The sequence below is a fragment of the Brenneria populi genome (assembly GCF_036016195.1).
GTDB lineage: Bacteria > Pseudomonadota > Gammaproteobacteria > Enterobacterales > Enterobacteriaceae > Brenneria > Brenneria populi.
Window position 1 is genome coordinate 632,387 of the sequence record NZ_JAYWTM010000001.1, and the last position, 57,671, is coordinate 690,057.

The 57,671-nt window shown below is 58.9% G+C and carries 46 protein-coding genes, 2 pseudogenes and 1 other annotated feature (2 of these 49 running past the window's edge); of the genes and pseudogenes, 27 read left to right on the forward strand and 21 right to left on the reverse strand.

What is annotated here, in order from left to right; genetic code table 11:
• The 4 genes from araC to VSX58_RS02855 form a co-directional block, all read right to left on the reverse strand.
• Window positions 1-906, reverse strand: the 5' portion of a protein-coding gene (araC, locus tag VSX58_RS02840) for an arabinose operon transcriptional regulator AraC (RefSeq protein WP_327616723.1). 51 nt of this gene lie to the left of the window's left edge; 906 of the gene's 957 nt are visible here — the first part of the coding sequence; its start codon is at window positions 904-906; its stop codon lies off the left edge, out of view.
• A gap of 71 nt (window positions 907-977) precedes the next feature.
• Complete coding sequence (gene araH, locus VSX58_RS02845; RefSeq protein ID WP_327616724.1) at window positions 978-1,979, reverse strand: L-arabinose ABC transporter permease AraH; 1,002 nt, start codon at window positions 1,977-1,979, stop codon at window positions 978-980.
• Between the two features lie 17 nt (window positions 1,980-1,996).
• A complete protein-coding gene (araG, locus tag VSX58_RS02850; RefSeq protein WP_327616725.1) occupies window positions 1,997-3,520 on the reverse strand; it encodes an L-arabinose ABC transporter ATP-binding protein AraG in 1,524 nt (507 codons plus the stop codon).
• 173 nt (window positions 3,521-3,693) lie between these two features.
• Window positions 3,694-4,677, reverse strand: coding sequence for an arabinose ABC transporter substrate-binding protein (locus VSX58_RS02855; RefSeq protein ID WP_327616726.1), 984 nt, complete (start codon window positions 4,675-4,677; stop codon window positions 3,694-3,696).
• Window positions 4,678-5,051: 374 nt separating this feature from the next.
• On the opposite strand from VSX58_RS02855, the gene VSX58_RS02860 reads away from it, so the two are divergent.
• The 10 genes from VSX58_RS02860 to nth all read left to right on the forward strand — a co-directional run bounded on the left by VSX58_RS02860 (window position 5,052) and on the right by nth (window position 15,701).
• Window positions 5,052-6,752: a ribulokinase gene (locus tag VSX58_RS02860; RefSeq protein ID WP_327616727.1), complete on the forward strand. Its 1,701-nt coding sequence runs from the start codon at window positions 5,052-5,054 to the stop codon at window positions 6,750-6,752.
• Window positions 6,753-6,902: 150 nt separating this feature from the next.
• Window positions 6,903-8,408 (forward strand): L-arabinose isomerase, encoded by a 1,506-nt coding sequence (gene araA, locus VSX58_RS02865; RefSeq protein ID WP_327616728.1) that lies wholly within the window; start codon window positions 6,903-6,905, stop codon window positions 8,406-8,408.
• Window positions 8,409-8,596: 188 nt separating this feature from the next.
• The gene (gene ydgT / locus VSX58_RS02870; protein WP_327613498.1) at window positions 8,597-8,812 is read left to right on the forward strand and encodes a transcription modulator YdgT; all 216 of its coding nucleotides are present in this window, start codon (window positions 8,597-8,599) and stop codon (window positions 8,810-8,812) included.
• Window positions 8,813-9,016: 204 nt separating this feature from the next.
• Complete coding sequence (gene rsxA, locus VSX58_RS02875) at window positions 9,017-9,598, forward strand: electron transport complex subunit RsxA (RefSeq protein WP_327613499.1); 582 nt, start codon at window positions 9,017-9,019, stop codon at window positions 9,596-9,598.
• The gene (gene rsxB, locus VSX58_RS02880; RefSeq protein ID WP_327616729.1) at window positions 9,598-10,176 is read left to right on the forward strand and encodes an electron transport complex subunit RsxB; all 579 of its coding nucleotides are present in this window, start codon (window positions 9,598-9,600) and stop codon (window positions 10,174-10,176) included. Before rsxA ends, rsxB begins: the two co-directional genes overlap by 1 nt.
• Window positions 10,169-12,676, forward strand: coding sequence for an electron transport complex subunit RsxC (rsxC, locus tag VSX58_RS02885; protein WP_327616730.1), 2,508 nt, complete (start codon window positions 10,169-10,171; stop codon window positions 12,674-12,676). Before rsxB ends, rsxC begins: the two co-directional genes overlap by 8 nt.
• On the forward strand, window positions 12,677-13,732 hold the full coding sequence (rsxD, locus tag VSX58_RS02890; protein WP_327616731.1) for an electron transport complex subunit RsxD: 1,056 nt from the start codon (window positions 12,677-12,679) through the stop codon (window positions 13,730-13,732).
• Between the two features lie 9 nt (window positions 13,733-13,741).
• A complete protein-coding gene (rsxG, locus tag VSX58_RS02895) occupies window positions 13,742-14,371 on the forward strand; it encodes an electron transport complex subunit RsxG (RefSeq protein ID WP_327616732.1) in 630 nt (209 codons plus the stop codon).
• Window positions 14,368-15,069, forward strand: coding sequence for an electron transport complex subunit E (locus VSX58_RS02900; RefSeq protein ID WP_327616733.1), 702 nt, complete (start codon window positions 14,368-14,370; stop codon window positions 15,067-15,069). The genes rsxG and VSX58_RS02900 overlap by 4 nt, the downstream gene beginning before the upstream one ends.
• Window positions 15,066-15,701 carry an endonuclease III gene (gene nth / locus VSX58_RS02905; RefSeq protein ID WP_327616734.1) on the forward strand — a complete coding sequence of 212 codons (636 nt, stop codon included), beginning with the start codon at window positions 15,066-15,068 and terminating at the stop codon, window positions 15,699-15,701. The genes VSX58_RS02900 and nth overlap by 4 nt, the downstream gene beginning before the upstream one ends.
• 89 nt (window positions 15,702-15,790) lie before the next feature.
• Here nth and cysB read toward each other — a convergent pair whose 3' ends face one another.
• Window positions 15,791-16,765, reverse strand: a complete 975-nt coding sequence (cysB, locus tag VSX58_RS02910) for an HTH-type transcriptional regulator CysB (protein ID WP_327613506.1) — start codon at window positions 16,763-16,765, stop codon at window positions 15,791-15,793.
• A gap of 563 nt (window positions 16,766-17,328) precedes the next feature.
• Window positions 17,329-19,926 carry a type I DNA topoisomerase gene (topA, locus tag VSX58_RS02915; RefSeq protein ID WP_327616735.1) on the reverse strand — a complete coding sequence of 866 codons (2,598 nt, stop codon included), beginning with the start codon at window positions 19,924-19,926 and terminating at the stop codon, window positions 17,329-17,331.
• Between the two features lie 508 nt (window positions 19,927-20,434).
• Between topA and VSX58_RS02920 the strand changes: the two genes are divergently transcribed.
• Window positions 20,435-20,704, forward strand: a complete 270-nt coding sequence (locus VSX58_RS02920) for a YciN family protein (RefSeq protein WP_327616737.1) — start codon at window positions 20,435-20,437, stop codon at window positions 20,702-20,704.
• A 74-nt stretch (window positions 20,705-20,778) separates the two neighbouring features.
• Here VSX58_RS02920 and sohB read toward each other — a convergent pair whose 3' ends face one another.
• Window positions 20,779-21,822: a protease SohB gene (gene sohB / locus VSX58_RS02925; protein WP_327616738.1), complete on the reverse strand. Its 1,044-nt coding sequence runs from the start codon at window positions 21,820-21,822 to the stop codon at window positions 20,779-20,781.
• Between the two features lie 298 nt (window positions 21,823-22,120).
• On the opposite strand from sohB, the gene VSX58_RS02930 reads away from it, so the two are divergent.
• Together VSX58_RS02930 and cobO are read left to right on the forward strand one after the other, a co-directional pair.
• Window positions 22,121-22,891, forward strand: a complete 771-nt coding sequence (locus tag VSX58_RS02930) for a YciK family oxidoreductase (protein ID WP_327616739.1) — start codon at window positions 22,121-22,123, stop codon at window positions 22,889-22,891.
• A 17-nt stretch (window positions 22,892-22,908) separates the two neighbouring features.
• Window positions 22,909-23,499, forward strand: coding sequence for a cob(I)yrinic acid a,c-diamide adenosyltransferase (gene cobO, locus VSX58_RS02935; protein WP_327613511.1), 591 nt, complete (start codon window positions 22,909-22,911; stop codon window positions 23,497-23,499).
• A gap of 111 nt (window positions 23,500-23,610) precedes the next feature.
• Here the strand turns inward: cobO and rluB are convergent, their stop codons facing one another.
• Window positions 23,611-24,498, reverse strand: coding sequence for a 23S rRNA pseudouridine(2605) synthase RluB (rluB, locus tag VSX58_RS02940; RefSeq protein ID WP_327616740.1), 888 nt, complete (start codon window positions 24,496-24,498; stop codon window positions 23,611-23,613).
• A gap of 274 nt (window positions 24,499-24,772) precedes the next feature.
• Window positions 24,773-25,405, reverse strand: coding sequence for a TetR/AcrR family transcriptional regulator (locus tag VSX58_RS02945; RefSeq protein ID WP_327616742.1), 633 nt, complete (start codon window positions 25,403-25,405; stop codon window positions 24,773-24,775).
• A 218-nt stretch (window positions 25,406-25,623) separates the two neighbouring features.
• On the opposite strand from VSX58_RS02945, the gene VSX58_RS02950 reads away from it, so the two are divergent.
• Together VSX58_RS02950 and VSX58_RS02955 are read left to right on the forward strand one after the other, a co-directional pair.
• The gene (locus VSX58_RS02950; protein ID WP_327616743.1) at window positions 25,624-26,853 is read left to right on the forward strand and encodes a Tm-1-like ATP-binding domain-containing protein; all 1,230 of its coding nucleotides are present in this window, start codon (window positions 25,624-25,626) and stop codon (window positions 26,851-26,853) included.
• Window positions 26,853-27,683: a phosphoenolpyruvate hydrolase family protein gene (locus VSX58_RS02955; protein ID WP_327616744.1), complete on the forward strand. Its 831-nt coding sequence runs from the start codon at window positions 26,853-26,855 to the stop codon at window positions 27,681-27,683. Before VSX58_RS02950 ends, VSX58_RS02955 begins: the two co-directional genes overlap by 1 nt.
• Before the next feature lie 53 nt (window positions 27,684-27,736).
• Here VSX58_RS02955 and VSX58_RS02960 read toward each other — a convergent pair whose 3' ends face one another.
• The 9 genes and pseudogenes from VSX58_RS02960 to rnm all read right to left on the reverse strand — a co-directional run bounded on the left by VSX58_RS02960 (window position 27,737) and on the right by rnm (window position 41,603).
• A complete protein-coding gene (locus VSX58_RS02960) occupies window positions 27,737-31,930 on the reverse strand; it encodes a sulfite reductase subunit alpha (protein ID WP_327616745.1) in 4,194 nt (1,397 codons plus the stop codon).
• A gap of 27 nt (window positions 31,931-31,957) precedes the next feature.
• Window positions 31,958-32,086 (reverse strand): annotated as a pseudogene (locus VSX58_RS02965) (uroporphyrinogen-III C-methyltransferase); the annotation flags it as partial.
• 10 nt (window positions 32,087-32,096) lie between these two features.
• A complete protein-coding gene (gene nirB, locus VSX58_RS02970) occupies window positions 32,097-35,006 on the reverse strand; it encodes a nitrite reductase large subunit NirB (RefSeq protein WP_407654833.1) in 2,910 nt (969 codons plus the stop codon).
• Window positions 35,007-35,128: 122 nt separating this feature from the next.
• Window positions 35,129-35,923, reverse strand: coding sequence for an ABC transporter ATP-binding protein (locus VSX58_RS02975; protein ID WP_327617049.1), 795 nt, complete (start codon window positions 35,921-35,923; stop codon window positions 35,129-35,131).
• Window positions 35,924-35,933: 10 nt separating this feature from the next.
• On the reverse strand, window positions 35,934-36,965 hold the full coding sequence (gene ntrB / locus VSX58_RS02980) for a nitrate ABC transporter permease (RefSeq protein ID WP_407654834.1): 1,032 nt from the start codon (window positions 36,963-36,965) through the stop codon (window positions 35,934-35,936).
• An 8-nt stretch (window positions 36,966-36,973) separates the two neighbouring features.
• Entirely contained in the window at window positions 36,974-38,233 is a 1,260-nt protein-coding gene (locus VSX58_RS02985) for a CmpA/NrtA family ABC transporter substrate-binding protein (protein ID WP_327616747.1), read from the reverse strand.
• Between the two features lie 339 nt (window positions 38,234-38,572).
• Window positions 38,573-39,880 carry a nitrate- and nitrite sensing domain-containing protein gene (locus VSX58_RS02990; RefSeq protein WP_327616749.1) on the reverse strand — a complete coding sequence of 436 codons (1,308 nt, stop codon included), beginning with the start codon at window positions 39,878-39,880 and terminating at the stop codon, window positions 38,573-38,575.
• Window positions 39,881-40,018: 138 nt separating this feature from the next.
• Entirely contained in the window at window positions 40,019-40,639 is a 621-nt protein-coding gene (locus VSX58_RS02995) for an L-threonylcarbamoyladenylate synthase (protein ID WP_327616750.1), read from the reverse strand.
• A gap of 79 nt (window positions 40,640-40,718) precedes the next feature.
• On the reverse strand, window positions 40,719-41,603 hold the full coding sequence (gene rnm / locus VSX58_RS03000; protein ID WP_407654835.1) for an RNase RNM: 885 nt from the start codon (window positions 41,601-41,603) through the stop codon (window positions 40,719-40,721).
• 378 nt (window positions 41,604-41,981) lie between these two features.
• Window positions 41,982-42,085: a sequence feature (Trp leader region), on the forward strand.
• 29 nt (window positions 42,086-42,114) lie between these two features.
• On the opposite strand from rnm, the gene VSX58_RS03005 reads away from it, so the two are divergent.
• The 5 genes and pseudogenes from VSX58_RS03005 to trpA all read left to right on the forward strand — a co-directional run bounded on the left by VSX58_RS03005 (window position 42,115) and on the right by trpA (window position 48,848).
• On the forward strand, window positions 42,115-43,677 hold the full coding sequence (locus tag VSX58_RS03005) for an anthranilate synthase component 1 (protein WP_327617051.1): 1,563 nt from the start codon (window positions 42,115-42,117) through the stop codon (window positions 43,675-43,677).
• Window positions 43,677-45,313, forward strand: a pseudogene (gene trpD, locus VSX58_RS03010) (bifunctional anthranilate synthase glutamate amidotransferase component TrpG/anthranilate phosphoribosyltransferase TrpD). Before VSX58_RS03005 ends, trpD begins: the two are co-directional and overlap by 1 nt.
• Window positions 45,314-45,320: 7 nt before the next feature.
• Complete coding sequence (trpCF, locus tag VSX58_RS03015; RefSeq protein WP_327616753.1) at window positions 45,321-46,682, forward strand: bifunctional indole-3-glycerol-phosphate synthase TrpC/phosphoribosylanthranilate isomerase TrpF; 1,362 nt, start codon at window positions 45,321-45,323, stop codon at window positions 46,680-46,682.
• Window positions 46,683-46,851: 169 nt separating this feature from the next.
• Entirely contained in the window at window positions 46,852-48,042 is a 1,191-nt protein-coding gene (gene trpB, locus VSX58_RS03020) for a tryptophan synthase subunit beta (RefSeq protein ID WP_327616755.1), read from the forward strand.
• A complete protein-coding gene (gene trpA / locus VSX58_RS03025) occupies window positions 48,042-48,848 on the forward strand; it encodes a tryptophan synthase subunit alpha (RefSeq protein ID WP_327616756.1) in 807 nt (268 codons plus the stop codon). The genes trpB and trpA overlap by 1 nt, the downstream gene beginning before the upstream one ends.
• 258 nt (window positions 48,849-49,106) lie before the next feature.
• On the opposite strand, the gene ompW is transcribed toward trpA, so the two are convergent.
• Entirely contained in the window at window positions 49,107-49,739 is a 633-nt protein-coding gene (ompW, locus tag VSX58_RS03030) for an outer membrane protein OmpW (protein WP_327616758.1), read from the reverse strand.
• A 331-nt stretch (window positions 49,740-50,070) separates the two neighbouring features.
• On the opposite strand from ompW, the gene VSX58_RS03035 reads away from it, so the two are divergent.
• The 4 genes from VSX58_RS03035 (at window position 50,071) to yciA (ending at window position 52,590) form a co-directional block, all read left to right on the forward strand.
• Window positions 50,071-50,430: a YkgJ family cysteine cluster protein gene (locus tag VSX58_RS03035; RefSeq protein WP_327616759.1), complete on the forward strand. Its 360-nt coding sequence runs from the start codon at window positions 50,071-50,073 to the stop codon at window positions 50,428-50,430.
• A gap of 100 nt (window positions 50,431-50,530) precedes the next feature.
• Window positions 50,531-51,283: a YciC family protein gene (locus tag VSX58_RS03040; RefSeq protein WP_327616760.1), complete on the forward strand. Its 753-nt coding sequence runs from the start codon at window positions 50,531-50,533 to the stop codon at window positions 51,281-51,283.
• A gap of 267 nt (window positions 51,284-51,550) precedes the next feature.
• Window positions 51,551-52,117 (forward strand): septation protein A, encoded by a 567-nt coding sequence (locus tag VSX58_RS03045; RefSeq protein WP_327616761.1) that lies wholly within the window; start codon window positions 51,551-51,553, stop codon window positions 52,115-52,117.
• A gap of 47 nt (window positions 52,118-52,164) precedes the next feature.
• Window positions 52,165-52,590 (forward strand): acyl-CoA thioester hydrolase YciA, encoded by a 426-nt coding sequence (gene yciA, locus VSX58_RS03050; protein WP_327616762.1) that lies wholly within the window; start codon window positions 52,165-52,167, stop codon window positions 52,588-52,590.
• Between the two features lie 126 nt (window positions 52,591-52,716).
• On the opposite strand, the gene tonB is transcribed toward yciA, so the two are convergent.
• Window positions 52,717-53,502: a TonB system transport protein TonB gene (gene tonB / locus VSX58_RS03055; protein ID WP_327616763.1), complete on the reverse strand. Its 786-nt coding sequence runs from the start codon at window positions 53,500-53,502 to the stop codon at window positions 52,717-52,719.
• Between the two features lie 315 nt (window positions 53,503-53,817).
• Between tonB and VSX58_RS03060 the strand changes: the two genes are divergently transcribed.
• Both VSX58_RS03060 and VSX58_RS03065 read left to right on the forward strand, forming a co-directional pair.
• Window positions 53,818-54,114, forward strand: coding sequence for a YciI family protein (locus VSX58_RS03060; RefSeq protein ID WP_327613530.1), 297 nt, complete (start codon window positions 53,818-53,820; stop codon window positions 54,112-54,114).
• 163 nt (window positions 54,115-54,277) lie between these two features.
• The gene (locus tag VSX58_RS03065) at window positions 54,278-55,927 is read left to right on the forward strand and encodes a methyl-accepting chemotaxis protein (protein ID WP_327616764.1); all 1,650 of its coding nucleotides are present in this window, start codon (window positions 54,278-54,280) and stop codon (window positions 55,925-55,927) included.
• Between the two features lie 214 nt (window positions 55,928-56,141).
• On the opposite strand, the gene VSX58_RS03070 is transcribed toward VSX58_RS03065, so the two are convergent.
• Complete coding sequence (locus VSX58_RS03070) at window positions 56,142-56,318, reverse strand: YciY family protein (RefSeq protein ID WP_327613532.1); 177 nt, start codon at window positions 56,316-56,318, stop codon at window positions 56,142-56,144.
• 192 nt (window positions 56,319-56,510) lie between these two features.
• On the opposite strand from VSX58_RS03070, the gene cls reads away from it, so the two are divergent.
• Window positions 56,511-57,671, forward strand: partial view of a cardiolipin synthase gene (gene cls / locus VSX58_RS03075; protein WP_327616765.1) — the 5' portion only. The gene runs 300 nt beyond the window's last position; 1,161 of the gene's 1,461 nt are visible here — the first part of the coding sequence; it begins with the start codon at window positions 56,511-56,513; the stop codon falls past the right edge of the window.

The window sequence follows — 57,671 nt, forward strand, 5'->3', positions numbered from 1 at the left end:
CGCGTTCCACGGCGGGTTTTCCTTTTCGGCCGCCGGATAGTTGATTTCACTGCGGCTGCGGCGAAAATCGCTCGGACTGACCCCCACCCGTTTGCGAAATACGCGCGAGAAGTAGAGCTGATCGTCATAACCGACCACCCTGCCGATATTGGCGATGGACTCTTGCGTGGTTTGCAGCAGCAGTTTGGCGCGGATCACCCGCTGATCCTCGCGCCAGCGTAAAATATTAATGCCGACCTGCGCGCGGAACAGATGCGCCAGCCGCGACGGCGACAGGCACACATGCCGGGCGACTTCGTCAATGCGCAGCTCGCCGGCCAGATTGGCGGTAATAAACTGGCAGGCCTCAATAACCCTAGGATCCATGATTTTATGCGGACTCTGCGGATCTTCCTCCATCGCCCGCAGCAGCAGGCGCTCCAGCAGATTCATTCCCAGCTCCTCCGAAAAACGCCGTCCCGAGCGCTGCGTCTGTTCGATATTGGTGAATAGCCGATCGAACTCCATCAGCAGTTGGTTATTCGGCAGGCTCAAACGCCCGACGCCGCAGCTTTTGCTGTGCCATTCCAGCCAGTCGGCCCAGTACGCCCGTGGGCGAAAATAGACCCAGCGGTGATACCAGCAGTCGCTGTCGGGCGCACGGCCGTAAAAGTGCTTGGTTTTAGGCGGAAACAGCAGTAAGTCGCCCGGACGGCAGTAGAAAACGTCGTCGCCATCAAAAACCTGTCCCTGCCCTTTGATGGTGAGATTAATGATGTAGCCTTTCATGCCATCAGGACGATCGATAAAGAAATCGAGCGGTCCATGCGCCAGGATCGGCGTCAGCCCGGCGACCAGATAGGCGTTAAACGAGTAGCCCGGCAGCAGCGGATTAGGCTGGATTTCATGCGTCATACGGTGATACATCTAACCTCCGCGGCAGCAAGCGTCATAACGAGGCCCGCGTTTTATCAGGCCTCCCGTCCCATAAACGCGGTTCATAGCGTTTTCTTCGCCAGCTGTTTGTAGCGGTCGAAGATCACCGCCGCCAGCAGGATCAAACCGCGCACCACGTATTGGGCAAACGGCGAAATATTCAGCAGATTCATCGCGTTCTCCACGGTGCCCAAAATCAGCACCCCGGCGACGACATAGGAGATTTTGCCGATACCGCCTTTCAACGAAACCCCGCCCAATACGCAGGCGGAAATCACGATAAGCTCGTAGCCGATCGACGTCATCGGCTGGCCGCTGGTCATACGCGACGCCAGAATAATGCCCGCCGCCGCGGAGACCAGGCCGGAAAGCGTGAAAATGATGATTTTCGTGCGCACCACCGGCACCCCGGCCAAACGCGCGGCCTCTTCGTTGCCGCCTATCGCCAGCGTATTGCGGCCAAATGTGGTTTTATTCAGCAGCAGCCCGAACAGAAGCATACAGGCCACGGTGATCCAGATCGGCGCCGGCAGCCCCAGCCAGTTGGCGTAGCCCAGCGTAAAGAAACGCTCGTCTTCGATACCGACCGCTTTGCCATCGGAGATGATGTAGGCCAGACCGCGCGCGATCTGCATGGTCGCCAGCGTGGTGATCAGCGCGTTAATCTTCAGCCGCGCAATGACAAAACCGTTAATTAACCCGAAGGCGGCGCCCAGCAGCAGCCCGGCGCCAACGCCGATCCACAGGCTTTGGCTGAGATTGATCGCCACCGCCGTGGTGACGCCGGCGCAGGCGATAATCGACGCGACGGAGAGATCGAAATCCCCGGAAGCCAGGCAGAACAGCATCCCGCAGGCCACCATGCCGGACATGGATATCGCCAGTCCCAACCCTTTCATATTGATAAAGCTGGAAAAGTTCGGCACGAAAATCACGCAGGCGAAAAACAGCACGGCAAACACCACCAGCATGCCGTAGTTATCCCAAATACGGGCGACGCCCGTCCCGCCTTTTCTCTTTTCAGACCCCGCGGCAAGCGTCGAGTCGGTTTTACTTATGGGCATGGTTTACTCCTTTGCGGTCAGGCAACCGCGGCGTCAATATCAGGGGTTCGTAACATTGCCAGACTCAGCGCTTTCTGCTCCGTGGCTTCATCGTGCAGCAGCTCGCCGGATACCGCGCCCTCGCGCATCACGATGATGCGATCGGCCAGCCCAAGCACTTCCGGTAGGTCGCTGGAGGCAAACAGCACGGCAATACCTTGCTGCGCCAGCGTATAAATAACGTGATAGATTTCATGCTTGGCGCCGACGTCGATCCCGCGCGTCGGCTCATCCAGCAGGATGACTTTCATCTCCTCGGATAACCAGCGGCCCAGAATCACCTTCTGCTGATTGCCGCCGGAAAGATTCATCATCAGCTGCTGCGCGCTGGGCGTTTTAATATTCAGCGCCTGGATCCGCCGGCGCGCATTCTCCTCCTCCCACTGGTTATTAATAACGAAACCGGCTCTCAGGCTGTTGCGCCGCGCGCTGATATTAATGTTGTCGCGTACCGAATGGACGGCGATGATCCCCTCCGCCTTGCGATCTTCGGGACAGAGCATGATGCCCTGGCGGATGGCGTCGATCGGCGACGCGATCGCCAGCGGCCTGCCGTCCAACAGCACCTGCCCGCCGGTGATACGGGTCGCGCCGAACAGGGCCTTCAGCAGTTCGCTGCGCCCGGCGCCCACCAGCCCGAACAGCCCGACGATCTCTCCCCGGCGCACATGCAGGGAAACCCTGGATTTCACCCCCGGCGCCTTCACCTCTTTCAGGGTCAGCCGCTCTGCGCCGCAGTCGCGGGGCGAGTAGCCGTAGATATCCCCCAGGTCTCTGCCCACCATCGCCTGCACCAGCGATTCGTGGTTCACCTGGCGCATATCGTCAAAGGTGCGCACATAGCGGCCGTCCTTAAACACGGTAATGGCGTCGCTCAGGGCGAAAATTTCCTCCATACGGTGCGAAACGTATAGGATGACGCGCCCTTCGCGGCGCAATTCGCGAATCACCCGGAATAGCTGTTCAATCTCCCGGGCGGACAGCGAACTGGTGGGCTCATCGAAGGCGATGATTTTGGCGTTGCGCGCCAGCGCCTTGGCGATTTCCACCATTTGCCACTGGCCGATGGAGAGATATTTAAGCGGCGTATCGGGGTCGATATCCAATCCCAGATGGTCGAGCTGCAGCCGGCTCTCATAGCGCATCAGGGCATAATCGACCACGCCGTATTTGTGCGGAAACTGGCCGAGGTAGATGTTTTCCGCCACCGTCATTTCCGGCACCAGATGCAGCTCCTGATAGATGATGGCGATGCCGTTATTCAGGGCATCCATGGTGTTGGTGAACTGCACGGGCTTGCCCTTGATACGGATTTCCCCGCTGGAGGGCGCATAGTTACCGCTTAAAATTTTCAATAAGGTGGACTTGCCCGCGCCGTTTTCCCCCATCAGGGCGTGGATCTGCCCGGCATAACAGGAAAAGCTGATGTCCGTCAGCGCCTTCACGCCGGGAAAGACTTTGCCGATGCCATGAAATGATAAGTAGGGTGACTGTGCCGTCATGTCCATCTCCTCATGGTTAAAACGGCGGCCGCGCAAACGGCGCCGATATCACATCCTAATGCCGATCGTTTAAGCAGCGAGAGACAGGGGCGACCGTCGGGGTGAGCCCTCCCCTGCGGGAGCCTCCCCCGGCGTTTCCCCTAAAACCGGCTTACGCGACCGGCATTCCGCTATTACATCAGGCCCTTTTTCTCCAGTTCGGTTTTGAAATTGTCGCGGGTAATCAGCACCACGTCGGTGACCTCGGTGAATTTTGCCGGCTCTACGCCCTTGGCGATCCAGTCGTTCAGCATCTGGATGCTTTTATAGCCGTGGATATCCGGGCTTGGCAGCAGCGAGCCGTAGAAGCCCGTGGCCTGCCCTTTCGACAGTTCGCTCACCGCATCCACGCCGTTGATGCCGATGCCGATCACGTTGGCCGCTTTAAAACCCTGGCCTTCCGTGGCGCGAACGCCGCCCAGCACGGTGTTATCGTTCATGCCGACGATCAGCCAGTTTTTGACCTGCGGATGCTGCACCAGCAGAGAGTTGGCGGCGTCGAACGCCCCGGGGATATCGTTGGATTTGGTCGGCACCTGATAGATCTGTTTTTCCGGGAAGCCGGCCGCTTTCAGGGCGTCCATCGAACCGGTGGTACGGCGGCGCGCGGTATCCAGCTCATTGGCGGTAATCGCCATCACCGCGGTTTCCTCAACCTTCCAGCCGCGCTTGTTCATCTCTCGCCATAGCTCCTGCCCCTGCCGTTCGCCGATTTTCGTCGCCGCCATCATCACCAGCGGCACCGAGTCCATCGGCTCGCCTCTGGCGTTGACGAACTGATCGTCCACCGCGATAACCTTCAGATCGTAGCTGCGCGCTTTAGCCACTATCGCCGGCCCGAGTTTAGGGTCGGGCGTACAAATAACAAACCCTTTGGCGCCGCTGGCGGCCAGGCTATCAATGGCGTTAAGCGTTTTCTCGCCGTCCGGAACGGCGATTTTGATAACGTCGAAACCGAGATCTTTTCCCGCCTTATCGGCAAACTTCCATTCGGTTTGGAACCAGGGCTCTTCCGGCTGCTTAACCAGAAACCCCAGTTTCAGCGTTGCGGCGATAGCCGATTGTGACATAACGACGGCCAGCCCAATCGTTACCAGCGCCTTAGTGAATTTATGCATGATGTTCTCCGGTATATTTATCGTTTTGCACGCCGTGGGCGCGAAAACGTGTAATCGTTTCCAGAAAGGCATTTCCGGTCCGGATAAAAGGAAAAACAGCGCGTCGATGCAATTTCCTTCTTCCGCGGCATTCAGACGTCCTACCTTTTATCCGTTATTTTTCGCCAGGAGATAGAGCGTTATCACATCCCGAAATAATGACAGGTTTGTACATATATTTAGCGAATTTAACCAGTCGTTAACTTTTGAAGTCCATCACAAAACCGCCGCTGGCGGCAGAAAAATGCATACTTCCAGCCAACGCCTCCTCACGCCCGAAACCGCCACGCTCTTATCGTTGCCACACGACGGACGGAGCTAAACGGGAGCAGACAATGAGTGCGATTACCCTCGGCCTCGACTTCGGCAGCGATTCGGTACGCGCCTTGGCCGTGGAGTGCCGAACCGGGCGGGAGCTGGCGACGAACGTGGTGTATTACCCCCGCTGGCGCGCGGGAAAATATTGCCTGCCGGCCGGCAATCAGTTCCGCCACCACCCTCTGGATTATATTGAAGCGCTGGAACAGGCCGTTCGCGCCGCCGCAGACCAGTTGAGCGCGCAACAGCGTCGGCGGATCGTCGGCATCGGCGTGGATTCGACCGGCTCCACGCCCGCGCCCATCGACGCGCAGGGCAATATTCTGGCGCTGCGCCCCGAGTTCGCCGACAATCCCAACGCCATGTTCGTGCTGTGGAAAGATCACACGGCGCTGGAAGAGGCCGAGGAGATCAATGCCCTGTGCCGCAGCGGCCGCTTCGCCGATTACACCCGCTATACCGGCGGCGTGTACTCCGCCGAATGGTTCTGGGCGAAAATACTTCACGTCACGCGGGCCGACGCCGAGGTGCGGCGGGCCGCCGTCTCCTGGGTCGAACTCTGCGATTGGGTGCCCGCCCTGCTCTGCGGCGCCACCGCTCCCGCGGAGATCAAACGCGGCCGTTGCAGCGCCGGGCATAAGTCGCTCTGGCACCCCGACTGGGGCGGACTGCCGCCCAAAGCGTTCCTGCAGGCGCTCGATCCGCGCCTAAGCGAGAATCTGCAATATCCGCTGTTTACCGACACCTGGACCGCCGAGCGGCCGGTCGGCGTCATCGCCGCGCAATGGGCGCAGCGGCTCGGCCTGCCGGAAAGCACGGTTATCGCCGGCGGCGCCTTCGACTGCCATGTCGGCGCCGTCGGCGCCGGCGCGCAGCCGTATACGCTGGTTAAAGCGATCGGCACGTCCACCTGCGACATTCTGATAGCGGAGGAGGAACGCATCGCCGGCCGCGCCATACAGGGTATCTGCGGGCAGGTCGACGGCAGCGTGGTGCCCGGCCGCGTCGGCCTGGAAGCGGGCCAATCCGCGTTCGGCGATATGTACGCCTGGTTCGGCCGCCTGCTGAGCTGGCCGTTGCAACAGGCCGCCGACGCATATCCGCAGCTCAAGACACCGCTACAGGCCACGCAGGCGCAGCTGCTGGAACGGTTGACGCTGGCCTGGGCGGAGAACCCGACGCTGGAGAATCTGCCCGCGGTACTCGACTGGTTTAACGGGCGCCGCACCCCCTTCGCCAACCAGCGGTTAAAAGGCGTCATTGCCGACCTCAATCTGGGCACGGACGCGCCGACGCTGTTCGGCGGTTTTATCGCCGCCACCGCTTTCGGCGCCCGCGCCATCATGGAGTGTTTTGAAAGTCAGGACGTGCCGGTCGACAACATCATCGCGCTCGGCGGCATCGCCCGGAAATCCCCGGCCATCATGCAGGTCTGTAGCGATGTGATGAATCGCCCGTTGCAAATCGTCGCCTCCGATCAGTGCTGCGCGCTGGGGGCGGCCATCTTCGCCGCCGTCGCGGCGGGCATTCACCCCGACATTCCAGACGCGCAACGCCACATGTCCAGCGCGATTGAACGCACGCTGACGCCGGACGGACCGCGCGCCGCGCGCTACCAGCGGCTTTATGAACGCTATCGGCAGTGGTGCCGCATCGCCGAGCCGGCTTATCGCCCAGAAGCGGAAAACGCCGGCCGAAGCCAAATGCCGATCGTTTAAGTATCGAGATACACGGGGCGACCACAGGGGTGATGCGTCCCCGCGGGAACCTCCCCTGTGTTTCCCCTAAAAATGGGCTTCAGTGAACAGCATTAGGCCTAAGCCTCGGTTAACTACGTCTCTTCCCGTTGGGGACAAACAGGAGTCATCATGGATCATTTCAAGCAGCTTGAAGTCTGGTTTGTTATCGGCAGCCAGCATCTTTATGGACCGGAAACCCTGCGCCGGGTAAAGGAGCACGCGGAGAGCGTGGTCGCCGCCCTGAACCGGGAGGCCGGGCTGCCGGTAAAGCTGGCGCTTAAACCGCTGGTGAAAACGCCGGATGAAATTCTCTCGCTGTGCCGGGACGCCAACTATCAGGATAACTGCATCGGCCTGCTGATCTGGCTGCATACCTTCTCGCCGGCCAAAATGTGGATCGGCGGGCTCGCCATTCTGCATAAACCGCTGCTGCAATTTCATACCCAGTTCAATGCGGAAATTCCGTGGGACACCATGGATATGGACTTTATGAACCTGAACCAGACGGCGCACGGCGGACGGGAGTTCGGGTTTATCGGCGCCCGAATGCATCAGTCGCACCAGGTGGTCGCCGGCCATTGGCGGGATAAACGCGCCCATGAGCGCATCGCCAAATGGATGCGGGTGGCGGCGGCGATTCAGGAAAGCAGGCGGCTGAAAGTGGCGCGCTTTGGCGACAATATGCGCGAGGTGGCGGTCACCGAGGGCGATAAGGTCGGCGCGCAGATTCAGTTCGGTTACTCCGTCAGCGCCTGGGGATTAGGCGATCTAGCCGAGGCGGTGGATGCCGTCGCCAAGGGCGATATCGCTGCGCGGATTGACGAGTATGAAGCCAGCTATCAGTTAACCGACGCGGTCAAACTTCATGGTCCGAAGCGTCAAAATCTGCTGGATGCGGCGCAAATCGAGCTGGGGTTGCAACGTTTCCTGGAACAGGGCGGCTATCAAGCTTTTACCACCGATTTCGAAAATCTGTACGGACTGAAGCAGCTGCCGGGGCTGGCCGTGCAGCGGTTAATGCAGCAAGGCTACGGTTTCGGCGGCGAAGGCGACTGGAAAACGGCGGCGCTGCTGCGCATTATGAAAGTGATGGCCAGCGGGCTGCCGGGCGGCACCTCGTTTATGGAGGATTACACCTACCACTTCCAGACGCATAACGATCTGATCGTCGGCGCCCATATGCTGGAGGTCTGCCCCAGCATCGCCAAAGAGCGGAAGCCCGTTCTCGACGTCCAGCATCTGGGGATCGGCGGCAAGGACGACCCGGCACGGCTGATCTTCTCTACGCCCGCCGGCCCCGCCCTCAACGCCAGCGTTATCGACATCGGAGACCGCTTCAGAATGCTGGTTAACGTGGTGGAGGCCGTTGAACAGCCGCGCCCCTTGCCCAAACTGCCGGTGGCGCGCGCCGTCTGGCGGGCGCAGCCCTCGCTGGAGACCGCCGCCGAAGCCTGGATTCTGGCGGGCGGCGCCCATCACACGGTATTCAGCCAGGCGCTGGATGCGGACTATCTGCGTCTGTATGCCGAGATGCAGCATATTGAACTGCTGGTGATAGACAATGAGACCCGCCTCCCGGCGTTCAGGGACGCGCTGCGCTGGAACGAGGCCTATTATAAACTCTGCGGCCGCTGACGGGAAAACGCCGGGCCGCACGGACGCGGCAACGGCTGAAAAACCAATACCGCCCGAGTTTTCAGCCGGTTAGCCGCGGCTATTGGCCCGCTTAAAATTTATATTACTTTCCATATTATCCTATAGACAGCGATTATCTCTTGCATATACTTAATCACCCCAACAACATAACTATTAGCTCATTAATTATGACAGCGCATGATTACTTGCTTAAATTTCGGAAGGTCAGCACTTCGGAAAGTCTGGAAAAACTCTTCGACCATCTCAACTACTCCCTGACCGACAGTCAGGAAATCATCAATATGTACCGCGCCGCGGACCACCGCCGGGCGGAGCTGGCCTCTGGCGGCAAGCTATTCGACTTAGGCCGCGTCCCCAAGTCGGCGTGGCGCTATGTGATATAAAGCGCAACGGCGATAATGCGGCAAAACAAAGAATAATTATGCATATTCGCCGGCTTCAGCCGATGGTTTCATCACCTTTCCGTTCCTTTATATGAGGTTAAGTCCCCTATTCCTTCAGGTTTTGCCTATATCCCTACTTTAGGTATGTTGTCGAAAGCCTGACAATGCCTGATAATATGCGGGTTTTATTTTTTAGGCAGAGTAATGACCGAATACGCACTGTTATTTGTTAGCGCCCTTCTGGTAAACAACTTCGTTCTGGTGAAATTCCTGGGACTGTGTCCGTTTATGGGCGTCTCCAAACGGCTGGAGACGGCTATCGGCATGGGGCTGGCCACCACGTTCGTGATGACGCTGGGCTCCATGTTCTCCTGGATCGTCAACGCGCTGATTCTGGAACCGCTCAATATTCTGTACCTACGGACCATGACGTTTATTCTGGTCCTGGCCGTGGTCGTCCAGTTTTCCGAACTGGTGGTGCGTAAAACCAGTCCGGAGCTTTACCGCCTGCTGGGGATTTTTCTGCCGCTAATCACCACCAACTGCGCCGTATTGGGGGTTGTGCTGCTGAATGTCAACATGTCCCACGGTTTTCTTCAATCGACCCTATACGGTTTCGGCGCCGCCGCCGGTTTTTCTTTAGTGATGGTGCTATTTGCCGCCATCCGCGAGCGCCTCGCGGTGTCCGACGTTCCCGCGCCTTTTCGCGGTTCGTCGATCGCGCTGATTACCGCCGGGCTGATGTCGCTGGCTTTCATGGGCTTTACCGGTCTGGTGAAATTCTAATGACGGCTATTTGGATCGCCATTGCGGCTCTCAGTTTACTTTCCCTGTTTTTCGGCCTCATCCTCGGCTACGCGTCGCGCCGTTTTCAGGTAGAGGAAGATCCCGTCGTCGAACAGGTCGAGGCCATGCTGCCGCAGAGCCAGTGCGGCCAGTGCGGCTACCCCGGCTGCCGCCCCTATGCAGAAGCCGTCTCGCTGAACGGCGAAAAAATCAACAAATGCGTACCCGGCGGCGAGGCGATGATGCTGAAGCTGGCCGAGAAGCTGAACATCGATCCGCAGCCGCTCGACGGAGACGGCGCCGCGCGCCAACCTGAGCGCAAAGTCGCCTGGATTGACGAAGCCAACTGCATCGGTTGCACCAAGTGTATTCAGTCTTGCCCGGTAGACGCCATCATCGGCAGCACGAAAGCGATACATACCGTTGTCAGCGATCTCTGCACGGGCTGCGATCTGTGCGTCGCTCCCTGCCCCACGGATTGTATCGAACTGCGTCCCGTCGCCCCGACCCCCGAAAACTGGAAATGGGATCTCAACGCCATTCCGGTTCGCGTCATTCAAGTAGAACGCCATGCTTAAGCTGTTTGCCGCTTTCAAAAAAGATCGCATCTGGGATTTCGACGGCGGCATTCATCCGCCGGAAATGAAAACCCAATCCAGCCAGGCTCCGCTGCGCGCCGTCCCGCTGCCGGAACAGTTCATTATTCCGCTGAAACAACATCTCGGGCCGGAAGGCGAACTGTGCGTGCAAATCGGCGACAAGGTACTGCGCGGCCAGCCGTTGACCCGCGGGAAAGGCCGTACGCTGCCGGTCCATGCGCCGACATCCGGCACCGTGAGCGATATCCGCCGGCACATGACGGCGCATCCTTCGGCGCTGCCCGAATTAAGCGTGATTATCGTTCCAGACGGCGAGGACCGCTGGTGCGAGCGCAAAACGTTCAGCGACTATCGTCGCCAGCCGGCGGATACCCTGCTCGCGCACCTGCACCAGTCGGGCATCGCCGGACTGGGCGGCGCCGGATTCCCCACCGCCGCCAAACTGCAAGGCGGAATGCGCGGCATCGAAACGCTGATCGTCAACGCCGCCGAATGCGAGCCCTATATCACCGCGGACGACCGGCTGATGCGGGAACATGCGGATGAAATCGTCCAGGGCGTCGAGATTCTCGTCTATCTGCTGCGGCCGCAGCGTATTCTTATCGGCATTGAAGATAACAAGCCCGAGGCCATCGCCGCGCTGCGACAGGCGCTGCCCGCGCATGCGGCCATCGAGCTGCGCGTTATTCCAACCAAATATCCCTCCGGCGGCGCCAAGCAGCTCACCAAGATTCTGACCGGCAAGGAAGTTCCCTTCGGCAAACACTCCGCCGCCATCGGCATATTGATGCAGAATGTCGGCACCGCCTTCGCCATCAAACGCGCCGTTATCGACGGCGAACCGCTGACCGAACGCGTCGTTACGCTGACGGGCGAAGCCTTGCGGCAGCAGGGAAATGTCTGGGCCAGGCTGGGAACCCCGGTCCGCCATTTGTTGAAACATGCGGGATTCCATATCGGCCGCCAGCCGATGGTTATCATGGGCGGCCCGCTGATGGGCTTTACGCTGCCGTCGCTGGACGTGCCGATCGTCAAGATCAGCAACTGTATTCTTGCCCCCTCGCCTACGGAGATAGCGCCGGCCGCCGAAGAACAGGCCTGCATTCGCTGCAGCAAATGCGCCGACGCCTGTCCCGCAGGGCTGCTGCCTCAGCAACTTTACTGGTTCAGCCGCGGGCAGGAGCACGAAAAAGCGCGCGGCCACCATCTGTTTGACTGCATAGAATGCGGCGCCTGCGCCTATGTCTGCCCCAGCAATATTCCGCTGGTGCAATATTACCGGCAGGAGAAGGCGGAAATCCGAGCCATTGACGAAGAGGCCGAGCGCTCCGCACAGGCCAAAAGTCGTTTTGAGGCTAAAAAAGCGCGTCTCGAACGAGAGAAACTGGCGCGGGAGCTGCGCCATAAACAGGCGGCCGCCGGTATTGCGGACGGCGATAAGCAAGCGGTACAGGCCGCTCTGGCGCGGGTGCGTAACGCCCGGCCCGCTCCGGCCATTGAGGTTATACCGGGACAGCGGCCGGATAACAGCGCGGCTATCGCCGCCCGCGCCGCGCGTAAGGCGCAGGCGCGCGCCAATCAGCCGGCGTCCGCTGCCGGCCATACGACCGAACAGCACGCCGATGGACAGAGCGATACGCGTAAAGCCGCCGTCGCCGACGCCATCGCCCGGGTTAAGGCCCGCAAGGCCGCGCAGCAGGCCGCTTCCGCCGACGCCCCGGCGCCGCCGGTGCCTGAACAGCACGCCGATGGACAGAGCGATACGCGTAAAGCCGCCGTCGCCGACGCCATCGCCCGGGTTAAGGCTCGCAAGGCCGCGCAGCAGGCCGCTTCCGCCGACGCCCAGGCGCCGCCGGTGCCTGAACAGCACGCCGATAAACAGGCCGATGCGCGCAAAGCCGCCGTCGCCGACGCCATCGCCCGGGTTAAGGCCCGCAAGGCCGCGCAGCAGGCCGCTTCCGCCGACGCCCCGGCGCCGCCGGTGCCTGAACAGCACGCCGATGGACAGAGCGATACGCGTAAAGCCGCCGTCGCCGACGCCATCGCCCGGGTTAAGGCTCGCAAGGCCGCGCAGCAGGCCGCTTCCGCCGACGCCCCGGCGCCGCCGGTGCCTGAACAGCACGCCGATGGACAGAGCGATACGCGTAAAGCCGCCGTCGCCGACGCCATCGCCCGGGTTAAGGCTCGCAAGGCCGCGCAGCAGGCCGCTTCCGCCGACGCCCAGGCGCCGCCGGTGCCTGAACAGCACGCCGATAAACAGGCCGATGCGCGCAAAGCCGCCGTCGCCGACGCCATCGCCCGGGTTAAGGCCCGCAAGGCCGCGCAGCAGGCCGCTTCCGCCGACGCCCAGGCGCCGCCGGCGCCTGAACAGCACGCCGACAAACAGGCCGATGCGCGCAAAGCCGCCGTCGCCGACGCCATCGCCCGGGTTAAGGCCCGCAAGGCCGCGCAGGCGTTATCGAAGTCTCAAGAGGAATAAATGGCTTTTAAGATTGCAAGTTCACCGTTTACGCATAATCAGCTGCGCATGCGGCGCATGATGTCGCTGGTGATCGCGGCCTGCGTTCCCGGCATGCTGGCACAGTGCTATTTCTTTGGTTACGGCAGCCTGATTCAGGTTTGTCTGGCCGCGATTACCGCTATTGGCGCGGAATCAGTGACAATGTCACTTAGAAAATACCCGGTGCGGGCCAGCCTGGCCGATAATTCGGCGCTGCTCACCGGCATTCTGCTCGGCATCAGCCTGCCGCCGCTGGCGCCGTGGTGGATGGCGGTGATAGGCTGCGTATTCGCCATCGTCATCGCCAAACAGCTCTATGGCGGCCTGGGGCAAAATCCGTTTAACCCGGCGATGATCGGCTACGTGGTGTTGCTGATCTCGTTTCCGGTTCAGATGACCAGTTGGCTGCCGCCGGCGCCGCTGCAAAGCCTGCCCGTCGGTTTCTACGATACGCTGTCGATTATTTTCACCGGGCATACGCCGTCGGGGCATTCGGTACAGCAGCTGATGCAAACCATCGACGGCATCAGCCAGGCGACGCCGCTGGATAGCTTTAAAACGGCGCTGCGCTCCGGCCATCAGCCGGAGCAAATTCTGCAGCAGCCGCTATTTTCCGGCGTGCTGGCGGGCGTCGGCTGGCAGTGGGTGAATATCGGTTATCTGGCCGGCGGGGCGTTCCTGCTGTTGCGGGGGAGCATTCGCTGGCATATTCCCGTCGGCTTCCTGTTTACCCTGACGCTGTGCTCCGCACTGGCCTGGATGCTGTCGCCCGCCGACCATGCGCCGCCGCTGCTGCATCTGTTTTCCGGCGCCACCATGCTGGGCGCGTTCTTCATCGCCACCGACCCGGTCACCGCCTCGACCACCAATCGCGGCCGCTTGATTTTCGGCGCGCTGATCGGCCTGCTGGTGTGGTTAATCAGAACCTACGGCGGCTACCCCGACGGCGTGGCCTTTGCGGTATTACTGGCGAATATTACCGTGCCGCTGATCGATTATTACACCCAGCCTCGCGCTTACGGCCATCATCGCTAAGGAGCCGCCATGTTAACCACCATGCGCCGCCACGCGACCACGCTGGCGCTTTTCGCCGCCGGCACCACCGCCTTAACGGCGGTCGTCAACCGCTTGACCGAACCGACCATCGCGCATCAGACCGCGTTGGAGCAAAAAAAGCTGTTGGATCAGGTTATCCCGGCGGAGATATACGATAATGCGTTGCAGCAAGAGTGTTACACCGTCACCGACGCGGCATTGGGATCGGCTTCCGCGCACCGGGTATTCATCGCCCGCAAAGCCGGCGTCCCCGTTGCCGCGGCCGTGGAAAGCACCGCGCCGGACGGCTATTCAGGCGCGATCGACATACTGATTGGCGCGGATTTTAATGCTAATGTGCTGGGGGCGCGCGTCACCGAGCATCATGAAACACCGGGATTAGGCGATAAAATAGACGTGCGTATTTCGGACTGGATTACGCATTTTAGCGGGCAACGCGTGCAAAACGCCGCCGACGCCCGCTGGGCGGTAAAAAAAGAGGGCGGCGCGTTCGATCAGTTTACCGGCGCGACCATTACGCCCCGCGCGGTGATTAATAGCATCAAACGCAGCGCGCTGTATTTGGAAACCTTACCGGCCCAACTGCCTTCCCTGCCTGCCTGCGGAGAGAGCCAATGAGTGAAGCGAAACGCCTTTTAGCCCAGGGGCTATGGAAAAACAATTCGGCGCTGGTGCAGCTGCTTGGGCTGTGCCCGCTGCTGGCGGTCTCCTCCACCGCGACCAACGCGCTGGGGCTCGGGCTGGCGACGACGCTGGTATTAGTCCTCACCAATGCCTCGGTCTCGGCGCTGCGGCGCTGGGTTGCCGCGGAAATCCGCATCCCGATTTATATTATGCTGATCGCCTCCGTAGTCAGCGCGGTGCAGATGCTGATCAATGCTTACGCTTACGGACTATACCAATCGCTGGGCATTTTTATCCCGCTGATCACCACCAACTGCATCGTTATCGGCCGCGCGGAGGCCTATGCGTCGAAAAACCCGGTGGGACTTTCCGCGCTGGACGGCCTGGCGATGGGGCTAGGCGCCACCAGCGCGCTGTTTGTTCTGGGCGCGCTGCGCGAGATTGTCGGCAACGGCACCCTATTCGACGGCGCCGATTTGCTGCTGGGCGACTGGGCCAAAGCGCTGCGCATCGAGGTGGTGCACCTGGATTCTCCGTTTCTGCTCGCCATGCTGCCCCCCGGCGCCTTTATCGGGCTGGGGCTGATGCTGGCGCTGAAATATCTGATTGATGAAAAAATGAAGCGCCGTCAGGCCAGGATCGCCGCGGGCGTCAAGTCCTCGCCGGCGAACGTATCCGGAGAGAGAGTATGAATAAACAAAAACGGATTGAAATTTTAAGCCGGCTGCGGGCGAACGATCCCCATCCCACCACGGAACTGCGATACACCACGCCGTTCGAACTGCTGATCGCCGTGCTGCTTTCCGCGCAGGCGACCGATGTCAGCGTGAACAAAGCGACGGCCAGGCTCTACCCCGTCGCCAATACGCCGCAGGCGATGCTCGAGCTGGGCGTCGAAGGCGTCAAAAGCTATATCAAGACCATCGGCCTGTTTAATAGCAAAGCGGAAAACGTGATAAAAACCTGCCGCATACTGATGGAGAAACATCAAGGCCAGGTGCCGGAAGACCGCGCCGCCCTCGAGGCCCTGCCCGGCGTGGGCCGTAAAACGGCCAATGTGGTGCTCAATACCGCCTTCGGCTGGCCGACCATCGCCGTCGATACGCATATTTTTCGCGTCTGCAACCGCACCGGCTTCGCCCCGGGCAAAAACGTCGAGCAGGTTGAAGAGAAACTGCTGAAGGTGGTGCCGGCCGAGTTTAAGGTCGATTGCCACCACTGGCTGATCCTGCACGGCAGATATACCTGCATCGCCCGCAAGCCCCGCTGCGGCTCCTGCCTGATCGAAGATTTGTGCGAATACAAAGAGAAAATTTACGCCTAGCGAAGACAACGTAAATCCTCCCTTTGCCGTCATGCCCGCGGCCGCAGTCGGGCACCTCCGCAGCGGCGCGTGTCTGGAACAACAGAGCGTTATTTTACCGGTAGGGTGATATCTTTAAACATGGCTTCGATCTCTTCATTCGAACGCAGCGCCACCGCGGTATCCACTACGTCACGCGTCAGGTGCGGCGCAAAACGTTGAATGAAGTCATACATATAGCTTCTCAGGAAGGTACTGCGGCGAAAGCCGATTTTGGTGGTGCTGTAGCTAAATATCTGGTTTACGTTGATCTTCACCAAATCGGTTTCTATTTGCGGATCGATCGCCATGTTGGCGATCACCCCAATCCCCAGCCCCAGACGCACGTAGGTTTTGATCACATCCGCGTCGGTGGCGGTAAACACGATACGCGGCGTCAGGCCGGCGCGGTTGAAGGCGGTATCGAGTTCGGAGCGGCCGGTGAATCCGAAGGTATAGGTCACTATCGGATAAGACGCCAGCTCCTCGATGGAGATATCCGTTTTCGACGCCAGCGGATGATCGGGCTTCACTACCACCGCGCGGTTCCAATGGTAACAAGGCAACATGATTAAATCGTCGTAGAGGTGCAGCGCTTCGGTGGCGATGGCGAAATCGGCGGAGCCTTTGGCCACCGCTTCCGCAATCTGCGTCGGCGACCCCTGATGCATATGCAGCGATACCCGGGGATAGCGTTCAATAAACCCTTTGATCACCTGAGGCAGCGCGTAACGCGCCTGGGTATGCGTGGTGGCGACATACAGCGACCCCTTGTCAGGATAGGTGTGTTCGCCGGCGACGGCCTTAATGGCGTCGACTTTGGAAAGAACCTCGCGCGCAATCCGAATGACTTCTTGCCCGGCCGGCGTCACCTGCGTCAGATGCTTCCCGCTGCGGGCGAAAATCTGAATGCCCAGCTCATCTTCCAACATTCTTACCTGTTTGCTGATCCCGGGCTGAGAGGTATACAACCCTTCCGCGGTAGAGGACACATTCAGGTTGTGATTAACAACTTCAACAATATAACGAAGCTGTTGCAGTTTCATAATTTATCCCATTTTCTATTGAATTATGCGCACGCCATCCAAGATTCTGACGATGTTCCATTTGCTCAAATCGTTTTTCGCACCTTAGTCGTCCGGTGCATATTTTCATCAATTAATGTCATTTAATCATAAAAATAGTTTTTATATAACCACTATTGAATCTCTTATAAAAAGAAACCCCGGCCCGCGGTGGAAAAATGCGCTCTCACGTCCAATCCAGGAAAACGGTAGTATAGCGCGCGAGGGAGTGATGAAAAAAGAAGGCGTTATGCCTAATGCCGATCGTTTAAGCATCGAGATACACGGGGCGACCACCGGGGTGAGGCGTCCCTACGGGAATCTCCCCCCGGTGTTTCCCCTAAAAACCGGCCTAAGTGACCAGCATTTGGCGTTATGCCTATATTGATGGTTTAAGAATCGAGAGATGCGGAGCGACCACGGGACGAGGCGTCGTCAGCGGAAAACCTCCCCCCGTGTTTCGCCTAAAGATAGGCTTAAGCGCCGGTATTAAGCATTATGCCCGCCAGGGCGGACATAACGGCGGCAACGCGTCGGAGATGGGATTATTTCTTTCCTTCGACCCATTTGCCATCGACATAAAATGCCGACCACCCGGTCGCCTTGCCCTCTTTCTCTGAAGCGACATACTGCTGCTTAGTCTTGCGGCTAAAACGCACCATGGTTTTGTTGCCGTCTTTATCGACCAGAGGCGCCTGCGCCAGATAACGCATTTTCTCCGGCAGGCGATCTTTAAAGCGCACCAGCTCTTCCACCAACGGAGCGCGCGTCTCGCGCGATTTCGGGAAGGTGTTGGCCGCCAGGAAAATACCGGCGGCGCCGTCGCGCAACACGAAGTAGGCGTCGGATTTTTCACACGGCAGCTCCGGCAGCGGAACCGGGTCTTCCTTCGGCGGCGCGACTTCGCCGTTGCGCAGAATTTTACGCGTATTGCCGCATGCTTCATTGGTGCAGGCCATGTATTTGCCAAAACGGCCCATCTTCATATGCATTTCCGCGCCGCATTTTTCACATTCCACCACCGGGCCGTCGTAGCCCTTAATGCGAAATTCGCCGACCTCGATTTCATAACCGTCGCAGGCGGGATTATTGCCGCACACGTGCAGCTTACGCTGATTGTCGATCAGGTAGCTGTCCATTGCCGTACCGCATTTGGGGCAACGGCGCCGCGCGCGCAGCGCATTGGTTTCCGCCTCGTCGCCTTCCAGTACGTTAAGCACCTCGGCTTCCGGGATCAGGTTAATCGTGGTTTTGCAACGCTCTTTCGGCGGCAGCGCATAGCCGGAACACCCCAGAAAGACCCCGGTACTGGCGGTACGAATCCCCATTTTACGGCCGCAGGTCGGGCAGTCGATGCTGGTCAGAATCATTTGATTGGGCCGCATGCCGCCTTTTTCAGGCTCCTGCTCCGCGGTCTCCAAACGCTGGCTGAACTCGGCAAAAAAATCGTCCAGCACGGCTTTCCACTGCGCCTGGTTGTTCGCCACCTGGTCCAGGCTGCTTTCCATGCGCGCGGTGAAGTCGTAACTCATCAGCTCGCGAAAGTTCTCTTCCAGCCGATCGGTGACGATCTCGCCCATTTTTTCGGCGTAGAAACGGCGATTCTCCACCCGAACATAGCCGCGATCCTGAATGGTCGAAATGATCGACGCATAGGTGGAAGGACGGCCGATACCGCGCTTCTCCAGCTCTTTAACCAGAGAAGCATCGCTATAGCGCGCCGGCGGCTTGGTAAAGTGCTGGCTCGGCAGCAGCTGTTGCAGCGCCAGCGGTTCGCCGACGGCCACCGCGGGCAGCGTGCGATCTTCATCGTTTTTACGCAGCGCCGGCATAACCTTCGTCCAGCCGTCAAAGCGCAGGGTGCGGCCTTTGGCGCGCAGTTGATAGGCGGCGGCGTTAACAATCAGCGTGGTGGAGTCGTACTTCGCCGGCGTCATCTGACAGGCGACGAACTGACGCCAAATCAGCTGATACAGCTTCTGCGCGTCCGCTTCCATATCTTTCAAATGGTCGGCGAGCACTTTCACATCCGAAGGGCGAATCGCTTCGTGCGCTTCCTGTGAATTTTCCTTGCTGCTGTAGTGATTCGCCGCATCCGGCAGATAATTCTTGCCGAACTCCTTGCCGATATAGTCTCGCACCATGGTCAGCGCGTCCTGACTCAAATTGGTCGAATCGGTACGCATGTAGGTAATGTGGCCCGCTTCATACAGACGCTGCGCCATCATCATGGTCTTTTTCACGCCGAATCCCAGACGGGTGCTGGCGGCCTGCTGCAGCGTAGAGGTGATAAACGGCGCCCCGGGCTTACTGCTGGTGGGCTTATCTTCCCGTTCCGCCACCGCGTAGTCGGCTTTTTCCAACAGACTGACGGCGGCCTGCGTCTGCGCTTTATTGACCGGTTTAAACGGCTTGCCGTTGAAGTGGGTCACCTGCATCTGCAGCCGGGTATCGCCGCTCGCCAGCAAATCCGCGTGCAGTTCCCAATACTCTTCGGGCACGAAGGCTTTAATTTCGCGTTCGCGATCGACAATCAGACGCACCGCCACCGACTGCACGCGCCCGGCGGACAGCCCGCGGGCGATCTTTTTCCACAATAAGGGCGACACCATATAGCCCACCACCCGGTCCATAAACCGGCGGGCCTGCTGGGCATTCACGCGATCGATATTTAACTTGTCCGGATTTTCGAACGCCTGCTGAATCGCGTTTTTGGTGATCTCATTAAAAACGACGCGGCTGAAACGCTTATCGTCGCCGCCGATGATTTCCCGCAGGTGCCAGGCGATGGCTTCCCCTTCACGGTCAAGGTCGGTTGCGAGATAGATATGATCGGCATTTTCCGCCAGCGTTTTTAGCTCGGAAACCACCTTCTCCTTGCCGGGCAAAATCTCATAGTTCGCTTTCCACCCGTGATAAGGATCGACGCCCATGCGATTCACCAGCGCGGATTTCTCATCCTTTTTGACGGCTTTTTTCGTTTTGTCTTTGGCTGAGTCCGCGCTCTTTTTACTGGCTGAGCCACTGGTCGGCAAATCGCGCACATGACCGACGCTGGATTTAACCACGTAGGCATTGCCCAAATACTTATTGATCGTTTTGGCTTTTGCCGGGGACTCAACTATAACGAGAGCTTTACCCATATGTACTATTACCTGCTGAATTCTTCTGAAAATCAGATATCTTTTGGGGGCACCCGCCGACGGAAACAAGGGCGGATGCTCGATTAATTGTGGATCATGGCGCGTTTCGCTCGTTTATTGCAGCTGAGCGGCGCCAGGCGACATCTCTGCCGTAATCCGCACGTTCGGTCTGAATAATAACGCGTTTATTTCAACATCAGATAAATGCCACCGTCATGACGCCACGACGTAAAGAATTAATTCCACTGACCGCGCAAAATCCCACACTCTACCTGATAAATGACGTCACGCAACCTAATTAGCATGGAAAAACCGTTTCATCCACTCCGGGATGAGTTCGGTATCGGCCGGCAAGTGACTAAAACTTAGCGCATTTGCGATAAAATATATCGGAGAAGTACAATCATGGGTAACGCCTGATTCGCTATGGCGTCTTCACGCCTGCCGCATGAAGATGTACCTGACGCAGGCAACATCGCTTTGCATAATACTTTGGAGTACGTAACCCATGTCCGATGAAATTCAGATAAGCAACGAAAGAACCCCGATCGACCGCAAGACCTTACTCGCCGAAGCCAATGCCATCATCCAGAATCACGGCGACTATCTGCACGGCATGGCGGCCGACGATGTTGAACAAAAAAATAACGTGCTGGTGTTTCGCGGCGAGTTTTTCCTCGATGACAACGGTCTGCCCACCTTAAAAACCACCGCCGTGTTTAACATGTTCAAACATCTGGCCCACGTGCTGTCGGAAAAATATTATCTGATCGATTAAACGCCGTCGCCCGCGCTCAACGCGGGCGGCGAACATCAGCGCCTCATCATAGAGGATGGTTTGTAGAAGAGGGTTTATAGCGGATAGTTTCCCCGCTGCCACCAGCGCAGCATCAATCGCTCGGCGCTATCGCCCGCGCTACTCGTAAAACGTTCAATCAGGCGCTTACGGCGCGTATAACGCACGCCGAGCACCTCATATTTGTCCATCTCGGCGATCAGCAGGTCGTCGCTGGTGCCGATTTCATCGACCAGCCCCAACGCCTTGGCCTGGGTGCCGAACCAGTGTTCGCCGGTCGCCACCGAATCAATATCCAGCGCCGGACGCATCTGGTGAACGAACTGTTTAAACAGGCCGTGCGTAACGTTCAACTCCTCGCGGAATTTCTCGCGCCCCTGCTCGGTATTCTCGCCAAACAGCGTCAGCGTGCGCTTAAACTCGCCCGCGGTGTGCAGTTCGACATCAATATCCTTGTTCTTCAGCAGACGGTTGAAGTTGGGAATTTGCGCCACCACGCCAATGGATCCGACGATCGCGAACGGCGCGGCGACAATGCGGTCGGCGACGCAGGCCATCATGTACCCGCCGCTGGCGGCCACTTTGTCGACCGCCACGGTCAGCTTAATCCCGCCCTGGCGCAGCCTTTGCAGCTGAGAAGCGGCAAGGCCGTAGCCATGCACCACCCCGCCGGGGCTCTCCAGGCGCAGCAGCACCTGGTCCTGCGGTTTGGCGACCGCAAGCACCGCCGAGACCTCTTCACGCAGCGAATTCACCTCGCCGGCATCCATACCGCCGTTGAAATCCAGCACATACAGACAGGATTTCGCCGGTTTCGCCTCACCGCGTTTCGCGCGCTGCTTTTCTTCTTTGACCTTGGCTTTTTCTTTCTTCTTCTCTTGCTTGGACAGTAGCTTACGCTCGGCATCGCTCATGTACGCCATCTGCATCTCTTGCTGCATATCGCGATACTGTTCCCCCAGATTGACGACCTGCAATTCACCTTTCCGCTGACGTTTACGCTGCGCCATACCGAAGACCAGGACCATAAGCGCACCAATAGATAGAACGATGGTGAGCGCTTTAGCCAGGAATAAACCATACTGAGAAAGTAATTCCACAAATACCGCCCTCATTAGCCAAGTTGCAAAATATCATGCTGATTATACTCACTCAGCATCTCTTTAACCTAACCAATGCCACCCAGGATGGCGACGTTATTCGCGCCGTCTCCGCGCTTTCTGCTGCTTTTTAGCGCACCAACGGCCAGAAATGGCGTCAGTCTGATTGAAAACGGCGCCTGTTTCAGGCATAAATCCGTCATCTTCATCCTATCGGATGCCTTTTCAACCAGATACCGGCATACCGCAATATATCCTGCGTTCATGAAGGCCGGTACGTCTGCAAGAGGGATTGCCCGTGTATTACCAGCCCAAAAACGACCTGCTGCGACAGCGCATCATTCTGGTTACCGGCGCCGGCGACGGTATCGGCCGCGAGGCGGCGCTGACCTATGCCCGTTTCGGCGCGCGTCTGATTCTGCTGGGACGCACCGAAAGCAAACTTCAGGCGGTGAAGCGGCAAATTCAAGAAGAGAACGAAGAGAACGGCGCCCAAGCGCAGATTATCGTCTGCGATATGCTGACGGCCGATGCGGCGCGATTTTTTCACCTGGCCGATGAGTTGGCCCAGACGGTTCCCCGCCTTGACGGCGTCCTGCATAACGCCGGACTGCTGGGGGAAATCGCCCCGATGGCGCGGCAGACGGCGGAGATCTGGCGCGACGTGATGCAGGTTAACGTCAACGCCACCTTTATGCTGACGCAGGCGTTACTGCCGCTGTTGCTGAAATCCCCCAGCCCGTCGCTGATTTTCACCAGCTCCAGCGTGGGGCGTCAGGGCCGGGCCGGCTGGGGCGCTTACTCGGTGTCGAAGTTCGCCACCGAAGGCATGATGCAGGTTTTGGCCGACGAATATCGCCAGCAAAACCTGAGGGTCAACTGCATCAACCCCGGCGGCACGCGCACCGGCATGCGCGCCGCGGCATTTCCCGATGAAGATCCTGATAAACTAAAAACTCCCGCGGACATTATGCCGCTATACCTCTACCTGATGGGAGACGACAGCCGCCGCAAAACGGGCATGAGTTTTGATGCGCAGCCGGGTAGAAAACCAGGTCAGGCCGAATAGCCAGGAGATAACGCAGTATGAGTGATGAACGTCACCAGCAACGTCAGCAACGTATTAAAGAAAAGGTCGATGCCCGTATCGCCGCCGCGCGCGAAATACGCGGCATTTTGATGATTTTTACCGGCAACGGCAAAGGGAAAACCACCGCGGCCTTCGGCACAGTTACCCGCGCCATCGGCCATGGTTTACGGGCCGGCGTTATCCAGTTCATTAAAGGCGAGTGGCCGAACGGCGAGAAAAACCTGCTGCAACAACACGGCGTTGAATTTCAGGTGATGGCGACCGGATTCACCTGGGAGACGCAGAATCGCCAGACCGATACCGAGGCCGCGCAAAAAGTGTGGCGGCACGGCAAGCGTATGCTGGCCGACCCGCAGCTGGATCTGGTGGTGCTGGATGAACTGACCTACATGGTCAGCTATGGCTACCTTGAGCTGGAAGAGGTATTGCAGGCCCTGCGCGAGCGGCCGGCCGGGCAAACGGTCATCATCACCGGACGGGGATGCCATCGCGATTTGCTGGAGCTGGCGGACACCGTCACCGAGATGCGGCCGGTAAAACACGCCTTTGAAGCCGGCATCAAAGCGCAGCAGGGGATTGATTGGTGACGAGAACGGCCTCTCGTTATCCCGCGGCGGCAGGCGGAGAGCGCTTACGCTGGGCGTCGCTGGAGCGCCCGCCTGCGCGGGCGTGACGGGCCGCCGCTAACGCGGCGTTTTTTACGCTTGACCGCTGCGTGTTTTCGCTTTCGGCGCGCCGCGCCGCGCCGGCGCGACCTGGCCGCTGCGTTTGATCGCCCGGCGAATCTGATTCGCCTTTACCCGGCGGCGTTCGCGCTCGACCGGCAGCTTGCTCACCGTTTCCGGCGGCAGCTGTACCAGTCCGCGCAGATAGTTCAGGCTTTCCAGCGACATTTCCGACCATCCGCCGCGCGGCAAGCCTTTAGGCAGCGGGATATCGCCGTAGCGAACGCGGATCAACCGGCTAACCTGTACGCCGACCGCTTCCCACAGGCGGCGAACCTCACGGTTGCGCCCTTCGGTCAGCGTCACGTTATACCATTGGTTAAGACCTTCCCCGCCTTGATAACGGATAGTGCGGAAGGAGGCCGGACCGTCTTCCAACTGAACGCCTTTGCTCAGCTGTTTGATCTTCTCATCGTTGATTTCACCGAATACCCGCACGGCATACTCACGCTCGACCTCGTGGCTGGGGTGCATCAGCCGGTTAGCCAGTTCGCCGTCCGTAGTGAATAACAACAGGCCCGAGGTATTCACGTCCAGCCGCCCTACCGCCACCCAGCGAGAGCCCGGTATCTTCGGCAAACGGTCAAAAACCGTCGGACGCCCGTCGGGATCGCTGCGCGTACACAGCTCGCCCTCCGGCTTATAGTAGATAAGCACCCGGCAAACGGTCTCTTCGGTCTCCTTCACGGAAACCACGTGGCCGTCAATGCGGATTTTCGTCGCCTTGGTCACTTCGACGCGGTCGCCCAGCGTCGCGATTTTACCGTCAACGCTGACGCGGCCGGCCTGAATCATCCCTTCTATTTCACGACGCGAACCATGACCGGCTCGCGCTAGTACCTTCTGTAACTTTTCGCTCATCGAGCAACCCCTGAGTGCCGCCTTCACAGGCGTCTGATATACTTTCAAAACAACAAGTCATTGCATAAATAGAATTAACTTATTGATATGTAAACATTTTGTAAAAACGGCATAATAAATGCCATGTTACGCAAGCCGCCGCACACGATAATTCGTGGCCGCACATATTACACGAATTTTCGGATACAAGGCCAATCTCATGCAATCCGTAGCTTATTAGCGACGGATGAACGCCGATTTCATTTAACGCTATGCGCCAGGCTGCGAATGTCAATCATAGTTCTTTCAAGGCTTTTTCCAAAACCGCCATCGCCATCCATTCTGTGATTTTCGCAACCTCATCATTACTGCCGCCGCCGATATCCTTTAATACGACCAGGGCTTCGGTTCCATAAATAACGGCAAGAGACATAATTAATTTTTCATAATTTTCCGCTGAAAGCGCTCTCTCCAGAGGCTGCGTCGCCTTGCGCAGCAGGCGAATACGGTTGCCGCGTTTCAGTATGTCTTGCAAATTTCCATCATTATTTTTAGCCCATTGCTCCAAGGAGACTTTAAGGGCGGAACGAAGAACGCCTTCATGCATAAAAATACGCGGCCAGGCGTGGCCAAACAGCGAAAGTATCCTCTCTCTGGCGCCATCCTCTTCAGGTTCCCAATTCATGACCGGCCCGAGGCTCTCTTCAACCATTGCCGCAACCAGGGCGCTCTGAGTAGGGAAATATCGATAGGCGGTCGCTCTGGATACGCCCGCCTGGGCCGCGACTTCCGCCACGCTGGGTTCGAATCCCTGCGCATATAGCTGCATTGCCTGTTTGATCATCAAACCGCGGGTTTTTAACTGTTTGGGGGAGATGAAAATATGTTGTTCTTTCATGCAGGCTCCAGCTCTTGAGGTGATCAGCATAACCTTTCAAACGGGAATTATCACGCGCCGTGGCGTCGGCGCGCACCATTTGAGATTGGAGTCTCAAAATAATGAGATCACAGTCTCATTATGGCGGTATGGCGATTGCCACCGAGATAAGACAGGAACAACATGACGGCAACGTGAGCTCACAGACCAGATATGGGAACGTCTTTCCGGCGTTTCTCAATGCCTTATTCAGCGCAAGGATCACCATAATGAGTTCCAAGACTGACGCCGTTTATATAGCGACAACCACAGACACCAAGGGCCGTGAGTTGGACTTTGTCAGAAAAATCATCAACCGACACGGCGTTAAGACCGTCACGATCGATCTGTCCACAAAGCCGCATACGTCTGCCGTCAAAGCCGATATTTCGGCTCAGGAAATCGCCGCCTACCACCCGCGCGGGGCGGAGGCCGTTTTTTGCGGCGAAAGAGGCAAGGCTATTGCAGCCATGTCTCTCGCCTTCACCCGTTTTATATCTGGTCGCGCTGACGTGGCGGCGATGTTAGGGCTGGGCGGTTCAGGCGGAACCGCATTAATTACCCCGGCCATGCAGTCGCTTCCTATCGGCGTTCCCAAACTGATGGTTTCGACAATGGCATCGGGAGACACCTCGCCCTATGTCGGATCCAGCGACATCGCCATGCTCTACTCCGTCACGGATGTCGCGGGAATCAATCGTATTTCACGAAAAATTCTCACCAACGCGGCGGCGCAAATTACCGGAGCCGTTCTGTTTACACGGCAAGAGAGCGATATTCAGGATCCGCCGGCGCTCGGTCTCACCATGTTCGGCGTGACAACGCCTTGCGTACGTCAGGTCACGGAAGGATTGGAAAGCCAGTATGACTGTCTGGTGTTCCACGCAACCGGCAGCGGCGGGAATGCGATGGAAAAACTGGCCGGGGAAGGATTACTCGACGGCATCCTGGATCTTACGCTGACGGAGATCTGCGACATGCTGTTCGGCGGCGTTCTCGCCTGTTCTTCCGACCGGCTCGATGTCGTGGCCCGCACCCGCTTACCCTGGGTCGGCTCCTGCGGCGCGCTCGATATGATCAACTTTCCGTCTATGGATAAAGTGCCGGAGCAGTACGCACGGCGCCAGTTGTTCGCGCACAACGCGCAGGTGACCTTAATGCGCACCACGCCGGAAGAAAACGCCGTAATGGGTCAATGGATCGCGGAAAAACTTAACCGGTGCGATGGCGAAATTCGCTTCCTGATCCCCATGCGGGGTTTTTCCTCAATCGACGCCGAAGGAGAGGTTTTCTGGTCCCCCGCAGCCGACCTGGCGTTTATTGATGCCTTCGAGTCCCATTTCAAACCGACGTCCAAACGCCGAATGATCAAGCTTGATTGCAACATTAACGACGCTGAATTCGCCGATGCGGCAATCAGAGCATTCAAAGAAGCAACAAACGCTTTAAGGAGCAAATAATGCAATATCAGGATCGCAATACGCTTTTAGCTCGCTTTAAGGAGATGATCGCACGCAAAGAGCCTATCATCGGCGGCGGCGCCGGTACCGGCCTGTCGGCGAAATGCGAAGAGGCCGGCGGCATCGACCTGATCGTTATTTATAATTCAGGGCGCTACCGTATGGCCGGGAGAGGCTCGCTCGCCGGGTTATTGGCTTACGGCAATGCAAACGATATTGTGCTGGATATGGCGAAAGAGGTGCTGCCCGTAGTGAAAAAAACGCCGGTGCTTGCCGGCGTCAATGGAACGGACCCCTTCTGTCACTTCGACGCCTTCCTTGACGAGCTGATTAAACTGGGGTTTGCGGGAGTGCAAAACTTCCCTACCGTAGGCCTAATTGACGGTAAGTTCAGGCAAAATCTGGAAGAAACGGGAATGGGCTATGCGCTGGAAGTCGATATGATCCGTAAAGCCCATGAAAAAGGGCTGCTGACGACGCCTTATGTCTTCAGCGCTGAAGATGCGGCGGCGATGGCTGAAGCGGGCGCGGATATCATCGTTCCCCATATGGGATTGACTACCGGGGGAAATATTGGCGCCGACACGGCGATGACCCTGGATGATTGCGTCACGGCGATTAATGAGTGGGCGCAAGCGGCGCGAAAAGTGCGTGAGGACATCATTATACTTTGTCATGGCGGACCGATTGCGACAGCGCAAGATGCCGCCTATATCATGAAGCGATGTTCTCTTGTGGATGGCTTTTATGGCGCCAGCTCGATGGAGCGATTGCCTACCGAAGTCGCCTTGACGGAGACCACCAAAGCCTTCAAGTCGATAGCTCGATAGACTATTAAGGCCGGGAGTCCGGCCTTTTCTCATCCGGTCGGAAACCGTTACGCTCAATACACATCCCGGGCATAGCGTTTGTCCTGCGCCATCTTGGCGACATAGGCCGTCGCGTCCTCGGCGGTCATCGCGCCGTGTTTCTGCACCACCAGCCGGAGCGCGGCATCGACGTCCTTCGCCATGCGTCCGGCGTCGCCGCAGACATAGAAGTGCGCGCCCTCCTGCAGCCAGCGCCACAGCTCGGCGCCCTGCTCAAGCAGGCGATGCTGCACATAGACCTTTTCCGCCCGATCGCGCGAGAAGGCGGTATCCAGCCGATGCAGGCAGCCGTCGCGCCGCATCGCCTCCAGCTCTTCGCGATAGTAGAAATCGGTCGCCGCGCGCTGCTCGCCGAACACCAGCCAGTTTTTTCCCTGCGCGCCCGCGGCCTGGCGATCCTGCAAAAAAGCGCGGAAAGGGGCGATGCCGGTGCCGGCCCCCACCATAATCATCGGCGCTTCAGGGTCGTGCGGCGGTCGGAAATGGGCCGCCTTATGGACGAAAATCGGCACGGGGACGGATTGCGCGCGATCGGCCAGAAAGGTTGAGCACACGCCGCCCCGCCGCCGGCCGTCCCGCTCATAACGCACGGTCGCAACCGTCAGATGCACCCGGTGCGGCGAGACCTTGGGGCTTGATGAAATCGAGTACAGGCGCGGCTGCAACCGCTTGAGCGCGGAGAGCCACTCCTCGGCCGATGCCCGAACCGGATAGGCCTGCAGCAGGTCGATAATCTGCCGTCCCCACAGCCAGCGCTTCAGTTCATCCTTGCGTTCGTCGCGCAACAGCCCGCCCAGCGTTTCATCACCCGAGCGCTGATAGACCAACCGCAGAACCTCCGGCGTAATACGCGCGATTTCGTAATGGCGCGACAGCGCCTCAAGCAGCGTCATATCGCCGCGATCCCCGAGCGTAACCGGCGTCATCGGCGACAGCCCGAGGAGCGACAGCATATCATCCACCCGCTCGGGACAGTTGGTCGGCCAGACTCCGAGCGCATCGCCCGCTTCATAGCCGATATCCCGCCCGGCCAGATCGAAGGCGAACTCTCTGGTCTCTTTCTGCGCGCCGGATGCGTTGAGCCGCCGATTGAGCACCAGACGCGCGTGCAGCGGCGCATTACGCCCGGGGAAAGGTGACGGCGTAACCACCGGCGCGGCGGCAGGCGTTTCGCCCGCGACCGCCGCCGGAGCGCCTGCGGAGGCGCCGGTCGACGCCAGCGCCTTGACGACCGCATCCAGCCAGGCTCGGAGCGCCTCTTCATCGTCGGCCTCACAGTCGGTTCGCGCCGCCAGCCGACGGGCGCCCAGCGCCGCCAACCGCTCATCCAGACTGCGTCCGAAACCGCAAAACTGGTCATAATTCGCATCGCCGAGCGCCAGCACGGAAAACCACAGCCTATCCAGCCTGGGGGCGCTCTCGTCCCGCAGCGCCGCCCAGAAGCCGGCGCCGTTGTCCGGCGGGTCGCCGTCGCCGAAGGTGCTGGCGATAAACAGCACGCGCGTAGTTCCGCCCAGCTCCGCGACGCCGCTGGCCTCCATGCCGGACAGCGCGACGGCATGGCCCTGCGCTTTTAATCGTTCGGCGCACCGGGCGGCAAAGCCTTCGGCGTTGCCGGTCGATGAGGCCCAGAGCACCCGAATCGGCGGGCCGGCGGCGTCCGTCGTCGCCGGAACGAGACCGGCGGCCTGCGCCAAGCGCGCGTCGCCGGCCGTCGGCCAGGTCCGGGCGAAAAGCCCCGCCAGCATGCCGTCCAGCATCAGGCGCGTGGCGGGCTCCAGCGGCGCGGCGGCGGGCAGCGTCGGCACGCCGCCGGCCAGCCTGGACTCCTCGGTGCGCAGCGCGGCCAGATACCCCTGCAGGTAGAGTCGTTCGTGCGCCGCCAGCGTAACGGCGGGCGCGGCTTCAAGGCCGAGCAGCGCCGCCAGCGCGTCAATATGTTTCATATCCAGTTCCTTGATAGCGGTTTTCCAAACGCTCGGGAGGTGATGTTCCGCCGCCGGCGCCCCATCGTCCTGGCGGAACGCGGCGATAGATGACGAAGGTTGTGCGACGGGCGTCAGGGCGACGGCGCAGAACTTGAATTCGGGCTGCAGCGAGATCGGGTCGACGGCGTCGCTGGTGACGGCATTGATCGCCAGATCCTCGCCGAAAACGTCGTTCCAGTGGAACGGCGCAAAACAGCAGCCGGGCCGCACCCGGTCGGTCACCACGGCCGGCAGCAGCGCGCGGCCGCGGCGCGAGCGCACCGCCACCCGATCCTTATCGCGAATGCCGAGCGCGGCGGCGTCTTGCGGGTGTATCTCGACGAACGGCTGCGGATTGAGCTTATTGAGCATCGGGATCTTGCCGGTCTTGGTCAGCGTGTGCCACTGGTGCTGCAAGCGGCCGGTGTTGAGCACCAAGGGAAAATCGTCGTCCGGCATCTCGGCCGGCCGCATATCCGGCCGCGGGAAAAAAACGCCTTTGCCGCTTGGGGTGGCGAATGCGATGCGCGGCCGGCCGCCGTCCGGCGCCTCTTTACGCGTCTGGCTTACGCCGTCGTTGAGATAGCGCATGGGGTGGCGATCGTCTCCGTCGTCGGGCGGACACGGCCACTGCAAGGGCGTGCGGCGCAGGCGCTCATAGCTCGCGCCGCGAATGTCGTAGCCGGTATGCGGGTTCCAGGCCCGTTTGATCTCTTCGAACACCTCCGATGAAGAGGCGTAGCTGAACGCCCGCTCGTACCCCATGGCACAAGCCACGTCGGCGATGATGCGCCAGTCCGCCGCCGCCTCGCCGGGCGGCTCCACGGCCTTTCGCATCAGCGTCAGATTGCGCTCGGCGTTAACCATCACGCCTTCGGCCTCGGCCCATAGCGCGCCGGGCAGCAGAATATCGGCGTAACCGTTGGTTTCGGTATCGAGAAACGCATCCTGGGTGATGACCAGCTCCGCGGCCTGCAGCCCCGCGATCGCGTTGCTACGGTTAGGGGCCGTGGCGACCGGATTGGTGCAGATAATCCAGCACGCCTTGATCTTGCCGGCCTTCATCTCTTCGAACATCGCCACCGTGCCGCCGCCCGTCTCGGCGCGCAGCGTCCCGGCCTCTACGCCCCACAGCGCTTCGATAAACCGCCGGTCCTGCGGCGCCAGCACCGAGCGCTGGCCCGGCAACCCGCCCCCCATATAGCCCATTTCGCGTCCGCCCATGGCATTGGGCTGTCCGGTAAGGGAGAAAGGGCCGCTGCCGGGGCGGCAAATGGCGCCGGTCGCCAGGTGCAGATTGCAGATCGCATTGGTGTTCCAGGTGCCGTGCGTGCTTTGATTCAACCCCATGGTCCAACAGCTCATCCATTCGGCGGCCGCGCCGATCCATGCGGCGGCCGTGCGGATATCCGCTTCCGCCAGTCCCGTCATCCGCGCCACCTTCTCCACCGGGTAGTCGGCGAGGAATTCGGGCATCGCCTCCCAGCCTTCGGTAAATTCGGCGATAAATGACGGGTCGGTATGGCCGTTTTGCACCAGCAGATGCAGCAGACCGTTGAGCAAGGCCAGATCCGTGCCCGGTCCGATCTGTAAAAACAGATCCGCCTTGTCGGCCGTGGCGGTGCGGCGCGGATCGACCACGATCAGCTTCGCCCCCGCTTTCACCCGGTCCATCATGCGCAGGAACAGAATCGGGTGACAATCGGCCATATTCGCGCCGATGACGAAGAACAGATCGGCGCGTTCGAAATCCTGATAGGAACCCGGCGGGCCGTCCGCCCCCAGCGACAGCTTGTAGCCGCTGCCGGCGCTGGCCATGCACAGACGCGAGTTCGACTCGATGTTGTTGGTGCCGATAAAGCCTTTGGCCAGTTTGTTGGCCAGATACTGAGCCTCCAGCGACATCTGGCCGGAGACATAGAGCGCCACCGCGTCGGGGCCGTGGGCGTCGATGATGGCGCGCAGCCGGCGCGCTGCCTCTTGGATCGCATGCTGCAGATCGACCCGCGCCGGTTCGCGCAGACGTTCCGCCCGCAGGTAGGCGTGCTCCAACCGCCCCGATTCGGCGATAGCCTGAGCGCAGCTATTGCCTTTGGTGCACAGCCGGCCGAAGTTGGCGGGGTGCGTCTTGTCGCCCGTCACCTTGATTACGCGATTGTCTTGTACCTGCATCACCACCCCGCAGCCTACGCCGCAGTAGGGGCAAACGCTCTTTACATAAGTTGTGGAACCGGCGTCCATCACATATTCTCCATCCCGCGCCCCGCGTCAGGCGGCCTGATGTTTGTTCACCGCCGCCGGCGCGCTTAACTCCGCGACGCCCAGCGCCGGATGGCGGCAGAAACGTACGACATCGCCCACGATCAGCAGGCTGGGCGACTGCGGCTGATAGCGCGCCGTACGCCGTTCACGAAGCCGCCGCGACGGCCGATTCCGGCAGGCGCAGCGGCTGACGATTGACCCACACTTGCCCGTCCGCAACCTTTACCGGCCAGGCGCGTACGCGCAGCGCGGCGTCATCCGGGCTGACGCCGTCGCGCAGCCGAAAACGCTTTTTGTACAACGGGGAGATCACCACCGGTTCGCCGGATACGTCGCCCAACAGCCCGCGGGACAGAACGTTCGCCGCGCTGCCCGGCTCATGGTTCTCCAGCGCATAGACCTGCTGTTCGCTGGCCGGAAGATAAAACAGGGCGATCTGCTGCCGGCCGAGGCGCGCCGCCATGCCGGCGTTGGCGGGAATATCGCGCAGGGCGCCGATCCGTACCCATTCCGCCTCCTGCGGCAATAACGCGGCCTGAGTCTGCGGCTTCTCATGCTCGCGGGCCGGGCGGATCTGCCCGCGCGCCGGCACCATCACCACCGACTCGTCCGGGCTATCGCTATTGAGAAACGCGCGGAACAGCGCCAGACGATCCGGGCTTTCCAGGGTGGTTTTCCATTCGCACTGGTAGGCGTCCGCCACGCGCTGCATCTCCTTATCCAGCTCCGCGCCGATATTCAGGCTATCGTCCAGAATCACCTGCCGCAGATAGTCGATGCCGCCTTCCAGATTATCCAGCCAGGTGCTGGTGCGCTGTAGCCGGTCGGCGGTGCGGATGTAGAACATCAGCAGGCGATCGACGATGCGGAGCAGGGTTTCGCTATCCAGATCGCTGGCGAACAGATCGGCGTGGCGCGGCTTCATGCCGCCGTTGCCGCACACGTACAGATTCCAGCCCTTATCGGTGGCGATCACGCCGATATCTTTGCCCTGCGCTTCCGCGCACTCGCGGGTGCAGCCGGATACCGCCATTTTGATTTTATGCGGCGCGCGCAGCCCCTTGTAGCGGTTCTCCAGCGCAATCGCCAGCGCGGTGGAGTCCTGCACGCCGTAGCGGCACCAGGTGGAGCCGACGCAGGATTTTACCGTGCGCAGCGATTTGCCGTAGGCGTGGCCGGTTTCAAAGCCGGCGTCGATCAGTTCGCGCCAGATGGCGGGCAGCTGCTCCTGGCGCGCGCCGAACAGATCTACGCGCTGGCCGCCGGTAATTTTGGTGTACAGGTTGTAGCGCTGCGCCACCTGGCCGATGGCGATCAGCCCCGCCGGCGTAATCTCGCCGGCCGGCACCCGCGGCACCACCGAGTAGGTGCCATCTTTCTGGATATTGGCGAAAAAGCGATCGTTGGTGTCCTGCAGCGGCAAATGTTGCGGTTTCAGCAGGTAGTCGTTCCAGCAGGACGCCAGCATGGAGCCCGCCAGCGGTTTGCAGATTTCGCAGCCCAAACCGCGGCCGTAGCGTTCGAGCAGTTCGTCGAACGAATGAATTTGCTGAACGCGGATCAGGTGGTACAGCTCCTGGCGCGAATAGGCGAAGTGTTCGCAGACGTCTTTTTTCACTTCGACGCCCAGCTGCGTTAATTCGTACTCCATCACCTGCTTGAGCAAAGGCACGCAGCCGCCGCAGCCGGTGCCCGCTTTGGTACAGGACTTGATCGCCCCCAGATCGGTACAGCCGCCGGCCACCGCCGCGGAAATATCTCCTTTAGTGACGTTGTGACAGGAGCAAATCTGCGCGCCGGCGGGCAGCGCCGCCACCCCTAGTCCTTTCGGCGCATCGCCGGAGCCGGCGGGCAGAATCAGGCTTTCAGGATGCGGCGGCAGCGGCATATCGTTGAGCATCATCTGCAGTAGCGTGCTGTAGTCGCCGCTGTCGCCGATCAGCACCGCGCCCAGCAGGCGTTTACCGTCCGCGGAAACCACGATTTTTTTATACACTTCGTGCGGACCGTCCGTCCACTGGTAGCTCTGACTACCGGCGGTGCGGCCGTGCGCGTCGCCGATGGACGCTACCTCCACGTCCAGCAGCTTCAGTTTGGTGCTCATGTCCGCGCCGGCGAACGGCGCCGCCTCGCCGGCCAGACCGGCGGCCACGCTGCGCGCCATTTGGTAGCCGGGCGCCACCAGCCCGAAGATCTGTCCGTTCCACAGCGCGCACTCGCCGATGGCGAAAATAGCGTCGTCAGACGTCCGGCAGCAATCGTCGATCGCGATGCCGCCGCGCGGCCCTTTCGCCAGACCGCAGCCGTCCGCCAGATTATCGCGCGGGCGAATCCCGGCGGAAAACAGTACCAGGTCGGTCTCCAGCGCGCCGCCGTCGGCGAAACAGAGCCGGTGCTGCGCCTGCTCGCCGTCGACGATTTCACGCGTCTCTTTGCCGGTGTGCACCCGCACGCCCAGCGCTTCGATCTTGCGGCGCAGCATCGCCGCGCCGCCCTCGTCCAGTTGCACCGCCATCAGCCGCGGCGCGAACTCGACGACATGGGTTTCCAGCCCCAACCGGCGTAGCGCGTTGGCCGCCTCCAGCCCGAGCAGGCCGCCGCCGATCACTACGCCGGTTTTGGCTTTTTTCGCCCGTTCGGCAATGGCGTCCAAGTCGTCCAGCGTGCGGTAGACCAGGCAACCGGGGCGGGTATTGCCCGCAATCGGCGGTACAAACGCATAGGAGCCGGTCGCCAGCACCAGCTGGTCATAGGCGAATTTATTCCCCTGCGCGTCGCAGACCCATTTATGCCGGCGATCGATGGCGGTGATTTGGCTGGCGCTGCGCAGTTCGATGCCGCTGGCGGCAAAAAATCCCGCCTTCACCAGCGACAGGGATTCCGCCGTACGGCCGGAAAAATATTCGGAGAGATGAACGCGATCGTAAGCCTCCCGGCGCTCTTCGCCGAACGCCACGATGCGATAACGCCGATGCAGATCGCGCTCGACCAGCTGTTCAAGAAAATAGTGACCGACCATACCATGGCCGATAACCACCAAAACGGGCTTGCTCATTAGCTAAATCCTTACAGCCGCCGGACTGTGAAGTAAAAGTAACAATAAAGGCCGCGGCGCGGCGACTATATCGGGCAGCCGTCCGCCGCCGGGTGGGGCTTAGTTATCCCCTGCGTTTTTCGTTAGGCGGCCTGCGACTGTTTTTCATATAAGAAGTGCAGAACCTGCTGCCGGTACTGGTGGTAGCGGGGATCGTCCGCCAGCGCCACGCGCGAGCGCGGACGCGCCAGCTCAACCGTCACGATTTCCCCCACCGTCGCCGCCGGACCGTTGGTCATCATTAGCACCCGATCCGACAGCAATACGGCTTCATCCACATCGTGGGTGATCAGGACGATGGTGGTGTGCAGCCGCCGCTGAATCTCCATCACCGCATCCTGCAGATGGGCGCGGGTCAGCGCGTCCAGCGCCCCGAACGGCTCATCCATCAGCAGCACTTTGGGTTTGATCGCCAGTGCGCGGGCGATCCCTACGCGCTGTTTCATCCCGCCGGAGATCTCATGCGGGCGTTTATTCGCCGCGTGCGCCATATTCACCAGCTCCAGGTTGTGGACGATCCACTCATGCATCTCGGTCTTTTTCATCTGGCCGCGCAGCACCTGACGCACGGCCAGCGCCACATTTTCATAGGCCGTCAGCCACGGCAGCAGAGAGTGGTTCTGAAACACCACGCCGCGCTCCGGTCCGGGGCCGTCAATCTCCCGGTTGTCGCACAGCAGTCCGCCGCCGCTCGGCCGGGTCAGACCGGCGATCAAATTGAGCAAGGTGGATTTACCGCAGCCGGAATGGCCGATCAGGCTGATGGTCTCCCCGGCGTAGATATCGAAACTCACCCGATCCAGCGCCAGAAACTCGCCGCTGGCGGTATGGAAACGCTGGCTGACCTGCTGTACCTGAATAATCGGATTGGCGCGCATCGTCGGCTCCTTAGCGGTTGTCATAGTTGAAACGTTTGGCGATCAGCATCAGCCCCTGCTCCAGCAGCAGGCCGATCGTCCCGATCACCACAATGGCGATAATGATGTTTTCCACATTCAGGTTGTTCCACTCATTCCAGATCCAGAAGCCGATGCCGATGCCGCCGGTCAGCATCTCCGCCGCCACGATCACCAGCCAGGCGATGCCGATGGACAAACGCACGCCGGTCAATATGTTGGGCAATACCGCGGGCAGTAAAATCTTGCGCATCACGGTGAGTTCGGACAGCTTAAGCACCCGCGCCACGTTCAGGTAATCCTGGGGAATCCGCCTGACCCCCTCGGCGGTGTTGAGGATCATCGGCCAGATGGAACAGATAAAAATGGTCCAGCTGGAGGCCGGTTCGGCGCGCTGAAACAGCAGCAGGCCGATAGGCAGCCACGCCAGCGGGCTGACCGGGCGCAGCAGGGAAATGATCGGGTTCAGCATGTCGGCCACGAAGCTGAAGCGGCCGATCAGGAAGCCGGCGGGAATCCCCACCAGCGCCGCCAGCCCGAAACCGATGCCCACGCGCTGCAACGACGCCATTACGTTCCAGCCGATGCCCTGGTCGTTTGGTCCGGCGATATAAAACGGATCGGCGAATACCGCCAGCGCCGCCTGCCAGGTCGCCCACGGCGTCGGAAAGTTCTCGCTGTTCAAGGCGGCCACCTGCCAGAAACAGAGCAACAGGCCGACCCCCAGTAAAGCCGGGAAAAGACGCAGAGCCGCGCGGCAGCGCAGGGAGAGGCGCCTTTGACGCTGAGTTTGCTGACGAATCCGTCTGTCGGATCGAGATACACGGGGCGACCACGGGGGTGAGGCGTCCCTGCGGGAACCTCCCCCCGTGTTTCCCCTAATATCTGACGTTGTCAACAGTCTGGACGCTTTTGGCGCTGGGGCGGCTTCTCCGCCCGGCAGCGGCGTAATCCCCGCGCGGCGGGCAGCGCCGGGGGCGTTATCCGGCGCGATGGGGATAATCTGAGCCTGGTTTTTCATCATTGCCTCGCTTATTTCTTCACGCTAAAACCGTTGGCGTAGCCGGCCGGATCGCTGCCGTCCCAGCGCTTACCGTCCATCAGCACGCTGCTGCGCATGTCGCTGCCCGGCAGAGGAACGCCGCCTACCGCCGCCGCGGCCTGTTTGTAGATATCAATGCGGTTGACCTGTCTGGCGACGGCCAGATAATCGGGATCTTCAGCCAGCATTCCCCAACGCTTATGCTGGGTCAGGAACCACATGCCATCGGACAGATAGGGATAGTTCACCGAACCCTCGTGGTAGAAACGCATGGCGTGTTCGTCTTTCCAGACCTTCCCCAGCCCGTTTTCATACTGGCCCAGCATTCGGCCGGCAATGGCCTCCTCCCGGATATTGACGTAGGCGCGCCCGGCGATAACGCCGGCGGTTTCACGACGATTCGCGTCGGAGGCGTCAATCCAGCGCGACGCTTCCAGTATTGCGGCCGTCAGCGCGCGGGCGCTATTCGGGTTGGCGCTCACCCAGTCGGCGCGGGCGCCGAGGACTTTTTCCGGATGATCGGGCCAGATATCCTGCGAGGTGGCGACGGTAAAGCCGAGTTTGTCGCTGATGGCGCGCTGGTTCCACGGCTCGCCCACGCAGCAGCCGACCATATTGCCGATCTTCATATTCATCACCATCTGCGGCGGCGGCACCACCACCGTACGCACATCGTTCAGCGGATGAATACCGGCGGCGGCCAGCCAGTAATAGAGCCACATGGCGTGGGTACCGGTGGGAAACGTCTGGGCAAAGGTGTAGGTGCCCGCCGGACTGGCGGCGATATATTTTTGCAGCGCGGCCGGATCGGTGACCCCGGCATCGCGCAGTTGGTTAGCCAAGGTAATCCCCTGACCGTTCTGGTTGAGCGTCATCAGCGCGGCCATATCGCTGCGCGGCCCGGATAACCCCATTTGCAGGCCATATAGCTGGCCGTACAGGATATGCGCGGCATCCAGTTCGCCGGAGAGTAGCTTATCGCGCACCGCCGCCCAACTGGCCTCCTTGCTGGGAATAAGGGTGATGCCGTACTTCTTGTCGAAGCCTTTCACCGCGGCCATCACCACCGACGCGCAATCCGTCAGGGGAATGAAGCCAACGCGAATCTCCTTTTTTTCCGGCGCGTCGGAGCCGGCGGCCCAGGCGCTGTTCATCAGCCCCGGCAGCATAAGACCGCCGCCCAACGCCGCGCCGCCCAGTAAAAACTGACGGCGGGAAACCGTCATGCCCTTGGTTTTGGAATCACTCATTCACGGCACCTTTCGCTGATTGCTGTCGCAGGCTGTAAAAAACGAAACGGCGCCCATAAGCCTGTGCACAAGATGCACGCTTATGGACGCCGTTATCCGGTTAACCCGTAACATACCGCCGTTGGCCTGTTACCGATTAATGATGTTTAGTTGTTACCGTCAGGTAAAAGCAAGGAGTGTGCCAGAAGTCACATTTCGGTAAGCGTTATGAAGGTTGCGGGCGTTATGCGGCTAAAAAACCGCATAACGCCCGGTATTTGTTAATCAGAAACAGCGAAAGACCGTCAGCCTTTGCACCGCCGCCGAACAAAATACGCACCTTTTGTGTGCATATGGTTTTTAAGGCCTATCCTGGAAAACGTCCGCCACCGCCAGCATCGCCGTGGCGATCTCAAGCAACTTTTTATTTTGATTCATCGCCATCTTGCGCAGGGTTTTGTACGCCTCTTCCTCGCTTAAGCCGCGATGCTGCATCAGCAGGCTTTTTGCACGGTCGATATGTTTTCTTTCATTCAGCGTTTCGCGCAACGTCGCCAGTTCGTGATCCAGCGCCTGTAAACGCCGCGACTGACGCTGGACCAAAGAGAGCAGCGAACGCCCGAGCTGAGGCCGGACGCCATCGCTATGCAGCCAGCCGTGCGGCGCGCTTTGCCCGTCCGGCTCGACGCCGGCCATCTCATGGCCGGCGATAAATACCGAATATCCCGGATCGTCGTTTTCCGTCGCGGATATCAGGCTTTCTATGTCCGCCATCTGCTCGCTATTCGCCCGCTCGGCGGCGGCGATGCGATCGCGGCAAAGCTGCATCAGCGTCTGCTCCAGGCCGTCTTCAAGCCGTTTCATTTCATCGATGCGCCGCGTGGAAAGGTCGAACCAGCGCAGGCTGCCCTCCTCTTGGCGTTTTTCCGCGGCGGCGCTGCGGGTACAGGCAATACGGCGCAAGCGTTCAAATTCGCTATCCGTGGTCATCTGTAGCCAGCATTGCCGGTTGCGCTCATCGGCGAAATCCGCAAAGGTAGCAAAGCAGCGATCCTGTCGTTCAATCAGATCCAACAGCTTTTGCCGGGTATTTTCATCAAAGACGCCCGAGGCGAAGGCCGCCGCGCCGATCGCCCGCTCCTGCCCGGCGAACTCCTTGCCCTGCATAAAGCTGAACATGGCGATCAGCGCCCGCGAAATCACCGGCTCCGCCGCCGTATCGGAAACGTCGAACACCAGCGAGAGCAGGTTGCGGATAATATCGTTAAAAAAGGTCATCGCCTGCGGCAGCGGCAGCCGCTGCCGGCGAACCTGCTGACGCAGGGAGGGCAGCAGGCTCAGCGCATAGATAACGCTGGCGACGCGGCTGAACAGGCGGCTGGCCTGCGGCAAATCGGCCGCCATGGTTTCCAGGCGCTCCAGATGCGCCATCAGCGGCTGCTGCGCCTGCGCCACTTCCCGCTCCCGCAGCCTCAACTCATCGGCGAACAGGCGGCCGTCCGAGCAGAGAAACAGGTTGGAGGTGCCGCGCTCGCGCTGCAGCATATGCACCAGTTGGCTGATCTTGCCCACCAGTTCGCCGCTTTGCAGCAAATAACGCAGACTATTCAACTCGCACTGGCGCGAAGCAAGCAGGAAACGGATCGTGGTTGAAGGGTCTGCCGTCATCGTTCTCACTCCTGAAACATCACCGGCGGAATGATGCAATTAACACGCCAGCGACAAAAATGGTTCGAGCTGTGCTATCGGCACGCCCCGGCCGTTCGATCAGGACAACCCTGTTGCGCGCGGATGCCCGCGCCATGCCTACAGAAACGGCGCGATATCCCCGGTTCCTTCGCGGGCGATGCGCGGCGTGGATTCGGTCAGGTCAATGACCGTGGTCGGCTGCTGGCCGAGAAAGCCGCCGTGGATCACCAGATCGACCTGTTTTCCCAGGTTTTCCTGGATCTCTTCCGGATCGGATTCGGCGAAATCATTGCCCGGCAGCATCAGCGTGGTGGACATTAACGGTTCATTCAGCGCGGCTAATAAATCCAGCGCGATGGGATTGGACGGCACCCGCAGGCCAATAGTCTTGCGCTTCTCATTCATCAGGCGGCGCGGCACTTCCTTGGTGGCCTTGAGAATAAACGTGTAGTTGCCCGGCGTATTGTTTTTAATCAGACGGAACGCGGCGTTATCGACATAGGCATAGGTCGACAGCTCCGAGAGATCGCGGCACATCAGGGTAAAGTTGTGGTTGTTATCCAGATCGCGGATACGGCAGATACGCTCCATCGCATTTTTATCACCCAGCATGCACCCCAGCGCATAGCCGGAGTCGGTGGGATAGACAATCACCCCGCCTTTATGCAGAAAATCCACCGACTGATTGATCAACCTCGGCTGGGGATTCTGCGGGTGAATATAGAAAAACTGACTCATGACGCTACCTCGTACTTCTGTAATACGGGAAAACGCGCGCTTCCCCGCGTAATCGGCAATAGGGTGATCGCCGCCGGAACTATTCCGCCGGCCTCTCCGCCAGCGCCGGATGTCGCCATACGGGCTCCACGTCGGCGGGCAGCCACAGTTTGCGCCCCAATTCGATCCAGGCGCAAGGCTGATGAAAATCCGACCCCTGCGAAGCCAGCAGGCCAAACTCGCGGGCATAGCGGGCAAGCTGCGTCCGCTCGTTCGGCGCCTGCTGACACTGCGCCACTTCCATGGCGATGCCGCCGCTATCCGCAAATCCGGCCAACAGGCGCTTCAGCCATTTGGCGGTTAAATCATAACGCCCCGGATGCGCCAACACCGCCACGCCGCCGGATTGGTGAATGACATCAACCGCTTGCTCTATTGTACACCACTGCGGCGGGACGTATCCGGTTTTCCCCTTGGCCAAATATTTTTTAAATACTTGATTGATATTGGCCGCGACCCCCTGCTCCACCAAAAAACGGGCGAAATGGCCGCGGGTGATCTGGCCGCCCGCCGCCAGGCGGTCCGCGCCCTCCAGCGCGTCGGGAATACGCGCTTTCGCCAGACGCAGCGCGATCTGCTCCGCTCTCTCCCGCCGCGACCGCGCCTGGCTCAGCAGAAGCCGGCACAGGGCCGGATGGCCGATATCCGTACCCAGCCCCACAATATGAATTTCATGATTTTCCCAGAGCGTCGAAATTTCCACGCCGGGGATCAGGCGCAGCGGCAGCGCCTGCTCGTCAATGGTTCGCTGCGCCTCGGCCAGGCCGTCGGTGGTATCGTGATCGGTAATCGACAAGACGCCGACGCGCATCGCGACCGCCCGGTTGACCAGCTCGGCCGGCCTCAATACGCCATCGGACGCCGTGGTGTGGCTATGCAGATCGTAGAGCGGGAAAGACGATAGCGGTTGAGGTTCTTGTGACACAGCGATTTCCATTACGGGATGAATTGCGGTTCGAAGCCCACTATGATGCCATCAATGCGCCGCTAATAGTAATATTAGAGCGATGCCAATTGGTATATTTACCCTCCGGCGTAACCAGCGACACGCCCGCCGGCAGGAGCGCCGCGCCGTTCCCGGCCGCCGCCAATGCCAGTAAAGTATGAATGTCGTCTGCCGCAGGAGCCGGTTTAGCGCTAGCGCATAAACCCAGCCAATAGCTTACCTTCCAGCAACATTAAGCGGCGATAAAATTATATTATCCCTGTTATTGACTTTCGGCGCGCGAACCAGTTTACTAGTACGCAAGCTCAGCATACAAACGGCGAGATGATGATAATGGTCATGCGAAACACGATGAAATCAGGTTGGTGGCGCTCTTCCCTTACGCGGGCGGAGTAATCACGCATAGCTATTGTCATACATGCAGATATTCCCAGGCCCGCTTATTAAGCGGGCTTTTTCATATATGGGCAAAATAACACAGGTAGCAATGATGCAAACGACACAACCCAAACTGGAGCTTCTGCGTACCGAGGCCATTTACCGCAATGACCCCAGCGCCATTTTCCACCAGCTCTGCGGCGCAAGACCCGCCACGCTGCTGCTGGAATCGGCCGCTATTGAGAGTAAGCAAAATCTGAAAAGCTGGTTAATCGTCGATAGCGCGTTACGCATCACCGCATTCGGTCGGCAGGTCTCCGTGCAGGCGCTGACCGCCAACGGCGCCAGTCTGCTGCCGCTGCTGGATAAGGCGCTGTCGGCCGAGGTCGTTATCGAAGCGCATCCCAACGGCCGCGAGCTGACCTTCCCGCCGGCGGATAATATGCAGGACGAAGACTCCCGCCTGCGCTCGCTATCGGTCTTTGATGCGCTGCGCGCCATTCTGAAGCTGGTCGACAGCCCTGCCGACGAGCGCGAAGCCATGTTTTTAGGCGGACTGTTCGCTTACGATCTGGTCGCCGGTTTTGAGACATTGCCGGAACTGAGCCGGCAGCAGCGCTGCCCGGACTTTTGCTTCTATCTGGCGGAGACCCTGCTGGCGCTGGATCACCAACGGCAGACCGCCCTCCTGCAGGCCAGTCTCTTTACGCCGGACCGCGCCGAACGGCAGCGCCTGCAACAGCGGCTGGCGCAATTGCAGCAGCAATTGCGCCAGCCGGCGCCCGCGCTGCCGCATCAGTCCATCGACAGCATGACGCTCGGTTGCAACCAGAGCGACGAAGACTATGCCGAGGTTGTCGCTCAGATGCAGCAGGCCATCCGCGCCGGTGAGATTTTTCAGGTGGTGCCTTCCCGCCGTTTTTCGCTTCCCTGCCCGTCTCCGCTCTCCGCTTACCAGGTTTTGAAGGACAACAACCCCAGCCCTTACATGTTTTTCATGCAGGATCGAGACTTTTCGCTGTTCGGCGCCTCGCCGGAAAGCTCGCTGAAATACGACGCCGACAGCCGTCAGATTGAAATTTACCCGATCGCCGGCACGCGCCCGCGCGGACGCCGCGCCGACGGCTCGTTGGATCGCGATCTCGACAGTCGCATTGAGCTGGAGATGCGTACCGACCATAAAGAGATGGCCGAACACCTGATGCTGGTCGATCTGGCGCGCAACGACCTGGCGCGCATCTGTCGCCCCGGCAGCCGCTATGTGGCCGACTTAACCCAGGTCGACCGCTACTCTTTCGTTATGCATCTGGTCTCCCGCGTGGTGGGTACGCTGCGCGAGGACCTGGATGCGCTGCACGCCTATCGCGCCTGCATGAACATGGGCACGTTGAGCGGCGCGCCGAAAGTCCGCGCCACGCAGCTTATCGCCGCCAGCGAGAAAACCCGGCGCGGCAGCTATGGCGGCGCGGTGGGCTATTTTACCGCCCACGGCGATCTGGATACCTGTATTGTGATTCGCTCCGCCTATGTGGAGGACGGCATCGCCACGGTTCAGGCCGGCGCGGGCGTGGTGCTGGACTCCATCGGGCAGGCGGAAGCCGATGAAACGCGAAATAAAGCGCGGGCCGTTCTACGGGCCATCGCCAGTGCGCATAACGCGAAGGAGCTGTTCTAATGGCGGATATATTACTGCTCGATAATATCGATTCATTCACCTACAACCTGGTGGATCAGCTGCGCTCCAGCGGTCACCGGGTGGTCATTTACCGCAACCATCTGCCGGCCGAGACCATCATCGACCACTTAAAGAAAATGGAGCGGCCGGTATTGATGCTCTCCCCCGGTCCGGGAACCCCGGCCGATGCGGGCTGTATGCCCGAACTGCTGCGGCGTCTGCGCGGTCAGATGCCGATTATCGGCATCTGCCTCGGCCATCAGGCGATTGTGGAAGCCTACGGCGGCCACGTCGGCCGGGCCGGCGAAATTCTGCACGGCAAAGCCTCCAACATCGACCATGACGGACAGGCGATGTTCCAGGGCTTACCGCACCCGCTGCCGGTGGCGCGCTACCATTCGCTGATCGGCAGCGATATTCCGGCCGAACTGACCGTCAACGCCCACTTTAATCAGATGGTGATGGCGGTGCGTCACGACGCCGACCGCGTGTGCGGCTTCCAGTTTCATCCTGAATCGATTTTAACCACCCACGGCGCGCGTCTGCTCGAACAGACGCTGGACTGGGCTTTGGCTTAACGTTGGCTTACAAAGAAAAGAACAAAAGAAAGGACACCATCATGCAAGAGACGTTTTCCCTCGCAGAAATACTTGAAAAGTTATATCAAGCTAAAGTTATCAGCCAGCAGGAGAGCCAGGCGCTGTTCGCCGCCATCGTCCGCGGCGAACTTGAACCCAGCCAGCTGGCCGCCGCGCTGATCAGCATGAAAATTCGCGGCGAACGCCCGCAGGAAATTGCCGGCGCGGCGACCGCCCTGCTGGCCGACGCGCAGCCTTTCCCGCGCCCCGACTACCCGTTCGCCGACATTGTCGGCACCGGCGGCGACGGCACCAACAGTATCAATATTTCCACCGCCAGCGCGTTCGTCGCCGCCAGCTGCGGTTTGAAGATCGCCAAACACGGCAACCGCAGCGTCTCCAGCCGCTCGGGATCGTCCGATCTGCTGGCCGCGTTCGGCATCCGCCTTGATATGCCGGCCGAGCAGGCGCGCCAGGCGTTGGATGACTTAGGCGTGTGCTTTTTGTTTGCGCCGCAGTATCATCCCGGATTCCGCCATGCGGCGCCCGTCCGCCAGCAGTTGAAAACCAGAACGCTGTTTAACGTACTGGGGCCGCTGGTTAACCCGGCCCGTCCGCCGCTGGCGCTTATCGGCGTTTATCGTCCGGAGCTGGTTCGACCTATCGCCGAGACGCTGAAGGTGCTGGGGTACCGGCGCGCGGCCGTGGTGCACGGCGGCGGAATGGATGAAGTCGCGATTCATGCGCCGACGCAAGTCGCCGAATTGCGCGACGGCGATATTACCGCCTACGAGCTGACCCACAAAGATTTCGGGCTGGATACCTTCCCGCTCTCGGCGCTGCAGGGCGGCTCGCCGGAAGAGAACCGCGATATTCTGGCCGCGCTGCTGCAGGGTAAAGGCCGGCCGGCGCATGAAGCGGCCGTCGCCGCCAACGTGGCGCTGTTGCTGAAGCTGTTCGGGCAGGAAGATTTGCGTCAAAATGCGCAGCAGGCGTTAGAGGTGATTCATAGCGGACAGGCCTACCGGCGCGTAACCGATCTGGCCGCAAGAGGATAAAGAAGTCATGCAGGAAACCATTCTGAATAAAATAGTGCGTGATAAGGCCGTATGGGTTGAAGCGCGCCAGAAAGAGCAACCGCTGTCGACCTTCCGGCATGATGTGGTGCCCAGCCAGCGCGATTTTTACCAGGCTTTGCGCCGAAATAAGCCGGCGTTTATTCTGGAGTGCAAAAAAGCCTCGCCGTCAAAAGGGTTGATTCGCGACGATTTCGACCCGGCGGGTATCGCCCGGATTTATAAAGACTACGCCTCCGCGATATCGGTGCTGACCGACGAAAAGTATTTTCAGGGTGATTTCGCATTTCTGCCGCTGGTTAGCGCGGCGGTGCGGCAGCCGGTGCTGTGCAAAGATTTTATTATTTCGGAATATCAGATCTACCTGGCGCGCTATTACCAGGCCGACGCCATCCTGCTGATGCTCTCGGTGCTGGACGACCGGCAGTATCGTCAGCTTTCCGATCTGGCCCATAGCCTGAAGCTGGGCGTGCTGACCGAAGCCAGCAATGAAGAGGAGCTGCATCGGGCGATTAAGCTTGAAGCCCGGGTCGTGGGCATCAATAACCGCAACCTGCGCGATCTCTCTATCGATCTGAACCGCACTCGCCAGCTCGCCCCCTTGCTGCCGGACGGCGTGACGATCATCTGCGAGTCAGGTATTTATCGCCATGAACAAATTCGTGAATTAAGTCAGTTCGCCGACGGATTCTTAATCGGCAGTTCGCTGATGTCCGAACCCGACCTGACGCTGGCGGTGCGCCGCGTCATCCTCGGCGAAAATAAAGTTTGCGGCCTCACCCGCCCGGAAGACGCTCAGGCCGCCTATCAGGCCGGCGCGCTATACGGCGGATTGATTTTTGTCGCGTCCTCGCCGCGGCATGTTTCGCCGCAGCAGGCTAGCGCGGTGGTAAAAAGCGCGCCGTTGCGCTATGTCGGCGTGTTTCGCGACGAACCGGTCGAACGCATCGTCAGCCTTGCCGGCGAACTGCAGCTGGCGGCGGTGCAGTTGCACGGCAACGAAGATCGGCAAACCCTTTCTCTGCTGCGCGAACGGCTGCCCGCCGCCTGCCAAATCTGGAAAGCGTTAAGCATGTCCGGCGGATTACCGGAAAGAGACTTGCCGCACGTCGATCGCTATGTGTTGGATAACGCGCAAGGCGGCAGCGGCCAAACATTCGACTGGTCGGTGCTTAAGGGGCAGAATCTGGACAATGTGCTGCTGGCCGGCGGACTCAACGCCGACAACTGCGCGCAGGCGGCCCGCCTGGGGTGTGCCGGATTGGACTTTAACTCCGGGGTGGAAAGCCAGCCGGGAAAGAAAGATCCGCATAAAATCGCGGCGGTTTTTCAACAGTTACGGACGCTGTAAGCCCCGGCAGCACCGCATACCGGTCGCTAAGCCGATTTTTAGGGGAAACACCGGGGGAGCTTCCCGTAAGGACGCCTCGCCCCGGTGGTCGCCCCGGGTATCTCGATGCTCAAACCATCGACATTACCGGCATCGCCGCCCTTTTAAATAGATAAAAAACAGGAATATTATGACATTACTCAATCCTTATTTCGGTGAGTTCGGCGGGCAGTATGTGCCGCAGATCCTCATCCCGGCCCTGCGCCAGCTGGAAGAAGCGTTTGTCAGCGCGCAGCAGGATGCCGAATTCCAGGCGGAATTTATCGATTTACTGAAGAACTACGCCGGCCGCCCGACCGCCCTGACCCTGTGCAAAAACCTGACCTCAGGGACCCGCACCAGGCTATATCTGAAACGCGAAGACCTGCTGCACGGCGGCGCGCATAAGACCAACCAGGTGCTGGGGCAGGCGCTGCTCGCTAAACGGATGGGGAAAACGGAAATCATCGCCGAGACCGGCGCCGGACAGCACGGCGTCGCCACCGCCCTGGCCTGCGCCCTGCTGGGGCTGAAATGCCGCATCTATATGGGCGCCAAAGACGTCGAACGTCAATCCCCCAACGTATTCCGCATGCGCCTGATGGGCGCTGAAGTGATACCGGTTCACAGCGGCTCCTCCACGCTGAAAGACGCCTGTAACGAAGCGCTGCGCGACTGGTCGGGCAGCTACGAGCGCGCGCACTACCTGTTGGGCACCGCGGCGGGCCCGCATCCGTTTCCGACCATCGTGCGTGAATTTCAGCGCATGATCGGCGAAGAGATCAAAGCGCAGATGCTGGAAAGAGAGGGCCGGCTGCCGGACGCGCTGCTGGCCTGCGTCGGCGGCGGCTCCAACTCCATCGGCATGTTCGCCGACTTTATCGATGACGCCGGCGTTCGTCTGATCGGCGTGGAGCCGGCCGGGCTGGGCATTGAAACCGGGCAGCACGGCGCGCCGCTCAAGCATGGCCGCGTAGGGATCTACTTCGGGATGAAGTCCCCGATGATGCAGACCAGCGAAGGGCAAATCGAAGAGTCCTACTCGATCTCCGCCGGACTAGATTTCCCGTCCGTCGGCCCCCAGCACGCTTACCTCAACAGCATCGGCCGGGCCGACTATGTCTCCATCACCGACGACGAAGCGCTGGAAGCCTTTAAAGAACTCTCCCGTCACGAAGGCATTATTCCCGCCCTGGAATCTTCTCACGCCCTTGCCTACGCGCTGAAAATGATTAAGCAGGAGCCGGAGAAAGAGCAAATCCTGGTGGTCAACCTCTCGGGCCGCGGCGATAAAGACATATTTACCGTTCACGATATTTTAAAAGATCGGGGAGAAATTTAATGGAGCGCTATCAGCACTTATTCAAACGTCTCGGCGACAAAAAAGAAGGCGCGTTCGTCCCCTTTGTGACGCTGGGCGATCCTTCGCCGGAGCAGTCTCTGAGAATTATAGATACCCTGGTGGCCGCGGGCGCCGATGCGCTGGAGCTGGGCATCCCCTTTTCCGATCCGCTGGCCGACGGGCCGACGATTCAGGCCGCCACGCTGCGGGCGTTCTCCGCGGGCGTCACGCCCGGCCAGTGCTTTGAACTGCTCGCCGCTATCCGCCGCAAATACCCGGAGATACCGATCGGCCTGCTGATGTACGCCAATCTGGTGTTCAGCAACGGTATCGACGCCTTCTATCAGCGCTGCGAACAGGTCGGCGTCGACTCCGTGCTGATTGCCGATGTGCCGGTTGAAGAGTCGGCGCCTTTCCGCGCGGCGGCGCAGCGCCATAACATCGCGCCAATCTTTATTTGTCCGCCCAACGCCGATGACGACCTGCTGCGCGAAATTGCGTCCTATGGCCGCGGCTACACCTATTTGCTGTCGCGCGCAGGGGTCACCGGCGCGGAAAAACGCGCTCAGCTGCCGCTTCATCACCTGGTTGCCAAATTGCATGAGTACCATGCGGCCCCGCCCATTCAGGGGTTCGGTATCTCCGAGCCGTCCCAGGTGCGGGAGTCGCTGGCGGCCGGCGCCGCCGGCGCGATTTCCGGGTCGGCGATCGTGCGGATTATTGAAAAGAACCAGCATAACCCCGAGGAGATGCTGTCTCAGTTGCATACTTTTGTCAGCAATATGAAGGCGGCGACGCGCTCATAATATTTTGCCGTTCGATGTATGAAAAACGGATTTGCTGACAAACCCATCTGTCAGAAAGAGATACCCGGGGCGACCACGGGGGCGAGGCGTCGTAAGCGGGAACCTCCCCCCGTGTTTCCCCTACAAAAACGCGTGAGTTTTTGAACGCCGCTGGCGGCGGCCCGCAGGGCGAGTCCCGCTACGGGATGAGTAATATCTGACTTTGTCTACAGTCTGACGGCGGATAAAAATCCGCCGTTTTTCATTCGGCGCTCACTATTAAAAACGATAGCCGACGCCAAACATAAATACCCACGGATCCAGACGGGTATCGATCGTCTGCCGCTGGCCTCCGGCGTTAAATTTCACATCGGTATCGATATCCATCCACCACAACGACGCGTTAATCAGCCAGTTTTCATCCAGATTGTAATCCAGGCCGGCCTGCGCGGCGACGCCCCAGGAGTTTGTCAGGCTCAGATCGCTTAAGCCGTTGCTTTTGCCCCGATCGTTGAACTTTTCATCGAAGAACATAGTGTAGTTCACCCCCACGCCGAGGTATGGGCGAAGCTTGTCGGCTTTTTCGCCGAAGTAGTACTGCGCCATCAGCGAAGGCGGCAAATGGCTGACTTCGGCAATGGTTCCGACGCCGTTCAACCCGACCTTATGATTAAACGGCGTCGCGGCCAAGAGTTCCACGCCGATGTTGTCCGTAACCAGGTAGCTGAATGTCAAACCCAGTTGGGTATTGTTATCCACTTTAAATGACCCCAGACCCAAGACATTGTCGGAGCCTTCCACCGGACGGACGGTAGCGGTTCCGGCTCGAACAATGATATCTCCGGCCTGATGAGCCTGCGCAAATGACGGCAACAGCGCGGCCGCAATAAGTAACAAAGACGCCTTTTTCATTACCCACTCCCTTTATATGGTTTAAATTTCGAGCAAAATATACCTTTACGCCGCCATTCTTGTTTTAACCCAGATCACATCTTTTAAAGACATTTCGTAAAAATCGAACCTAATCAAACATGCGCAACTAATTAAAAATAAAGGAATTGATTTAAATCAAATTAATGAAAATGCGCATAACGTGCTCTCCTGCGAAAATGCGCTGCCAAAGCGCGTATTTCGGCGCTAAATTTTCAGCAGCCTTGCGGCGGGCGCTCAGGGGTAAGCCACGCCGCGGAGGCCTGAGAAATAACGGGCGATGCTATACCGGTTGAGGGAGGTAGACAAAAAAATGAGCGATAACGTCTGCATGAACTGCGGCGCTTGTTGCGCTTATTTTCGGGTATCTTTTTACTGGGCGGAAGCGGATGATGGCGCTGGCGCGGTGCCCGTCACGCTGACGGAACCGCTTACGCCGTTTTTGCGCTGTATGCAGGGAACCAATGGCAAAACGCCTCGATGCGCCGCATTGACCGGCGATATCGGCGAAAATGTCAGCTGTTCTATCTACCTTAACCGTCCCTCCCCCTGTCGCGAATTTATGCAATCAGGAGAAAACGGCCGGCTCAACGAGGCCTGCGACCGCGCCAGAGCCCGCTACGGCCTGCCCGCGCTGCCCGTCAGGATAGCAACGCCGTCAACGGAATCATGATAAATCCACGCATCGCCACCCGCGCGGGGTGCCACAGCCTGGCGTAACAGGTTACAATTAAAGGCTAATATCACGGCCCATTTTTTCTCAAGGAGTTTGCATGCCTATCACGGCCAACCTGTTGTACCGTGACACAATGAATTTTACGCGTAACCAGCTCGTCACTATTTTGATGATGTCGCTGCTGACCGCGTTCATTACTGTCATTCTGAATCATGCCTTCGCCCCCGGAAATGAAGAATTGCAGATGCTGAATAACGTGGGCGGCGATCTCTCCTCCTCCGTCGAGCTGGGCGTTATGGACATGATCCAGCAAATGACGCCGGAGCAGCAGGTGGTGCTGCTGAAAATGTCCGCTGCGGGCACTTTTTCCGCCCTGGTCGGCAACGCGATCCTCACCGGCGGCATTCTGATGCTGATCCAGCTGGTATCCGCCGGCAACCGCACTAGCGCCTTACGGGCGATCGGCGCATCCGCGCCCATGCTGCCCCGCCTGTTTATTCTCATCCTGCTCTGCACGCTATTCGTGCAATTCGGCATGCTGTTTCTGATCGTTCCCGGCGTACTGTTGGCTATCGCATTCAGCCTGTCGCCGATTATCGTCGCCACCGAAAAGCGCGGCGTATTCAGCGCCGTCAAGGCCAGCGCCAAACTGGCTTATGCCAACCTGCGCGTAACGGCGCCGGCGGTGCTCCTCTGGATACTGACTAAAATCGCCATCCTGCTGCTGGCGACAAAAATTCCGGTATTTTCGCCGACCGTGCTTGCCGTGCTGGTGAATGGCCTAAGCAATCTGATATCCGCTATCCTGCTTATCTACCTATTCCGTCTGTATATGCTGCTTCGCGCTTGATCTATGCCCAATGGTTTTAGGGGCGGCCGCCCTTGCCGCTGGTCGTGAATTCATCGCTGCCTGAGGTGGGAAATCCGCTGAAATAAGATTGGGCGGGACGGGCGGCGGCCCTGAAGCGAAGGGGCCGCCGGCGCGGCCAATCGTAATTTTCTGCAAATTATTGCGATATCAAGAGAACGGCGCATCACAATGAAGGATAATGCAGGCGGTTATCGGATAACGCTTTGCGGTTATCACCAATAAATCATTTGGCGATGGATTGACATAATGAAACAACTTATTGATTTTATTCCACTTATTGTTTTTTTTACTTTTTATAAACTCTACGACATTTATATAGCGTCGGGCGCGCTGGTCGCCTCGACCGCGCTGGCGCTGATCGTCACCTGGGTGATTTACCGCAAAATAGAGAAGATGACGCTGATAACCTTTGCCATGGTGGCTATTTTCGGCACCATGACGCTGGTGTTCCACAACGATGAGTTCATTAAGTGGAAAGTGACCATTATTTATACCCTATTTTCCGTCGCGCTGCTGTACAGCCAGTTCGTGATGAAGAAAACGCTGATCCAGCGCATGTTGGGGAAAGAGCTCACCCTGCCGCAGTCCGTATGGGGAAAACTTAATTTCTCCTGGGCCATGTTCTTTCTGGTGTGTGGATTATTAAACATCTATATTGCCTTCTGGATGCCGCAAAGCGTGTGGGTCAACTTCAAGGTCTTTGGTTTAACCGGGGTTACCCTGTTGTTTACGCTGATTTGCGGCGTTTATATTTATCGCCATTTACCCGGCGACAGGGAAAAGTCGGAAGAAAATGGCGGCGAGCACCGCTAATGCGCGCTTGATAAAAACGAGTCAACCTTAATTTGATTGATACCATAATGAGCAAACAAGACATTTTACCTCAGGGCGATCTGGTGCTTCGTACGCTGGCGATGCCTGCCGATACCAATGCCAATGGGGATATTTTCGGCGGCTGGATCATGTCGCAGATGGATATGGGCGGCGCTATTTTGGCAAAAGAGATTGCGGAAGGCCGTGTTGTCACCGTGCGCGTCGACGGGATGACGTTTCTCAAACCGGTCGCCGTCGGCGACGTGGTGTGCTGCTACGCCCGTTGCGTGCGTACCGGACGCAGCTCCATTAATATCAATGTCGAAGTTTGGGTGAAAAAAGTGTCGTCAGAACCGATTGGGCAGCGCTATCGGGCGACGGAAGCGCTGTTCACCTACGTCGCCGTGGACGGATACGGACGCTCACGCGAGCTGCCGCCGGGGAAAAGCCACTGCGATTATGATAATGCCTGATGCGGCACGCCGCTCTATTCCTCCCGGCCGCGCCGGCGGCGTAATTTTTCGGTAGGATATTTGTGACAAAAAAGCACCGCTTAATCGCGGTGCTTTTTTTACCGAAAGGGTCGATGCGCCTAACGCTTATTCCATGGTGGTGCCGCTGATTCTGAAGATAAACGTCACCTCCAGATTTCTGCCGGGCTTATTGGCTTCATAACGCCACTTCCGCATCGCCTGTCTGATATCGCGTTCAAACATATTGCGGGGTTCCGCGGAAAGCACCCGAATATTATCCACCCGGCCGGAATCATCAATATCGAACTGAATTTTCACCCGCCCTTCGACGCGCAGCGAAAACGCCCGCGCCGGATACTGCGGCTCGACCCGGCTTAGCGGCCGAGGCCCCGTCGACTGAGTATTCGATGCAGGCGCCGGCGCCTGCCTGACCGGCGCATTCTTCACATTTTGCGTCGGCGCTTCGCTGGTAAACGGCGACGGAGGCTGTTTTTCCACGGCCTTCTCGCGTTTCACCGGTTTCGGCTGTTCAACTTTCTTCACCGGTTTGGGTTTCGGCTTGGGTTTCGGCTCCGGTTTGGGCTCAGGAAGCGGCATCGGCACCGGTTCCGGAATCGGCTCAGGGATCGGTTCCGGCTCGGGAACCGGTTCAGGCTCAGGCTCAGGCTCCGCAACCGGTTCCGGCTGTTTTACCGGTTCGGGTTCAGCCGGCGCTGATTTCGCCGCGGGCGCCGCTTCAAATGCCGCCGGATTGACCATAACGACATTGATCGCCTTGGACTCTTCCGGCAGTTCGAACGCTTTGTTGAATGACGCATACAGCAAACCCGCGATTAAAGAACCGTGAATACCAACAGAAAGTATAAATGGCCATGAATAACGACGGGTCAGGAAAAACTTTTTTTGCGGCATAGTATTTCTTTATCCTCTTATGCCGCCCAAGTTTAAATGCAAATAGCAATCATATTCAATAATAACCCACCAAATTGTTAAAAAAAACCAGACAGGGGGCGATGCCGTCCGCTTAAACCTGATATGTAAGAGAAATACGCCGACGAGGTTCTCGCGGAATGCCTCCCGCCACAATCGCCTAGCTATCTCGTTATCTAAACCGGCGCCATGAGGGAGGAAGTCTATTTATCTGGTAAATCAACCTATTGCCCTGGTCGTATCATCCAGTATGATGGGTGACGTCGGTTTTGAACTTCCTAATGTGAGAGGCCCGTTATGTTATATGTTATTTACGCTGAAGATGTCGCCGATTCTCTGGAGAATCGGCTGGCGGCGAGACCCGATCATCTTGCCCGACTGAAAAAATTACAGGATCAGGGACGGCTTATCACCGCGGGCCCACTCCCCGCCGTTGACAGCGAAGATCCGGGTAAAGCCGGCTTTACCGGTTCCCTGATTATCGCCGAATTCCCCTCCCTGCGGGACGCGCAGGCATGGGCGGATGAGGACCCTTACGTCGCCGCCAACGTTTACCGTAATGTGACGATCAAACCCTATAAAAAGGCTTTTTAATGACAACAATGGGCGATAGCTGCCGCCGGCTATCCCCCATTGCCGCACGTTCAAGGCGCCCTTCCCGCAAACTCCCCGCCGCTGGGTGAGTGAAAACCTGAAATACTTTAGTCATTTAACCGTGATACGTTGACTTCTATTCATATGCAGGGAGTCAGATCATATGTTAACGCCCGCCAAGCTACGATTAGGGATGTCAAAAATATTATTTCGCCGCCGGCCGAGCATTCTTTTTGGTTTATTGCTCGTCATCGGGCTATTTTCATTATTGCAATTGATTTCCGTCGGCATTATTACCCAGACCATGACGCAGGTCAGGCTGGATACCTCGACGAATGAGCACCTGCGTCAGCAGCAGGCGTTAATGGATAAAGCCAGAATGGAAGTCATGAACGCCAGCGATAAGCTTAATCGGGCCGGGATTTATCTGTTGGTCGATAAAGAGACCGGTTCAGTGGGCAGTTGGCAAAGTTTGATGGATGAAGCCGAGGCATCGCTGAAACAGGCGCAAACCCATTATCAACAGCTGGATAGCGCGTCCGCGGCCCCCGCCTTCGTTGAGCTGAAGGCCAGCTATCAGCTATTGTACGCCGGATTGACCGAGCTTGCCGAAGGGATAAAAACGACCAATCAAATCGATATCTTTTTTGCCGTTCCCGTCCAGGCCTATCAGAACGACTTCACCCAAAAGTATTCGCGCTACCTGCAAGACAACGATGCCCGGCAGAAACAGCTCGGCCGGCACCTGCTGACCTCTCTCGACCGCGCCCATACTATTTTTATTATTGTTCTTGGCTTACTGCTCTTCGTCTCGGTGCTGGTCTGGGTCAGCGTCAACAGAGTCGTCATTCGTCCGCTAAGACGCATTATCGACCATCTGCGGCTTATTGCGGCGGGCGATCTTTCGCACAGGATCGAGATGGAAAAACGCACCACCCAGGAAATCGACCTGTTGAACACCAGCGTCATTCAGATGCAGCGCGGCCTGGTTAACCTGGTCAATCAGGTGCGCCGAAGCGTAGGCGGCATGAGCGCCCAGGTCGATAAGGTCGCGGAGGATAACCGTATTTTGTCGGAGCAGGCGAACAGGCAGTCCCATGAGCTGAAGGCCGCCACCGAACATATCATTCAGTTGAGCCAGCATCTGGAACAGAATACGCAACACACTCATCAGGCCAGTCTACACGCCGCGGACACCAGCAATATCGCCGCACAGGGCGAAGTCATGATGAATCAAGTGAAAACGGCCATGACGGATATCGCCGGCAGAACGCGGGAAATGACGGACGCCATCGGCATGATTGAAAACGTCGCATTCCAGACGCATATCCTGTCGCTGAACGCGGCGATTGAAGCCGCCCGCGCCGGCGAAATGGGACGCGGATTTTCCGTCGTCGCCCGAGAGGTCGGCACGCTGGCGTCGCAAAGCAGTCACTCCGCGCAAAATATCAACGCCCTGATCCGCGACTCCGACAACAGCGTGGAGATGGGCGCCAAGCTGGTTAAAAATTTGAATGACAGCCTGCAAGAAATTATTCAGGCGGCGAAAGGCACCAGCACGTTTTTAAGTGAAATATCGGACATATCGCAGCAGCAAAACCAGAGCATTCATGAAGTCACCGGCCGTATTCGCACCTTGAACGACACCGTGCAACAGAATGCGCAACAGGTCGAAACGACGGCGCTGACCTTTTCATCGCTGCTGGAGCAAACAGAGCGCCTCAGCGCCACCGTCTCGCTGTTTCTGCTGCCGTCCGATACCGATGAAGCGCCCAGCGCGGCCGATAAATCGCTGATACCCGCGCTCTCCTGAAAAACCGCTCCGCTTTATGTTCTAAATAATTCGCGTCGCTGTTCAAAAACGCCAAACCGTTGTTGAACAGCGCTTGCGCTGGCCCCGGAAAGGGAGAGCCCTACGGATGGGGCGAGGAATAAAGCAGCGCACAGACGATTTGAAGTATGACGAGTATATATGGATTAAAAAATTAGCGGTCATATCAATGATGACCGCTAATTTTTTCAGCTAACTACCACTCATAGGCCACGGCATATAATAACGAGCGCCGTTTATGCTTTTGCTGCAAATAGCGGACGTGATGAATATGGCGGTAGGTACGCGACTGCGCTTCCAGCCAGCGGCTTCTGCGGCGCTGGACCTGACGCAACATTCGCCAGCGGCTGACTTCATTCCGGCTGCGTTTCATGGCATAACTCTTATATCGACAATTGGCCGCGCCATTATATACCCGTCATATTTCGATCCAAGCAATGTTTGATTTCCCTTGCCACGGAAAATCGCCGGCAGGCTATTTTATTAAGACTAAAGGCGTTTCCCCTTTTATCAAAGTATGCGTACACTTTATTAATGACTTACAGAAGGGATTTGCTACGCCTTTATGACAACGTTTTATACCGTAATGAGTTGGCTGCTGGTGTTCAGTTATTGGTTGCTGATCGCCGGTATCACGCTGCGTATTCTGATGAAGCGTCGAACGGTTCCCTCCGCAATGGCCTGGTTGTTGGTTATCTATATCCTGCCGCTGGTCGGTATTGTCGCCTACCTCTCATTCGGCGAGCTGCATCTCGGCAAACGCCGGGCGGAACGCGCCAGCAAAATGTGGCCCTCGACGGCGAAATGGCTGCGGGAGCTCAAAGAGTACCGGCGAATATTCGCTACGGAAAACAGCGAGGTCGCCAGTTCGCTATTTCAGCTGTGCGAACGCCGCCAGGGCGTCGGCGGTGTAAAAGGCAACCAGCTGCAATTACTGACGAGCTTCGACGACACGATTAAATCGCTGATCCGCGATATTGAACTGGCTCATAATAATATCGAGATGGTGTTTTATATTTGGCAGTCCGGCGGGATCGTCGATCGGGTCACCTCGTCGCTGATCGCGGCCGCCCGCCGTGGCGTGCATTGCCGGATATTGCTCGACTCCGCGGGCAGCGTTAAATTTTTCCGCAACACCTACCCGCAGCTGATGCGCACCGCCGGCATTGAAGTGGCCGAAGCGCTAAAGGTGAACCTATTTCGGGCGTTTCTGCGCCGGATGGATTTACGTCAGCATCGAAAAGTGATCCTGATCGATAACCGTATCGCCTATACCGGCAGCATGAACATGGTCGATCCGCGCCTTTTCAAGCAGGACGCGGGCGTGGGCCAGTGGGTAGATTTAATGGCGCGCATCGAAGGCCCGGTGGCGACAACGTTGGGAATTATTTATTGCTGCGACTGGGAAATGGAAACCGGTAAACGTCTGCTGCCGCCGCCGCCGGACGTCAATATGATGCCGTTCGAACAGGAGACCGGCCATACCATTCAGATTATCGCGTCCGGCCCCGGTTATCCGGAAGAGATGATCCATCAGGCATTGCTAACCGCCATCTATTCCGCGCGTAAGCAGCTGATTATGACCACGCCCTATTTCGTCCCCAGCGACGATCTGCTGCACGCCATCTGTACAGCCGCGCAGCGGGGAGTGGATGTCAGCCTTATCGTGCCGCATAAAAACGACTCCGTGCTGGTCGGCTGGGCAAGCCGGGCGTTCTTTACCGAG

Excerpts from the sequence above, each read along its gene's own strand:
- rsxD (WP_327616731.1), top strand. The coding sequence starts at position 12,677 with ATGGCTTTTAAGATTGCAAGTTCACCGTTTACGCATAATCAGCTGCGC.
- araH (WP_327616724.1), bottom strand. The coding sequence starts at position 1,979 with ATGCCCATAAGTAAAACCGACTCGACGCTTGCCGCGGGGTCTGAAAAG.
- VSX58_RS02860 (WP_327616727.1), top strand. The coding sequence starts at position 5,052 with ATGAGTGCGATTACCCTCGGCCTCGACTTCGGCAGCGATTCGGTACGC.
- VSX58_RS02955 (WP_327616744.1), top strand. The coding sequence starts at position 26,853 with ATGCAATATCAGGATCGCAATACGCTTTTAGCTCGCTTTAAGGAGATG.
- rsxC (WP_327616730.1), top strand. The coding sequence starts at position 10,169 with ATGCTTAAGCTGTTTGCCGCTTTCAAAAAAGATCGCATCTGGGATTTC.
- topA (WP_327616735.1), bottom strand. The coding sequence starts at position 19,926 with ATGGGTAAAGCTCTCGTTATAGTTGAGTCCCCGGCAAAAGCCAAAACG.
- VSX58_RS03005 (WP_327617051.1), top strand. The coding sequence starts at position 42,115 with ATGCAAACGACACAACCCAAACTGGAGCTTCTGCGTACCGAGGCCATT.
- VSX58_RS03035 (WP_327616759.1), top strand. The coding sequence starts at position 50,071 with ATGAGCGATAACGTCTGCATGAACTGCGGCGCTTGTTGCGCTTATTTT.
- trpCF (WP_327616753.1), top strand. The coding sequence starts at position 45,321 with ATGCAGGAAACCATTCTGAATAAAATAGTGCGTGATAAGGCCGTATGG.
- nth (WP_327616734.1), top strand. The coding sequence starts at position 15,066 with ATGAATAAACAAAAACGGATTGAAATTTTAAGCCGGCTGCGGGCGAAC.
- tonB (WP_327616763.1), bottom strand. The coding sequence starts at position 53,502 with ATGCCGCAAAAAAAGTTTTTCCTGACCCGTCGTTATTCATGGCCATTT.
- VSX58_RS02920 (WP_327616737.1), top strand. The coding sequence starts at position 20,435 with ATGTCCGATGAAATTCAGATAAGCAACGAAAGAACCCCGATCGACCGC.
- cobO (WP_327613511.1), top strand. The coding sequence starts at position 22,909 with ATGAGTGATGAACGTCACCAGCAACGTCAGCAACGTATTAAAGAAAAG.
- rsxA (WP_327613499.1), top strand. The coding sequence starts at position 9,017 with ATGACCGAATACGCACTGTTATTTGTTAGCGCCCTTCTGGTAAACAAC.
- VSX58_RS03040 (WP_327616760.1), top strand. The coding sequence starts at position 50,531 with ATGCCTATCACGGCCAACCTGTTGTACCGTGACACAATGAATTTTACG.
- nirB (WP_407654833.1), bottom strand. The coding sequence starts at position 35,006 with ATGAGCAAGCCCGTTTTGGTGGTTATCGGCCATGGTATGGTCGGTCAC.
- ompW (WP_327616758.1), bottom strand. The coding sequence starts at position 49,739 with ATGAAAAAGGCGTCTTTGTTACTTATTGCGGCCGCGCTGTTGCCGTCA.
- VSX58_RS02900 (WP_327616733.1), top strand. The coding sequence starts at position 14,368 with ATGAGTGAAGCGAAACGCCTTTTAGCCCAGGGGCTATGGAAAAACAAT.
- araA (WP_327616728.1), top strand. The coding sequence starts at position 6,903 with ATGGATCATTTCAAGCAGCTTGAAGTCTGGTTTGTTATCGGCAGCCAG.
- VSX58_RS02950 (WP_327616743.1), top strand. The coding sequence starts at position 25,624 with ATGAGTTCCAAGACTGACGCCGTTTATATAGCGACAACCACAGACACC.
- VSX58_RS02985 (WP_327616747.1), bottom strand. The coding sequence starts at position 38,233 with ATGAGTGATTCCAAAACCAAGGGCATGACGGTTTCCCGCCGTCAGTTT.
- ntrB (WP_407654834.1), bottom strand. The coding sequence starts at position 36,965 with ATGATGAAAAACCAGGCTCAGATTATCCCCATCGCGCCGGATAACGCC.
- VSX58_RS02960 (WP_327616745.1), bottom strand. The coding sequence starts at position 31,930 with ATGGACGCCGGTTCCACAACTTATGTAAAGAGCGTTTGCCCCTACTGC.
- VSX58_RS03070 (WP_327613532.1), bottom strand. The coding sequence starts at position 56,318 with ATGAAACGCAGCCGGAATGAAGTCAGCCGCTGGCGAATGTTGCGTCAG.
- VSX58_RS03045 (WP_327616761.1), top strand. The coding sequence starts at position 51,551 with ATGAAACAACTTATTGATTTTATTCCACTTATTGTTTTTTTTACTTTT.
- VSX58_RS02990 (WP_327616749.1), bottom strand. The coding sequence starts at position 39,880 with ATGACGGCAGACCCTTCAACCACGATCCGTTTCCTGCTTGCTTCGCGC.
- cysB (WP_327613506.1), bottom strand. The coding sequence starts at position 16,765 with ATGAAACTGCAACAGCTTCGTTATATTGTTGAAGTTGTTAATCACAAC.
- VSX58_RS03060 (WP_327613530.1), top strand. The coding sequence starts at position 53,818 with ATGTTATATGTTATTTACGCTGAAGATGTCGCCGATTCTCTGGAGAAT.
- rluB (WP_327616740.1), bottom strand. The coding sequence starts at position 24,498 with ATGAGCGAAAAGTTACAGAAGGTACTAGCGCGAGCCGGTCATGGTTCG.
- VSX58_RS02945 (WP_327616742.1), bottom strand. The coding sequence starts at position 25,405 with ATGCTGATCACCTCAAGAGCTGGAGCCTGCATGAAAGAACAACATATT.
- VSX58_RS03065 (WP_327616764.1), top strand. The coding sequence starts at position 54,278 with ATGTTAACGCCCGCCAAGCTACGATTAGGGATGTCAAAAATATTATTT.
- VSX58_RS02855 (WP_327616726.1), bottom strand. The coding sequence starts at position 4,677 with ATGCATAAATTCACTAAGGCGCTGGTAACGATTGGGCTGGCCGTCGTT.
- rsxB (WP_327616729.1), top strand. The coding sequence starts at position 9,598 with ATGACGGCTATTTGGATCGCCATTGCGGCTCTCAGTTTACTTTCCCTG.
- VSX58_RS02975 (WP_327617049.1), bottom strand. The coding sequence starts at position 35,923 with ATGCGCGCCAATCCGATTATTCAGGTACAGCAGGTCAGCCAGCGTTTC.
- araG (WP_327616725.1), bottom strand. The coding sequence starts at position 3,520 with ATGACGGCACAGTCACCCTACTTATCATTTCATGGCATCGGCAAAGTC.
- VSX58_RS02995 (WP_327616750.1), bottom strand. The coding sequence starts at position 40,639 with ATGAGTCAGTTTTTCTATATTCACCCGCAGAATCCCCAGCCGAGGTTG.
- rsxG (WP_327616732.1), top strand. The coding sequence starts at position 13,742 with ATGTTAACCACCATGCGCCGCCACGCGACCACGCTGGCGCTTTTCGCC.
- ydgT (WP_327613498.1), top strand. The coding sequence starts at position 8,597 with ATGACAGCGCATGATTACTTGCTTAAATTTCGGAAGGTCAGCACTTCG.
- trpA (WP_327616756.1), top strand. The coding sequence starts at position 48,042 with ATGGAGCGCTATCAGCACTTATTCAAACGTCTCGGCGACAAAAAAGAA.
- trpB (WP_327616755.1), top strand. The coding sequence starts at position 46,852 with ATGACATTACTCAATCCTTATTTCGGTGAGTTCGGCGGGCAGTATGTG.
- yciA (WP_327616762.1), top strand. The coding sequence starts at position 52,165 with ATGAGCAAACAAGACATTTTACCTCAGGGCGATCTGGTGCTTCGTACG.